The organism is Natronococcus sp. CG52, from assembly GCF_023913515.1.
Lineage (GTDB): Archaea > Halobacteriota > Halobacteria > Halobacteriales > Natrialbaceae > Natronococcus > Natronococcus zhouii.
This window is the reverse complement of record NZ_CP099393.1, coordinates 288,357-346,027: the sequence shown is the minus strand read 5'-3', so window position 1 is coordinate 346,027 and position 57,671 is coordinate 288,357. Positions and strand designations below refer to the sequence as shown.

The 57,671-nt window shown below is 54.6% G+C and carries 40 protein-coding genes, 1 other RNA gene and 2 pseudogenes (2 of these 43 cut by a window edge); 19 read left to right on the top strand and 24 right to left on the bottom strand.

The window, feature by feature from the left end:
- The 6 genes from NED97_RS22915 to NED97_RS22890 all read right to left on the bottom strand — a co-directional run.
- Positions 1-4,565 carry the 5' portion of a DEAD/DEAH box helicase gene (locus NED97_RS22915; protein ID WP_252491067.1) on the bottom strand. It extends 934 nt beyond the left edge of the window, so the window shows 4,565 of its 5,499 coding nt (coding positions 1-4,565); it begins with the start codon at positions 4,563-4,565; its stop codon lies off the left edge, out of view.
- A gap of 20 nt (positions 4,566-4,585) precedes the next feature.
- Entirely contained in the window at positions 4,586-10,072 is a 5,487-nt protein-coding gene (locus NED97_RS22910; protein WP_252491066.1) for a DEAD/DEAH box helicase, read from the bottom strand.
- A gap of 3 nt (positions 10,073-10,075) precedes the next feature.
- Complete coding sequence (locus tag NED97_RS22905) at positions 10,076-10,858, bottom strand: hypothetical protein (protein ID WP_252491065.1); 783 nt, start codon at positions 10,856-10,858, stop codon at positions 10,076-10,078.
- Positions 10,858-14,250 carry a hypothetical protein gene (locus tag NED97_RS22900; RefSeq protein WP_252491064.1) on the bottom strand — a complete coding sequence of 1,131 codons (3,393 nt, stop codon included), beginning with the start codon at positions 14,248-14,250 and terminating at the stop codon, positions 10,858-10,860. Before NED97_RS22900 ends, NED97_RS22905 begins: the two co-directional genes overlap by 1 nt.
- Positions 14,247-14,990 (bottom strand): hypothetical protein, encoded by a 744-nt coding sequence (locus tag NED97_RS22895; protein WP_252491063.1) that lies wholly within the window; start codon positions 14,988-14,990, stop codon positions 14,247-14,249. Before NED97_RS22895 ends, NED97_RS22900 begins: the two co-directional genes overlap by 4 nt.
- A gap of 128 nt (positions 14,991-15,118) precedes the next feature.
- Positions 15,119-15,982 carry a hypothetical protein gene (locus NED97_RS22890; protein ID WP_252491062.1) on the bottom strand — a complete coding sequence of 288 codons (864 nt, stop codon included), beginning with the start codon at positions 15,980-15,982 and terminating at the stop codon, positions 15,119-15,121.
- Positions 15,983-16,324: 342 nt separating this feature from the next.
- Between NED97_RS22890 and csa3 the strand changes: the two genes are divergently transcribed.
- The 3 genes from csa3 to NED97_RS22875 all read left to right on the top strand — a co-directional run bounded on the left by csa3 (position 16,325) and on the right by NED97_RS22875 (position 18,254).
- Positions 16,325-16,969 carry a CRISPR-associated CARF protein Csa3 gene (gene csa3 / locus NED97_RS22885; protein ID WP_252491061.1) on the top strand — a complete coding sequence of 215 codons (645 nt, stop codon included), beginning with the start codon at positions 16,325-16,327 and terminating at the stop codon, positions 16,967-16,969.
- 120 nt (positions 16,970-17,089) lie between these two features.
- A complete protein-coding gene (locus tag NED97_RS22880) occupies positions 17,090-17,653 on the top strand; it encodes a hypothetical protein (protein WP_252491060.1) in 564 nt (187 codons plus the stop codon).
- A gap of 133 nt (positions 17,654-17,786) precedes the next feature.
- Positions 17,787-18,254, top strand: coding sequence for a hypothetical protein (locus NED97_RS22875; protein WP_252491059.1), 468 nt, complete (start codon positions 17,787-17,789; stop codon positions 18,252-18,254).
- Between the two features lie 12 nt (positions 18,255-18,266).
- Here NED97_RS22875 and NED97_RS22870 read toward each other — a convergent pair.
- Positions 18,267-18,546 (bottom strand): annotated as a pseudogene (locus NED97_RS22870) (hypothetical protein); the annotation flags it as partial.
- Between the two features lie 29 nt (positions 18,547-18,575).
- Positions 18,576-20,861 (bottom strand): ATP-binding protein, encoded by a 2,286-nt coding sequence (locus NED97_RS22865; protein WP_252491058.1) that lies wholly within the window; start codon positions 20,859-20,861, stop codon positions 18,576-18,578.
- A 289-nt stretch (positions 20,862-21,150) separates the two neighbouring features.
- Between NED97_RS22865 and NED97_RS22860 the strand changes: the two genes are divergently transcribed.
- The 4 genes from NED97_RS22860 to NED97_RS22845 all read left to right on the top strand — a co-directional run bounded on the left by NED97_RS22860 (position 21,151) and on the right by NED97_RS22845 (position 26,893).
- Positions 21,151-22,182 (top strand): transcription initiation factor IIB family protein, encoded by a 1,032-nt coding sequence (locus NED97_RS22860; protein WP_252491057.1) that lies wholly within the window; start codon positions 21,151-21,153, stop codon positions 22,180-22,182.
- Between the two features lie 124 nt (positions 22,183-22,306).
- Positions 22,307-22,373, top strand: an RNA gene (locus tag NED97_RS22855) — hammerhead ribozyme type II.
- Between the two features lie 4 nt (positions 22,374-22,377).
- A complete protein-coding gene (locus tag NED97_RS22850; RefSeq protein ID WP_252491056.1) occupies positions 22,378-25,599 on the top strand; it encodes an ATP-dependent DNA helicase in 3,222 nt (1,073 codons plus the stop codon).
- A gap of 574 nt (positions 25,600-26,173) precedes the next feature.
- On the top strand, positions 26,174-26,893 hold the full coding sequence (locus NED97_RS22845; RefSeq protein WP_252491055.1) for a J domain-containing protein: 720 nt from the start codon (positions 26,174-26,176) through the stop codon (positions 26,891-26,893).
- Positions 26,894-27,289: 396 nt separating this feature from the next.
- Here NED97_RS22845 and NED97_RS22840 read toward each other — a convergent pair whose 3' ends face one another.
- Positions 27,290-28,630 (bottom strand): hypothetical protein, encoded by a 1,341-nt coding sequence (locus NED97_RS22840; protein WP_252491054.1) that lies wholly within the window; start codon positions 28,628-28,630, stop codon positions 27,290-27,292.
- Between the two features lie 261 nt (positions 28,631-28,891).
- On the opposite strand from NED97_RS22840, the gene NED97_RS22830 reads away from it, so the two are divergent.
- A complete protein-coding gene (locus tag NED97_RS22830) occupies positions 28,892-29,722 on the top strand; it encodes an IS5 family transposase (protein WP_252491053.1) in 831 nt (276 codons plus the stop codon).
- Positions 29,723-29,934: 212 nt separating this feature from the next.
- Here the strand turns inward: NED97_RS22830 and NED97_RS22825 are convergent, their stop codons facing one another.
- Positions 29,935-30,774, bottom strand: a complete 840-nt coding sequence (locus NED97_RS22825) for an ABC transporter permease subunit (protein ID WP_252491052.1) — start codon at positions 30,772-30,774, stop codon at positions 29,935-29,937.
- A 198-nt stretch (positions 30,775-30,972) separates the two neighbouring features.
- Between NED97_RS22825 and NED97_RS22820 the strand changes: the two genes are divergently transcribed.
- A complete protein-coding gene (locus NED97_RS22820) occupies positions 30,973-31,239 on the top strand; it encodes a hypothetical protein (RefSeq protein WP_252491051.1) in 267 nt (88 codons plus the stop codon).
- A gap of 106 nt (positions 31,240-31,345) precedes the next feature.
- Here NED97_RS22820 and NED97_RS22815 read toward each other — a convergent pair whose 3' ends face one another.
- The 3 genes and pseudogenes from NED97_RS22815 to NED97_RS22805 all read right to left on the bottom strand — a co-directional run bounded on the left by NED97_RS22815 (position 31,346) and on the right by NED97_RS22805 (position 33,229).
- The gene (locus NED97_RS22815; RefSeq protein WP_252491050.1) at positions 31,346-31,696 is read right to left on the bottom strand and encodes a DUF1330 domain-containing protein; all 351 of its coding nucleotides are present in this window, start codon (positions 31,694-31,696) and stop codon (positions 31,346-31,348) included.
- Positions 31,680-32,509 (bottom strand): annotated as a pseudogene (locus NED97_RS22810) (IS5 family transposase). Before NED97_RS22810 ends, NED97_RS22815 begins: the two are co-directional and overlap by 17 nt.
- A 381-nt stretch (positions 32,510-32,890) precedes the next feature.
- Positions 32,891-33,229: a hypothetical protein gene (locus tag NED97_RS22805; protein WP_252491049.1), complete on the bottom strand. Its 339-nt coding sequence runs from the start codon at positions 33,227-33,229 to the stop codon at positions 32,891-32,893.
- A gap of 434 nt (positions 33,230-33,663) precedes the next feature.
- Between NED97_RS22805 and NED97_RS22800 the strand changes: the two genes are divergently transcribed.
- Positions 33,664-33,882, top strand: coding sequence for a hypothetical protein (locus NED97_RS22800; protein ID WP_252491048.1), 219 nt, complete (start codon positions 33,664-33,666; stop codon positions 33,880-33,882).
- A gap of 230 nt (positions 33,883-34,112) precedes the next feature.
- Positions 34,113-34,469: a DUF7344 domain-containing protein gene (locus tag NED97_RS22795; protein ID WP_252491047.1), complete on the top strand. Its 357-nt coding sequence runs from the start codon at positions 34,113-34,115 to the stop codon at positions 34,467-34,469.
- A gap of 676 nt (positions 34,470-35,145) precedes the next feature.
- Here the strand turns inward: NED97_RS22795 and NED97_RS22790 are convergent.
- Entirely contained in the window at positions 35,146-36,798 is a 1,653-nt protein-coding gene (locus NED97_RS22790) for an outer membrane protein assembly factor BamB family protein (protein ID WP_252491046.1), read from the bottom strand.
- 298 nt (positions 36,799-37,096) lie between these two features.
- On the bottom strand, positions 37,097-37,807 hold the full coding sequence (locus NED97_RS22785) for a hypothetical protein (RefSeq protein WP_252491045.1): 711 nt from the start codon (positions 37,805-37,807) through the stop codon (positions 37,097-37,099).
- A 296-nt stretch (positions 37,808-38,103) separates the two neighbouring features.
- Here NED97_RS22785 and NED97_RS22780 point away from each other — a divergent pair, with 296 nt between their 5' ends.
- From NED97_RS22780 to NED97_RS22770, 3 genes are all read left to right on the top strand, one after another.
- Positions 38,104-38,823, top strand: a complete 720-nt coding sequence (locus NED97_RS22780; RefSeq protein WP_252491044.1) for a DUF2270 domain-containing protein — start codon at positions 38,104-38,106, stop codon at positions 38,821-38,823.
- A gap of 376 nt (positions 38,824-39,199) precedes the next feature.
- The gene (locus NED97_RS22775) at positions 39,200-39,853 is read left to right on the top strand and encodes a helix-turn-helix domain-containing protein (RefSeq protein WP_252491043.1); all 654 of its coding nucleotides are present in this window, start codon (positions 39,200-39,202) and stop codon (positions 39,851-39,853) included.
- Positions 39,854-39,921: 68 nt separating this feature from the next.
- The gene (locus NED97_RS22770) at positions 39,922-40,281 is read left to right on the top strand and encodes a DUF7344 domain-containing protein (RefSeq protein ID WP_252491042.1); all 360 of its coding nucleotides are present in this window, start codon (positions 39,922-39,924) and stop codon (positions 40,279-40,281) included.
- A 799-nt stretch (positions 40,282-41,080) separates the two neighbouring features.
- Here NED97_RS22770 and NED97_RS22765 read toward each other — a convergent pair.
- Together NED97_RS22765 and NED97_RS22760 are read right to left on the bottom strand one after the other, a co-directional pair.
- Positions 41,081-41,926: a hypothetical protein gene (locus NED97_RS22765; RefSeq protein WP_252491041.1), complete on the bottom strand. Its 846-nt coding sequence runs from the start codon at positions 41,924-41,926 to the stop codon at positions 41,081-41,083.
- A gap of 690 nt (positions 41,927-42,616) precedes the next feature.
- Positions 42,617-42,883: a DUF7718 family protein gene (locus tag NED97_RS22760; protein ID WP_252491040.1), complete on the bottom strand. Its 267-nt coding sequence runs from the start codon at positions 42,881-42,883 to the stop codon at positions 42,617-42,619.
- 85 nt (positions 42,884-42,968) lie between these two features.
- Between NED97_RS22760 and NED97_RS22755 the strand changes: the two genes are divergently transcribed.
- Positions 42,969-43,367, top strand: a complete 399-nt coding sequence (locus NED97_RS22755) for an HVO_A0114 family putative DNA-binding protein (protein ID WP_252491039.1) — start codon at positions 42,969-42,971, stop codon at positions 43,365-43,367.
- 177 nt (positions 43,368-43,544) lie between these two features.
- On the opposite strand, the gene NED97_RS22750 is transcribed toward NED97_RS22755, so the two are convergent.
- Positions 43,545-45,950 carry an MEDS domain-containing protein gene (locus NED97_RS22750; protein ID WP_252491038.1) on the bottom strand — a complete coding sequence of 802 codons (2,406 nt, stop codon included), beginning with the start codon at positions 45,948-45,950 and terminating at the stop codon, positions 43,545-43,547.
- A gap of 338 nt (positions 45,951-46,288) precedes the next feature.
- On the opposite strand from NED97_RS22750, the gene NED97_RS22745 reads away from it, so the two are divergent.
- Entirely contained in the window at positions 46,289-48,382 is a 2,094-nt protein-coding gene (locus NED97_RS22745) for a PAS domain S-box protein (protein ID WP_252491037.1), read from the top strand.
- Positions 48,383-48,991: 609 nt separating this feature from the next.
- Complete coding sequence (locus tag NED97_RS22740; protein ID WP_252491036.1) at positions 48,992-49,648, top strand: dihydrofolate reductase family protein; 657 nt, start codon at positions 48,992-48,994, stop codon at positions 49,646-49,648.
- Between the two features lie 215 nt (positions 49,649-49,863).
- On the opposite strand, the gene NED97_RS22735 is transcribed toward NED97_RS22740, so the two are convergent.
- Entirely contained in the window at positions 49,864-50,436 is a 573-nt protein-coding gene (locus tag NED97_RS22735; protein WP_252491035.1) for a putative glycolipid-binding domain-containing protein, read from the bottom strand.
- Positions 50,437-50,755: 319 nt separating this feature from the next.
- On the opposite strand from NED97_RS22735, the gene NED97_RS22730 reads away from it, so the two are divergent.
- Positions 50,756-51,403 carry a hypothetical protein gene (locus NED97_RS22730; protein ID WP_252491034.1) on the top strand — a complete coding sequence of 216 codons (648 nt, stop codon included), beginning with the start codon at positions 50,756-50,758 and terminating at the stop codon, positions 51,401-51,403.
- Positions 51,404-51,682: 279 nt separating this feature from the next.
- Here NED97_RS22730 and NED97_RS22725 read toward each other — a convergent pair whose 3' ends face one another.
- From NED97_RS22725 to NED97_RS22715, 3 genes are all read right to left on the bottom strand, one after another.
- Complete coding sequence (locus tag NED97_RS22725) at positions 51,683-53,191, bottom strand: hypothetical protein (protein ID WP_252491033.1); 1,509 nt, start codon at positions 53,189-53,191, stop codon at positions 51,683-51,685.
- A complete protein-coding gene (locus NED97_RS22720; RefSeq protein WP_252491032.1) occupies positions 53,140-53,580 on the bottom strand; it encodes a DUF6653 family protein in 441 nt (146 codons plus the stop codon). The genes NED97_RS22725 and NED97_RS22720 overlap by 52 nt, the downstream gene beginning before the upstream one ends.
- Before the next feature lie 260 nt (positions 53,581-53,840).
- Positions 53,841-54,899: a M14 family zinc carboxypeptidase gene (locus NED97_RS22715; protein WP_252491031.1), complete on the bottom strand. Its 1,059-nt coding sequence runs from the start codon at positions 54,897-54,899 to the stop codon at positions 53,841-53,843.
- Positions 54,900-55,537: 638 nt separating this feature from the next.
- Here NED97_RS22715 and NED97_RS22710 point away from each other — a divergent pair.
- A complete protein-coding gene (locus tag NED97_RS22710) occupies positions 55,538-56,356 on the top strand; it encodes a hypothetical protein (RefSeq protein ID WP_252491030.1) in 819 nt (272 codons plus the stop codon).
- Here the strand turns inward: NED97_RS22710 and NED97_RS22705 are convergent.
- Positions 56,353-56,838: a DoxX family protein gene (locus tag NED97_RS22705; RefSeq protein ID WP_252491029.1), complete on the bottom strand. Its 486-nt coding sequence runs from the start codon at positions 56,836-56,838 to the stop codon at positions 56,353-56,355. The two genes, NED97_RS22710 and NED97_RS22705, sit on opposite strands and share 4 nt — an antisense overlap.
- Positions 56,839-57,311: 473 nt before the next feature.
- A protein-coding gene (locus NED97_RS22700) for an alkaline phosphatase D family protein (RefSeq protein WP_252491028.1) crosses the window boundary here: on the bottom strand, positions 57,312-57,671 show its end. Its footprint extends 1,683 nt past the window's final position; 360 of the gene's 2,043 nt are visible here — the last part of the coding sequence; its start codon lies off the right edge, out of view — the gene reads right to left on this strand; its stop codon occupies positions 57,312-57,314.

The following is a 57,671-nucleotide window of genomic DNA, read 5'->3' as shown; positions in this document are numbered from 1 at the left end:
CAAGTCAGGCAAATCGCCTCATCCGGGAGGTCCTCTCGAATCTTTGGTGTCTCGTACGAATCCTCGATGACCTCTGTCACCACGTACGTCTGATTGTCCGAATGTAGATACGCAGCACCAGGATGTAACTCAGACAACGCCATACGCACTTCCCGATTGAGCGCGTTCTGGGTGACATGTTCGAAATCATCTCCGATGAGTTCGTATGTTACCGTATCCGAAACCGTTCGCAAACTAAACGCACCGTTGCTGTAAGCCGAGAGGAAATCACCGAACGACTGTTCCTCGAGGCGCTGGAGAAACTCGTCTAGTTGTGTCCGTCGCTCCCGAAGGCGCTCGAGTTCTTCACGATCATCGGACCCCTCCGAAGCGCCACTCCTTCGATTTCGGCGGCTCCCCCGTGAAGACCGACGCAAATCACTGATCCGGTCTTCGATCCGGTCCAGTTCGTCATAGAGGTCGTTTTCGAACCGGACATAGGCGTCGACAAATTGTGACTCGATATTGGCGAGTGCTGTCTCGACAACGTCACTATGTTCCTCGAGTGCGGAGACTGTCGTCCCAGTGCACGAATCGTTCGCGCATGGCCCTTCGTATCCGGCATCGTGTTTGCGCCCACATTGCTGGCAATAACTGAAGCGAAGGAGATCCTGAATCCACAACCGTGCTTCAGTTTCGTGTTCACTGATGACATCCCGAATTCCTTCGAGTGGAGAGACGTCAGCTCCCGGTTGAAGCTGAATACACGACTTCGCCAAGAGAGAACTGAACGTAACGATCTCGTTTGGTCGGGTCTCACTCCGTTCAGTTGGACCGTCGTCGGTATCGTAGACGAACGCATCTTGAAGAGCGCTCGCTTCACGTCGCCACGGCATCCATTTCGTTGCAGCGATAAAATCGAAAATGGCCCACGTGAGCGATCTCGTCAATACCTCCTCGTTGGTTTCGTTCAACGGGACTGGCTGTGCGTCAGAGCTGATGAGTTCGCCAGGTCGTTCGAAATAGTAGTAGTCGATCGGATTCCGACGGCTGACGGAGTGGATCATCGACGAACCGGATTTCCGACCGGCGCGTCCGACGCGCTGTAGGTACGAGTTCGCATTTGGAGGCGTTCCATAGAGGAGGAGCGAATCTAGATCACCAATGTCGACGCCGAGTTCCATCGCTGGACCGGACGAGAGAAAGTGGGGATGTCGCCCCTCGCGGAATTGATACTCAATTCGACGCCGATCCTTCCGTTCAGTGTTTCCGAAGTACGATTGGCCCAACAGCATAACGGGATCAGACGATGCAATCCGGAAGGCGGTCAGTGTAAAATATGGATGCCGGAGATCTGCCCGATCCTTGTAATCGGCAGTAAACGTCGATAGATCGGCATCGATCTCAGACACTTCTTTGTCGAATTCAGTATAGAACCGTTCTTCGACAGAATCGTAATCGATCGGTATCGCTTCCGAAACGAGTGCGCATTCGACGGATTCTGGGTTGAAGCGGACGAGATACCCGTTGTCGGTATTTTCTTTCACCAACAGCCCGTCGTCAACCAGTTCGTCGATGTGATGTCCGACTCCATCGATTTCTTCGGAGAGTGACGAGACGTATCGTTTCGCCTGTGTATGGAGCGAGGCGACGAGCTCTCGTTTCTCATCGGAGAGCGAGTCCAGTTCCGCGTCGAGTCGGACGTTTACGATTCCATCGGTCGGAAGTTGCAGACGGGTCGACCAGCGATTATTGAACCGGCCAGAAAGGATCCGTGCAGCCGCTTCGTTATAGATGTACTCTTTTGTTGATTCATCGTACGTAGTCAGATCATTCAAGAATGCGAAACTATTTGTATCTATCTCGGTTTTGAGTTCTTCCTCGTATGCCTGTGCTGCTTCCCATACACCCTGCTGAATCGTTTCTAATGACGTCCACGAATCGTCTATCGCGGAGATAACGAGTTGCGTGAAAAAGAGGTCTTCCTCCGGTTCGTTGAAATCACGAGTCAACTCCTTCATATCTGATTGGCTATCAGAGAACGAGAGGAGTTTGGCACGCCGGAACGATTCGGGATTGTCCCGGTCTACGACCGATCGAAGATGATATTGTGACGTCGTTACCGCAGTGTTCCCAGGTCCACGGAGCATCGATTCGTATCTGTTCGACTTCCCATACGATTTTCCACGGTCATAGCACGGAACTGCACCCGGGAAATCGGTCGGACTTCGAATTTGTCCGCGTTCGTCGACCTGCTTGTAGTGTGTGAATCCTCGTACTGATGTCTTCGTGTTCGGTGCATCGCAGAAACACTCCTGTTGTGGAAGGAGTTCACGATCACAGGACTCACAGTGCTCTATCTGATTCACATCGAATAATGCAGTTCGAGCGAATCGCCTGTTGCCGCAGTCGCACGTTTGTGGCGGCTCTCCAAAGAACACTGCAGAACAGGATGCATCGTTACATTGCCATCCCAGGAACCGTTTGGGGGTCAGACTGCCGCCACACGAACAGTGCTGCCCCTCTGTCTCAGCGTGTGTTTCGCCACAATCGGTACAGTAGAGAACGTCGGTGTCTGATAACGGTTCGAGGTCGTCTGACTCGCACGAGTGACAGCTTATCGACGAATCTGGTTCGACTGAGGCGTTACATTCGGGATCAGTACACTGTAACTCGTTCCGGTCGGCAGTGAGAAAGAGCGGCGTTCCGTCATCACAGTCTGGACACTGCCGAACCCGATTGATCTTCTGCCGCTCACCACAGCCAGAGCATTCGTAGAATGGGCGCCAGATCGTTCGAATCATTTCTGTCTCACAGGTACACTCCGGCGTGTGGAAATACTCGAACCGCCCTTCGGAGGACGTCACGTTGAGCGGTGAAAGACGATCACACGAGGGACAGAACCAGGACTCGAGTGCTTCTTCCCCGCAGTGGTTACAGTAGGATAGTTTGGTCACGAAGTGATGACTACACTCCGTACACTCCGCTCGCGGAGTATCATAGACCGTCCCACAGTTGAGACACGTATAGTAGCCGTCAATCGGCCACGAAAACAGGTGTGCTCGACTCTCAAGGACGCCCGAGAGTCGGCCAATCGTCACGAAGTTCGACTGGAGCGTTTCGGCTTCCTCTTTATTGAGGTCGAACATGGACTCGATCGTTTCGACGAGTTCGCCGGGTTCCATTGGGTCCTCGTAGAGCTTCGAATACAACGCCCGAACGAACTCCAGCCGATCGTTTTTTTCAGACAGGAGTTGTGTATATAGTGCCTCCTCGAGTTGCTCCCGTGTGTCTACTGACTCACCATCAGTCGAAACTGACAGGACATCCAACAGTAGACTCTCTGCAGTACCTGCCGTAGTATCTTCTGTAGCGGCTTGAACGAGTGTCTCGTCGTCGATCGCCTTGGTGTAAAATGCTTCATCGACAACCACCGGTTTCTCTGCCGAGATCGTTTCCGGATCCTCCGTTACGACCGACGTAGACGGATCGGTGAATGGGTTGATGCGGTTGAAGATCGTCCGTCTGTTTTCGACGGTCGCACTCGAACCGATCAATCGCAAATCGTCCTCTTCGGGCGTCGCGTGATCGAGCAACTCTTGGCGTGCTCGGGCGTATCGACGCATCAATCCAGCAGTGAACGCTCCGAATAGCCCCGAGTACTCGTGTATTTCGTCGAAAACGAGATACTTTGGCTGTGAGATGAACACGGACTGTTCTTCCGCCTCGTTGATATTGAAGAGCCGATAGTTTATCGTGTCCGGGTTCGTGAGGAGGATATCAACCTGTTCGTCGACGATTTCGTCACGGGTTAAATAAATGAAGTCGAGTGCGACGTCTTCGGTTGTCGTCGCATCATGAGTGACCTGGAACCGCTCATCCTCTGTCCGCTCTACGGTGAGCGAGGCGTCGCAGTAGTCACATGGACACTCGAAGAACTTGTACGCTGTACTCAAATAATCGTACTCATCGGGATCGTTAGACGGCGTATCACCGTCGTATATTCCGACCGTGATTCGATCGTCACCCGTTCGGTTCCTATTCAATTCGTATAGGTATTCGATGAGTCGCTTCAGTTGGTCTTGGGCCAGCGCTTTCGTTGGATACGTCAATACACACTTAACGCTCTGCTTGGGGTGATCCGAATGCTCTTTGGCTTTTGCCTCCGTAATATACTGCAGAATCGGAATGAGCCAACTTTCCGTTTTTCCTCGACCTGTCCCTGCGGTGACGAGCGTGTGATCGTCTGCAAGTACTCGCCGAATCGTCTGGGCCTGGAACTGGTACAGGCTCTCGAATCCGGCCTCATCAAACGTTCGAACGATGTCCTCGTGAAGTCCTACTTCCTTGGCGAATTCGATCCACTGTGGTCCCTTGCGAGGGAGGTCCAACGCCTGGAGATACGGCCCTCGTGTTCGCATAAACGACGTGAGAGCTTCGTCAACCGAGTCGTTCTCGTCGGTTTCTTCGTAGCGGCTGATAATATTTCGAAGAACACGCGGTTGGTTAGCAGCTACGTAGTGGTCGCCGTACGCTCGCTTCATTCGTTCGGCCAGTTCGATCGTGTCGTGGTGATTAGATGCCATGGTGGGTCTCGTTAAACGCTTTAGGTTCTGTTTCCGCTAGATTGAGTATCGCGTTCGACCAATTCAACTGGTGACTCGGTGAGAGTGGTCAGGATTGAATCACGGTCGAACGTATCGTCTCTGTTTCGCGTGTCGCACCCGTATTGATAGAGACAGAGTGGACACCCAGTATCGCAATCACAGTGGAAATGATCGGTCAGCAAGTCGACTGCCGTTTGGAAGTTTTCGTGTCTCTCTCCACCTTCTGCAACAAGCAACCGTGCAACGTCTGCTCCCCCCTCTTGGGAGTCGAATAAGTCGACAGCGGTTTTCTCACCGTCGTGAACGACTTCGGTCAGTTCGCGTATACTGACTCCACCGAGGTACTGGAGGGCAAGTCTGAAGCCGTGAACGAGCGTGTGGGATTGCTCCGAGTCGTGTAGATCAACTCGAACACCAGTCGTCTCATAGCTGTATCCCAATCGGACGAACTCCGATCCTTCGTTGCCGCGCGGGTTGTGCTCGGCGTTCGCGCTACAATGGGCTCGATCATTGTTATTATAGACGATACCTGTGCAGTCGTCTGCCCCACAGACCTCGAACAAGGTCGACTGTCCATCAACTTCACCGTTTTTGTACTTTGCGCGGTACTCAGAGGAGTGGAGTAGAACGGTGAAGGTCCCATATTGGACTGTGCCGAGAACCCCTCCTTCAGTTTGGACTTCGAACGTGGATTCGGGGTCGAACGAGAGGATATCGGTGTTCCGCTCAGCATACGTGTTTTGAACCTCGTTTTGTGTGTTTTCGTACACTGCCCGCGCTGGATCACCGTTGGCCGTCATCAATAAGTCCGATCGATGGGCGGTTACACCAGCAGGGGAGACGAGGCGCTGTCGAACAAGCGAAACGTCTGAATCACAGTCGCAGTGAGCGCTCGGGGCGTCGAACGCCGTTCGACAAGCAGGACAGCGATATTGCTCGGCAAGCTCCGGTGCATCGGTCGCCCGCACTCGTTCACGGAGTTCTGACGAACCAAAGTCATTGACCAGGAGTCGTGAGACGACGTATGCATCCCCGCCATCAAGATATGCGGCGCCCGGGTGAAGTTCACTGATCGCCATCCGCATCGATCGACCGCGATCGTCGCCGATCGACCGCGACGTGTATTCGTCCCCGTCACTGTCAACGAGCATCATGCCGACGTTGTCCGAGACGGTTCGCATATCGAACGCATACCTACTCTGTCGCGATTCTCGAAGAAAATCTCCATAGGAGAGCGACTCGATTCGGCGCAGGCGATCTTTCAATGCGGTCTGCCGATCCAGGAGTGTTTGGCGCTCTTCTAATACTCTCCGTGCTTCGTCACCCGATGCAACGCGTCTCCGATTCCGTTGGACACGACGTGTCTCTCGGCTAACTCGCTCGAGTTCGTCTTCTAATTCCGCACGATAGTCGGTATAACTGTGAATATAGCGATCTTCGAAGTTCTCGACCGCTTCCTCAGCGAGTTCGCCAAACTCGGCGAGTGCGTCGACGAGCCTTCCGTTGCACCCATCGGTTTGACACTGTGAGTACTCCGATTCACGTTCGTATTTTCGGCTACAGTCGATGCAGAACCGATGGTCGAGCATCGACTTCAGATGCGATTCAATCTCGTTTCGGTAGTCGTACACGATCGTCCCAAGGACGGCGAATTTGGACTGGTCGGTATCCAACCCGAGCTCTTTTGTCCGTGCAGACATCACGTGAGTGAGCTTCGCCCCATCATCGTCCGATGTTGGCACCTGTTGCTCGAACTCATCTCCACCAGAGACCGTCTTGTATTGTCCGTGCTGTTCAACGTCCCAAGGAACGACGAAATTCGCCGCGATGTAGTCGAAGATCGCCCACGTGAACGAGACGCGAAGCACCTCCCTATTGTACTCCTTCAATGGCACTGGCTGGGGATCAGCAGCCATGAGATCCTCCGGTTGGTCGTAGTAGTAGTAGTCGATCGGATTTCGTTGACTGACCGAATGCACGAGCGACGAGTTCGAACTCCGTCCAGCACGACCGATACGCTGAAGATACGCGTTCATGTTGGGAGGTGTCCCGTACAATAGGAGCGCATCGAGTGCTCCGATGTCGACGCCGAGTTCCATCGTCGGCCCGGACGAGAGGAAATGGGGGTAGTTCCCTTCGCGAAAGAGGTACTCGAGTTCACGCCGTTCTCGTTTATCGGTCATTCCGTGATAGACTCGGCTCACGAGGATGCGTGTCTCCGAGTACAGTGCTCGATACGCACGTGCTGTAAAGAGGGCGTGATCCGGATTTGCGAGTTCTGTGAGATCGGTTTCGAACGGAACACTCGAGTTAGTTCTCGTCCCGAACTGACTGTCGAGGGTGTGGTCGATGGTTCCGGACCCCGGTGTGTACCGTAATCCATCGCCGTGACCAGCGACGGTCACTTCGAGTGCAACCGGGCTGAACGCGACGTACTCATCTGTCCGAATCAGGACGTCGTCTTCGACGAGTCGGTCGACGATCGCCGTAATATCCGTAGCCGGGTCGGCCTTCTGGACATCGTCGATCGAACAGTCGTTGCCGGCCTTCACGAGTTCGCGCAATACGGAACGAGCCGGCTCGTCGAGCGACTCGTAGAGCACTGGTGAGAGCCGGACATCTACAAGTCCCTCCTCCGCGAGTGAACCGCCGTACTCACGATATCGTGGACTGTATCGGTGCGGTATTCCCCGCCGGCGGAGTCGATCGCGGATCGCGTTCTCAACATCCATATGCCGGCGTGCGCTGTCCACGAGTTCGGCTTTCAGTTTGAACGAGAGGTTTTGGACGTCTTTGGGTGGGCTGAGCTCATCATGAAGCGTGTCAATCCGGTCCATTGCACCGTCGAGTACGTCGTCGAATGGAACCCAAGCGGTCTCCATCTCCCGGAGTTCTTCGAGCAATGATTGATCGAGTAGTGTCCCGACCTCTGGTTCAGTGAAATCACGGTCCAATTCTTTCATGTCCCGGTGTGAGTCGGCGAACGAGAGCATTTTCGCCGACTCGTAGCCCTCGTCGTCGGCAACACGTCGCAGTAGGTACTGGGAGGTCGTTACCGCAAGGTTACCTGGACCACGAACGAGTTCGTCGTAGCGTCTGTTCGAATCGTACCGCAATGATTTGTGGGTACAGGGGACCGCAGCCCGGAAACTGCTCGCAGTCCGTATCTTGCCGTTCCGATCGAACGTTTTGTAGGACTGGTGGGCCCCCTCTCGTCGCCGAGAATGCCGTTCCGCACAGTCACACGTTGGGTCTCCGACGAAGGACGTATCACACGCCTCACAATACTGGTCCTCAAAGACTTCGAATAGGCCCGTTCGAGCGAACGTATACGACGATCCACACTCACACGTGTCCGGTGGGTCTCCGAAGTACTGGCGATCACACTCTTCGTTACGACAGACCCAGGGGATATATTGGGTTTGAGCGAGCGAATTACCACAGGTACAGGGTTCTGCATTTCGGCCTATCTTGTGGGTTTCACCACAATCAGAACAATCGACGTATGAATCGCCGGCTACTGGTCGTTGCCGTTCTCCACAATCAGGACAACCTGACTCGTAGGAACGAGTTTCTTCACACGAAGGATTCGGACACGAGAGCACGTCAGGGTCCGTATGCACCATGTTGGTCCCACAAGCCTCGCACGGTTCGACTGTCGATCGTTTCGAACGCGTACCGCATGAAGTACACTCCAGTGTCGGATGGAAGGTGACCCGAAGTGATCGGACATCCTCCGCACGGGTCTGTCGACACCGTTGGCAGTAATGCTCGTCTTCGATCGCAACATCGCCTTCGTCCGTCGGGATGTACGGTTCGAGTTGATTACAGTCCGGACAGTACCACGCAACTAACGCTTCATCGTTACAGCCGCGACAGTATGCCGCTCGAGTTACAAACTCGTGTTCACAAGCTGTACACGAATCCTGTGGTGATCGATAGACTGCGTCACAGGCCGCACACGCGTAGAATCCATCGATCGGCCAGGAGAACAGATGCGTTCGATTCTCCAGTAGTCCCGAAAAGATCCCTACCGTTTGGAAGTTGTCGAGAACGGTCTCTGCCTCGCTCTCCTCAAGATTGTATCGATCCGCGATTGACTCGAGGAACTCGTGTCGAGGTCGCGGATCGTCGACGAGTTCCTGATGGAGGTTCTGGACGGTATTCACAATCGGGTCTGACTGAGCGCCTGCAGTGAAGTAGTCAAACAGTGCATCCTGAAGCAACTCTTCCAGCCTCTCGTTGTCGTGTGCCTCCGGTTCCACATCGAATGAGAGATTCGAAAGGAGCGCAGGTGCAGGGCCGCCATGAGCGAACTCCAGCAAGGTTTCGTTGGTCACGTCCTCTGTGAGAAACGCGCTCGGAAGGGCGTCGACTGCTGACGGCTCTAACGTTCGCGGTCGCTCAGGAACATGCTCGACCGTTGGGGCGCCACTGACTTTCTGGAAGAGTTCGACGTCGTTGTCTACGGTTGCACTGCTGGCGATGACCTGCAGGTCGTCATACCCGCGTTCATTGCGAAGTGCTCTAAGCCGTTTCGTGAGAGTCGCAGTATAACTCCCGAACAATCCATCATAGGTGTGAACCTCGTCAAAGACGAGGAACTCTGGATCATAAATAAATGATTCGTGCTCGTCGTTTGCATTTACATTGATGAGTTTGAGGTTGATCGTATCCGGGTTCGTTAGCAGGATATCGACACCCTCGTTCAGTATCGAGTGTTTTGTGAGTTTGATGAAGTCGAGTGGCACATCGTCGATACACTGGCGCTTCTCGGGTTGCAGTTCGTACTGTTGGCCGCCATGGTGCACTCGGACACCCTGGCCGCAGTGGCGACATTTCTCGAGGTCGTCGTTTCTCCCAGGGCACTCGAAATACTTGAACGACGATTGGAGATACCCCTGCGCCTTTGAGCCGACGTTCGTTGGCGTATCACCGTCGTAAATCCCGATCGTAATCTGTTCCGACGACGGCCACTTTTTGTTGATGGCGTAGAGGTACTGTACCAGTCGCTTGAACTGATCCTGTGCAAGTGCCTTCGTCGGATAGATGAGTGTCGCTTTAACGCTGGTCTCGTCTTCCTGGCGCTTTCTCTCGAGAATCCGGTCGAGTATTGGGATGAGCCACGCTTCAGTCTTCCCGCGACCCGTTGCGGCGGTGACGACGGTATCGTGTCCCTGGCTGATCGTTTCGATGCTCCGCTCCTGGAAGTCGTATAGTCGCCGAAATCCTAATTCGGAGAACGCCTCCCGAACGAGTGGATTGACACCAGCCTCGCTGCAGAACGACTCCCACGACTGATCGCTCCAGTTCGGAACATCGAGCGCTTGAAGGTACGGGCCTCGGATGCTGATCAATGAGTCCTCGGTGCCAGGTGTGTTTTCGTAGCGACTCGCCACGCTTCGTGCGGCCTCGCCGACTCTGCCTACGAAGTTGTGTTCGTAGGCTTCGATGACCTCTTCTGCACGTTCTGCTGGATGTTCCATCTGTTAGATGCTGAGTTCGACGACGCTCTGCAATTCGTCAACGGACAACAACTCACCCGCGATATCTTCCGAGAGTGCGCGTAGTTTAACAGTCTTGCCGTCAGCTAACCTCTTCAAGACCTCGATTGTGTCGTCACTCAGTCCGTGAGTTTTCTGGAACTGATTCCAATCGACGACCAGTCCGTCTTCCCACTGCTTCTCGAGGCCACGCCAATCGGACTCGAGGACCGAAATCTCCTCGTCGTCGTCCCAAATACGCTTATTGACAAAGGTCTCGATATAATCGAGTGTTCGTTGAGCGTTCCGGGACCCACTAACTAGGCGCTGAACGTTTTTTGCGGATTGGACTCGAGTGTTCCACTGATCTTCTATATCACGAAGATCATCTTTAACAGCCTCGGTTGCTTGTTCTACTTGTCCCCCAATCGGTCGAACTTTTGAAATATATTGGTCAGTTTTCCCCTCGGCAACCAGTTCGTAGCAGTAATCTTGGTCGTGGTCGACAACCGAACGAACTCGGCGTCGGGCATCGTTTACGTCGCTAAGGCTCGACCGGTCCTTCTCATCAAATACCGTTGAGAGAATTGCGGTATTAAATTCCATATGCTCAACACGGCGCTCTAATCGACCGAGTTCAGTCGTTATCTTCGATAAGTCATTCAGATACTCCGTTTTTTTCTCTTCGAAGTTCGTCGCTTCTTCGTATTTGTCGGCTTTCGATTCAATGGCTTCGACTTCTGATTTGAGTGCGTTCCTTGCACGGACCGTTTCTGATGTTTGTCCCATTAGTGCTCACCTCCGATGACGCCCTCGACTGCAGAACGCTGCTTCAGTAACTTCCCCATCTCGTCCGATTTTCGCACTTCGGTCTCGAGTTTGTCCCCCGTCTCAGGAATGTCGACCTCCCGAGTCGCTTGGATCATCTCGTCGATCGCTTCGTAAATCTCCCATTCGACACGTTGGTCACGACTCTCCTCGAACCGATGGAGTAGGGCAATAAGTTCAGGTCCACTCTTCGATTCGATGTCCCGGAACGATTCAATGTCCCTCTTGAACTCCGTTAAGTGAATTCCGTCCTCACTCTCGAGCACTTCTTTCTGTTTCTTCCATCGATCGTTAGCTGTTCGCTCGAGAGTGCCAATCGACTCATACAGCGTGTTGTACAGTTCCAGCAACTCGGGCACATTGTGGGATTCGTCGAACCACTGGTCGATTCGTTCGACGCTCTTCGTGATGTGTTCGACATCACTCGCGCCCAGCGAATTCAGTTCCTGGGCGTACTCTCTGACTCGTTTGAATAGTGTTCCGAGCTTGACGTGTTCTGTGGAGGTCCTTGAAGTCCTGATTTTGTAGGCATCAGGAAGATCACTCGAATCGATATACATCGCCTCAGTGACGTACGAAGAAGGATCCTCGGCGACTCGATCGTATGCACGCGAGAGTCGCTCGTCGTCAACGAAGTTCTCTTTCAATTTAAAGAACCCCTCAGCAAGATCGAGAGGGGCACTACTCGATTTCGTTAGCGTACCGTGCGCGTCGAAGAAGCTATCTGTTCTCTTGAACCTCTTGGTTACTGGATGGTCGTAGTCCTTCGTTGCGGAATATTCCTCGAAAACCAGGCTTCGGGAAACGTCGGTGACTCCTTTGCCAACGTTGTGCAGGAGATATTGGGCAACGATGATGAATTCCTCGATGGTCCAACCCTCTCCACACTTCTCCAGGCACTCCTCGATATCTGCACGCATTTGTGCCCGGAACTCGGCAACCTTGTCATCGACCCATCCCTGTACAAGATCGTAATTCAGGTTATAGCGATCTTCACGGGGTAGATCATCGCTCGAACTAATTCCAGACCACAAGAGCGGCTTGTATATCGAATCGTGGTCGGTCCCGAACGGCAGCTCGATACTAATTCCCGTTCGTTCGTCCACTGATTGGATTGAGACTGGTGTCGCGTTTCCTCGAGAGTAGTATATCCCTGCGACACCCGTCGCCGAAGCGTTTGGATTTGCGAGACGAGTCGGGTCATGCCACAACTCCAAAACGTTTGCAGCACCCTCCTTGAGGGTACCTGAGCTATCGTACTTTTCGCCATTTTTGAGCCACTGTTGGTATTCGTGGAGTCGTTGTTCGACCTCGTCATCGTCCAGTTTCGTATCTACAGGATAGATACTGTCATCGACAACTGGAATCGTGAGTTCGTTCTCCAGTTCGTCGAATTCACCATTGATCGTCATCCGAGGCGCTTTTGCGCCTGTGACTTGAACTGTGCCATCTTCGTCACTTTCTCCGACAAATTCCCCGTCACGGTAGATCCGTACTCCCTCAATTGGTTCCCCGTTTATTCGAGTCGTGACGGTAACTTCCTCTCCTTGTGCAGGCTGTGACGGGTCTGCAGTTAGTTGTAGAGAGTCTGTTCCGACGGTAAACTCAATAGTATCGGCTAACTGTGCCTTTTTGGCTATGATCGTGACCTCCTGTTCTTCGTCTGGCAGCTCTACCGCAAGCGTTCCATCGTCCTCCGTAAATCCGATATGATCACCATTTAACTCTACTTCGACATCGGACTCCGGACGGGCATTAAGCGTTGTTTCGATCGTAATCTCTGCCCCAGGTTTGATTGTTCCACCCACTTGCTGAAGGTTAAATGTCGTTTGTATCGTACCGCCCCCTTCTCGAGGGAGAACGATGTCCGACTCCGTTTTCGAGATCGTCGACGTTGGAACCGGGATATCGAACGTCTCGAAGATCCCTCGTGGGATCCGAATGTCGCCATTGGCTGTTGGAATGCCGTACCATTTTGCCAACGATTGAATGGTCGTTGGATACTCGAGTGAAACCGGCGTTGGGAACTGCTTTACGTACGGGTTTCCGTCGATCGCTTCGAACGGTGGGGCCGTCGCATTGAGACATTCCTTCACAATTCGAATAAGGAGGAGGCGTGGCGTTCGCCGCTCATTTCCGTCCTGAACGAGGTTTTCGTACGATTGCCGAACGAACTCGGCGTTGAACGGGTACAGATCGTCGAAGTCGCTATGTGGAATCTCGACGCCGGGATCCATGTCCGAGTCCTCTCTAATCACGGAGAGATATTTTCGGGCGAGTTCGACCGTCACGTCCTCGGTCAGAAAGTACGCCTGACCGGAGTCGTCGGTCGTACTGAGGTATCCCTCTGCCCGGTCTTTCATGTATGTGTACGTGTCCTCGCTCGTTCCAAGGGCTTTGCTCAGGTCGTCCTTCTCCCATCCCGTCGTCCACCCCAGAACGACGTCGTAGTGTCCACTATCGAGTTGGAAGATGTGATCGAGGAGTTGCTCTTTCAACACGCTGAACGTTGTCAGATCCTCACAGATCAGAACAGGACGGAGCCCTTCCTCCACATACGCATCCGAGATGGTTTCTAATTTCTCCTGGAAATCCCCGACGTTGAGTTTCGACGAAAGTTCATCATGAAGGAATCCTCGAAGTGCGGGAAAGATCGTATCTCCACCTCGAGCCTGATTGAACGCAGCGAGCGACAGTTTCCGGTAGTCGTCCTCCGAAATGAGGTTCGGTATCTCCCTTTCACCGTCGCTCTCTACCGCTTCCTGATATTTTCTAATATTGTCCTCGAGAATCTCCTCGAGATCGACGCCGTTCTGGCGCTTTTCAACGAGCTTTGAAACCTCGTCTGGAGTGAGCATCTCGAGAGCCGTCGGAGCATAGGCCTCAAGATTGGCCACCATCGCACTCGCAACTTTCTCCGGGTCGAGTTGGTCGACATTACCGACCTGAATGTCGATATCTACTGGCTCAGTGAGAATGTCGATGATGTCGCTAATTTGGGTCTGACTCCGTGACACGTGGAGGGCGATGTGTGTGTCATCGACTCCAGATCCACGGCTCTCCCCGATTTGGTACTCTAGCCACTGGCACAACTGGCTCTTTCCGGAACCCGTCTCCCCTCGGAGAATGAAGATCCGGTTGTCGTCCATCACTGACGACTTCAGGACTGCATCCCGGAACTCGGCCTGTGTGACGAAGTCGTCGGTAGTCGAATGGGGAAAGAGGTACTCCGCCTCGATCCTGTCGATATCTATATGTGTTCGTTCGAACTCTTCTTTCGACTTCTGATGGGACTCGGCGGTCAGATATCGTTTGACAGCCTCGTTGTCCCAGTCGATCGGCATTGTAGTCATTGTGAGACCTCCGTAAATCGCTCGAGCGGGTATCTGGTACTTGCAGTGCGGTTCGACGGGAGTCCGTGAAGTTCGAACTCTTTTATAGCAGGTTCCTCGTGGTGCGAGTGCGTCGAGGGAAGTATCACTTCGTTCTGGGCATCGGCCATTCCTCGAACGTCGATAGCGTCTTTATCCATGAGATTCTGCAGCGTATCGGTGACTCCCTGATGGAGACGAGGGGTTCCTGGGCGGTCGATTCGGACCGACAGAAAGTGCTCCTCGATCCACGCGACGGCCTCGCCAAAGTCGGTCGACCCTTCCGTTTCGTGGAACGTTTCGAGCAACTCGTACAGGAGTGTTCGAGACGGACTCAGAACGAGTTCACGAGTATCGACGAACGATAGGGCCCCAATGCCTTCGTACAGCCGATACCACATGTTCACTTTCGTCTTGTTCCAATTTATGTACTCTAGATCGCGCTTGAGGTAGGTTACGAGCAACTCTCGATCGAGGGTTCGTGGCGAGTTCTTGAACGCGATTGCCTGTGCTCTCGCGAGGTGATCTTGTGGCTGCTCTTGGTGGTGGAGATGGTGGAGAAGTCGCGCCTCGAACGAGAGTTCCGGGAATACGTCCTCGTTCACCCGTTCCACGACTCGTTCCTCGGGCCGTTCAATCAGGTCGATACCGTGTAGGAACTTGAGGCATCGCTCGAGGTGGTCGTCATCGTCCAGTACGAATGCATCTCGAAGCGATTTCACGGTCGTTGCCCCGGACCCGTGCTTCGATAGTGTCTTGCAGATTTGCTTCAGTTCAGGTGGCCGAACTGTGTTGTAGTTGACGAGCGTTTTCTCCGGCTTTCCATCCGCCTCTCGGTAGTTATTGGCTGTCATCGGTACTGTGGGTTGCGTTGTCGATACGTTTCTAGTTCTGTTTCATCGTAGTTGCACACCTGCAAGGTTTCGAGAATGTGGTTGGCCACTTTCTGGGTGTCGCCGCGTTCCATCCACGATCGCAGTGCCTCCCGAATGTGTTCAGAATAATCCTCAAGGACGCTCTCGAGATCGTGTCGAAGGAAGTATTCGACGGATTCCCAGACCGGACTCTGTGACGGCGCCTTCGTATAATCGAATAACTCCTCGATCGACGACGCAGGTGCGCCTTCGCGGTTGTGAATCGTCGATGTTGCGTGAAGGAACAGGTTCCGCGTTTCCACGACCGGAAGTCGTGAGTCGAGGTACTCTCTCAGGAACGTATTCGAGAGATGAGCGTAATCTTTCACGGTCATATCGACGAACTCATCGGGAAGTGATTTCCCCGGTTTCTTGGTGTACGTCGGCGTCGTCGGTGAAACTGTATCCGTAACGAGGACGTACTCTCCCCCTTCCTCGATCGACCGTCTCACCAATCGACGGACGAGTTCTTCCTCGCCGTACTCCGTGATCCCTTCTTGCGTAACGATATGCACAAGCGGGAATGAGAGGTCGTCCACGCGTTCGAGTGCCGCTGCCGGCTCCGTGGGTTCGTAGTCGACCATCTTGTACTGATTATCCCAAATCTCAGCGTGGATCACCGAATTGAATCCGAAGAGTTGGAAAAACGGTACCGTTCGTAACTGCGCCCTCGCATGCTGTCCTCGTTTCTGCAACTGTGAATCTTTGACAACGATGGTCGGCGAGTACGGCTCAAGAAAATCACTGAGCGTCCTTGCAAACCCGTTCTCAAATCCATGGTGCCAATTTTGCGTTTCCATCGGTAGTGTTGTAACTCTCTCTGTGTTTTGTGCATAACCCACTCATTGATCAGTGGATCCTCCCCCGTCTCTTGGAATTTACTCTATCTGGTCAATCAACCACGACGACACACCATAGTAGTTTCGGCTATCAGATAATTACTTCATTTGTGTGAATAATTGGTAGCGTGTCCCGCGGGACCGAGTCATCGTCTATAACTCACGGCAGCAGATACAACCCCAGAAGTATAACTCAAGCACTACGGTGTGATGTCCAACCCAGTTCTCTGGAATGCATATTGCTGTATCCCATGGCTTTGAAACGGAACCACTATTTTGGATTGCAACCCATAACCACTGTGCATGCGCACTTACGTTTCTACGATCGGGTTCGACAGTACTCGAGTTACTCGTCCAATCCTGACAAACGGCCTTGAACAAGGTGATCGAATCGTTCTCCTCCAACCGAACGATCAAAACGAGTCCTCTCGAGCAAACGAGGCCGTCGCGGATGTCGAACGGTTAGTCGAGGAATTACAACCCAGTACAACTGTCGACCGAGTTGAAATACGTTACGACGCGTTTCACACGGCGATCGGTCAGTGTTCGTCGCTTATAACCAACCAACAGGGTGAGATGGTCGTGGTACTGGGAGGTGGTGCGAGGGATATCTATCTGCCTCTCGCACTAGCGACATTTGTGCACAAGCACGATGTTGACGCAGTTTTACAATTTAGCGATATTGATGGTTCCGTTACTGAATTAGTGTTCCCTGATCTTACGGTTTCCCTTTCCGATAGACAACTCGAAATCCTCTCCTATCTTGCGTATTTAGATTCTGATCTATCTCTTTCGGAACTCTCCGAAGAGACTAATATCGCAAAAAGTACTGTAACAAGACATGTATCTGAACTAGAGGAATTAGGATTTATGTACACAGAATATCATGGAAAGAGAAAGTACGTATCCATAACTGATGAGGGAGTGTTATATCAAGAAATATATTGAGTTACTTTTGTGTGATTAATCTGAATATAGAGTGAGATCGGCCCTGACAAGTGAAAACACCATAGAAAGAATTTCTTAGCCAAAGGAACTTTCTTACCGAAACAACTTTACATATGCGATATGGGAACCTCGACAGCGGAAGCCGAGATCTTCTTGCCGCTCGCAGATTGGCTCGACGACCGCGGCTACGATTTCTTCGTCCACGTTCCAGAGGTGCATCAGTCTCGCGAGGGCTACTCTCGACTCTACGATCAGTATCCGTCCCACTCCGTCTCAATCGGGCCGTACAAACCTGACGTCTTGGGGTACACCCCGTCGAACCGCGTGTTTGCGATCGAGGTGAAGGGGACCGAGAATCTCCGGAAGGGGCTCGGACAGGCGATCAGCTACCAGCGCGGTGTCGATCACGCGTACCTGGCGGCCGACCGGACGAAACTGAACCGGGTGCACGATCTCGCGCTGAGCAAGGGCATCGGCGTCTTCGAAGTCGATCGTGACGTACGGGACGTAGCGGAGAAACATCCCTACGCGGCGGAGATGAAGGATCTACAACACGCGCCATCAGCTGGAGAGCATGTACGTGACTGGCAACCAGCAATCACGGCGACTCCCGAACTACACCAATCCGCTGAACCAGTTGATGTCGGTGGTCGCGATCGGTGGACACGATCGAACCACCAGTGACGAGATCGGCGACCTGGTGGAGGAGGCAGAGTACCCGTACCGTCGCGCGTACAAGCGGATGCTTCGCCTCGCCGAGTACCTCGGCATGATTCACGAGCAGAGTGATGAGTATCGCCTGACGTAACAGGGTTCGATGGGGTGGACGCTGTTGCAGAGCTATGGTATCGAGTCGGTTGCCGACCTGAAAACGCTGAAAGAACGCGGTCCGCTCTATGAGAATCACCCTTCGATCGCGACGTACCTCCGGAATCAGTTCGTATCCCTGTTCGAGGTTCTACTTCGACGAGGCGGTGACCGAGTCTCTATTCAGGAACTGTGTACGACGCTGATCAACAATTATCCGAGCACCTTTCTGAATCTGGTATATACGGATTCCGACGGCGGCGATGCGCCGTACCTTATCGAACAGGGCCGTGGTGACGAGATTTACGAGGATCCCGACTACCTCAAACGGATCGTTCACAGCCATTTCATCTCGAACACGGCGAGTCAATTGAAGAGCCTCGGCGTTCTGGACCGGGACTCGCCCGTCATCGAGCCGAAGGCAGCGCTGGAACCCGAGACCGATTACTGGTATCCTCGAGAGTTTCAGTTTGGCTGAGCATGACGAAGATCAGTACTGGGGTTCGAAGGTGAGTTCGGTATGAGCGTACGAATAGGAGTCGATACCTGCCTCGTCACAGCGTGAACCAAGACCAGCCGGGGGAACACGTCTGTTTGCCTAATTCTTTCTCGAGGTGTTTGAGGAACGCTATAGCGGTGTTTCGGTCGTCGGTATTGTCCGCGACCTTGAGAACAACGGCCAGATCTGGATCGTCGTAGTCCGGCTTGATCACGTAATCGCCTGGCGTGAACGGGTTCTTAGCGTACTCAAAATTTATATGTTTGTAGGTGTCTCGGTTGGCTTTGGGTTAGGTTCCGATCAGTTTTTCATCTTCTGTCCCTGTTCGGCGACGAAGTTGGCAACTCTGAGACGTTCGCTGATGTGCTCAATCAATGCGTCGTCTTCTTTGAGCGTCTCCTCGTCAAGATCTCCAACGAGATCTGAGTGTTGCTCACAGAATTCCGCGAGAGTAACTCGGCTTGATTCAGCACCCCTTTCATCTGTAGTCGGCGACTCACGATCTGCCTTTTTTCCTGGAGCAGATTGTTCGCCCTCCTTCGTGCTGTCATCTTTCGTAGGCGATGCGGAAGGACCGTCGTTCTGTTCTTTGATGAGTGGTTTCTGTTTGCTACCATCGTCAACCGTGGAGGCGTCCTGCTGTTTGCGGTCCGATTTCCCAGAAGTAGATTTAGAGGAACCTTCTTTCTCGTCATCTTCTTTTGCAATCGGTCCACCGGTTTCCAACCGAAGGATCGGGCTATCACCGATTTCGAAGGATTCGACATCCACGTCGTCAGCTGCTCCTATTGCCAGTTGAGCGTGATATCTTGGGACGGCCCAAACCGGATCCTCAGTCCGACGCGTTTCACTCGTAAAGGTGCGGTTGGCGGCCTTGACGATCTGATCAATCAAATCCTGGACATCATCACTCCCTTCGCTGTTGATGTTGTAATTGTCAGTATCTGGGAGGTCGCTCACTTCTGTGAGGTACTGAGCAATCGTTTGGTAGTCACCAGTAACGCTGTGTGCGTCGGCAACGAGTGTTACGGGATCGTTGGAATCGAGCATCTGCTCGGCTGTCTCGTGAGTGAATTCCTTGTTTTTGATGTCGAAGTACCGGTCTACGAATCGTTTGCCAACTAATGCCTCATAGGTGGGTCGGGCCCATTCTGGGTAGTGTTCCCCACTGAACCCGCCAGTGCCTTCTGCTATCGAGATATCAGACATCGATTCGGCGACAACACCCAACCGCGCATGGGTATCAGCAATCTTCCCGAGACGGTCGATGGCGTCGTAGTCGTTTGATGGTTTATAATGGATCCGTACGTGACCCACCTCTCCGCGTCGGAGTTTGCGTTGTTTCTTCCCGATGCCGATCTCCTCGATCTCCCCGCTGTTGGCTGCGTAAGGGCTATCGGCGCTATACGGTTCAATGACTGCGGGACTGTGGACGAAATCACCAAACGTTCCATACCGACTCGCACTCATATGGCGATCTGCAACTCTGTCGAGCCACCAGAACACGCCTTTTCCTGGCTGTGGAGTAAGTGTCCAGTGGGTAGGCTGAAGCCTGCTCTTATCCGCCGACCACGGCAAGTCGCTAGCATCGCCAAAGAGTTCGACTTCGATTCGGAGTCGTTTGTTTTGGGATGGATTGAACTTCCGAAGTGTAAGGCCGAACCCACCTGTTTCATCAGTAAGATTTCCTTCAACCAGTCTGTTCTGGCAGAAAATATACGTACCAGTACGGTGCCGGTTTCCTTTGCGAAGTACGCCGATCGTGATCTGTGCTTGGACGGTAGTTCCGTTGTTCGTGAACTCAAGGCCGGTGAACGTACGAGGGTGTAAGCCATCGAGCCATGGGGAGTAACTCCATTCGACTGGTTCTGGCGTTTCAATCTGTTCGCCATCGAGTTCAATCGTCATATTGAGCGGAACATCGGGATCTGACCGGAGGAACTTCTGATACGTAGTGGCGAGCCACTCCTTAAGCCCATCTCGACGTTCTTCCCAGTCGAAATTCAGATCGTGAATCTCAATAACCGTCTCTCCGGGTTCGAGATCTGCAGGTTCTAGTTCGAACTTCCACTCTGATGCGTCATCGTCTTCGTTGTCTTCGAACCACTCACTAGGAACGGTGTACTCCCATCCTTCGTCCTCATCATGGTGTCTGCTGGCGATTGTGAACTCATTTCCTAACCGCCGGAGGGCACGTTTGGCACCCAGACCAAATGTACCGACATATTGTTCGTCTGCACCTTCGTCACGACTCCGTCCGATGCCCATGAATATGCCTGCATCGCGTCTGCGGACTCCGCCAGCCGGGTCTTGGTAGACGAGAACTTCGTTTCCGTCGATCTCTTTCAAGTCAAACGAGATATTGACGTTTTCAATTCCGGACAGAACAGCGCTGTCACTGGAGTTATCCACAAGTTCGCCGACTGCAGACTCAACACTGATATCTGATGCAAGGCTGTCATAGGAGCGCCGAGATGGCATCGCGTGTGCGTACTTAATCCCTTCAGGATTATCAGGATCCTCTATATGGCGGCTTTCGTTGTTATCTTGTTCCCCTTTGCCGTGTTCTGTATCGCTGGAAGTCATACCATCTGTTAGTATGCCGGGGCACTACTTAAGCAGTAACCATTTTCCCCGTCAGCGCAATCTCAGTTGGACTCCGTCTACAAAGACCGCGTACATGCATAGTACCGATAGGCCTATTTCCAATTGTAAACTATTGGTGTGTTGCCACTATGGCTGCTTTGTAACTCAGGAGTTACAGTGGGCTTCGTAACTTAGAGAATCTGGGTGAAATTGCATGATCTATAGCCACATACACTCGGCAAAATGGCTTGGATACGATTTATATACCGGGAGATCATACTTACAGGTGATGTCTTCAAGCGATAGATTCACCGACAATGATGAGAACGGAGATTATGCGAGCGACGAACATGATTCTGGGTGCCCCGAGTGTGGTGCAGGCACGACCGTAGACCGATACGAGGTGGTCTGTAGTGTGTGTTCCCTCGTCGTACGGGGGGCGATGGCAGACCCCGAGGACGAGCGAACGTGGCAGCAGTCGCGCTCGGGAGACGTAACTAACCATCGAACACAGGCGGCAACTGTTGTTAGACACGACAAGGGTCTCGGTTCGTGTGTGGGCAACCAGCGGGATGAGCCAGGAAAACGGTATTACCACGAGCTCGACCCTTCGACTGGAAACATACGGAAGGTACGGCATCCGAAAACCCTCCGTGATATTCATGAGCGTACATGTAGGCCGACCAATACGAACGCATTACAGTATGCGCTCTCGGAGGTCGCGCACCTAGTCGCTCAACTGCACCTTCCCATTTACGTACACACAGAGGCTGCACGGGTCCTCCACGGTGCACACGAGAACAACGAGGATGCAGACCTGTTTCGACAATACAAACCAGAGGTGTGCGCAGCAGGGGCGGTCGGTATCGCCGCGGCCGTCCACCGAACGCCTCGGGAATGGGAAACCATCGCCGAGCACACCGACTTCGATTCTCATACGATTCAACGGACACAGATGCTGATTCGCTCAAAAACGTGCGTTCGGAAAGACGACAACCCCAGCACTCGGCTGGTAAAACCGCGGGACTTTGTTCCACGCTACGCAGCAGCGGTCGCTGGAGCGGTTGACGACGAACCTGATGGCCGTCACCTGCCGTCGGTGCTCGCGACGAACGGTGAAGCACTCCTCGCTGAAGCGATGGACGCCGACCCAATGATAGACAACGGCCGCAACGCAACGTCCCTGGCCGCGGCGGCGGTCTACCTCGCGGGTCAGTCCTCCGCGGTTTCGATTTCCCAGCGGCTTGTGGCCGAGGTGCTCCTCGTCTCTCGTCGGGCAATCAGCGAGCGTTCCCGCGATATCAGAAACGCACTCGAGTAACACGACCATCCGACTGGTTTTCAGTCGGATATGAATCGACCGGAGAACGGGCGCGCGTACAGGGTGGTTTGGGAGTAAACGGCGACGCCAGCGCCGTTGGAACGACCGTCTGTTTCTACACAACCAGCGAAACGCCTTCGTTGAGGCGTCGGCGATGATTGGGCCCATCGCCCTGATGAGCACTGCCCATCCCAAATGACTGTAGAGGATACAACTTCAACGGCAGATGAATCGACCCTGGTTCCACCGGGACGATGGACCACCGAGAAACTCATTGCGGCGATCGAAGCGGTCAAACGCGATGAGACCGGCGACGACTGGTCGTTCAACATCGACCAGCAGAACGCTATCCGCCACGAAACCGGCCCCCTCCACCTCACCGCGGGTCCAGGTGCAGGAAAAACCGAGGTCGTCGGTGCAACCGTCCTCAAGTGGCTACTGGTCGACGGTGTCCATCCAACGGGTATCATCGTGACGACTTTTACTGAGAAGGCCGCGCGGAATCTCAAACAACGCCTGGAGTCTCGTCTGACGGCTCTCGGCTACGCGGGCGTCATTTCGGTCGACGACCTGTACGTCGGGACGAACCACGAACTCTGGGGCGAGATCATGCGCGACTTCCGGTTCGATGACTATCGGAACATTCAGTTACTCGACGCGGAGGCCCAAGAGATGTTCATCTCACAGATGAGCGACTATGTCGACGTTCTCGCACAGGGGGACATCGCCGCCTTCCCGGATGCAGTTCCGAGTCCTGAGAATCACATTCGCGACGACACGTGCTCGAAAGCGATCGCTGCTGGGGCGGCGACCACCTTGTTCAACCGGATCTCGCAGTTCCGGGTCGACGTTGATGAACTCGTTGCATCTGACGATCCTGCCCATCAGCGACTCGCTGACGGATACCGTGACTACCTCGACTCACTCCGTAATCACTCGCGGTGTGACTTCGCGCGGTTGCAGGTGTGGTTCCTCGACTTCCTCGAGTCGGAAGCAGGCGAGCGCTTCGTCACCGGCGACGATCAGCGAGATCAGGCGCCACTGCAGCGCATCGCAGTAGATGAGTATCAAGACGTCAATCCGCTACAGCAGGAGATCTACTTCCGACTGGCCGAACTGATGCCAGATTCACCTCCGACGATGATGGTCGTCGGAGATGATGACCAGGCGCTGTACCGGTTTCGGGGTGGTACCGTCGACTGTCTCATCGAGTTCGCCGACCGGTTGGTGGACCGACTCGGACTCGATCCCGATGCTGTAACGAGCGGCCAACTGCGAATGAACTACCGGTCTCGCCCGGAGATCGTCCAATGGACGAACCGCCACATCGGCCACAACCCAACGATGCAGGTCCCTGGTGCCCGCGCTAACGGAAAGGAACCGATTCGGGCTCACCGCGATCCCACGGACGAACCGAACGTCCTGCTGCTAAAAGGCGATACGAAAGCCGACGCAGCGGCTCAGTTCGCTATGGAGGTAGAGCGGCTCCGTGCTGACGGTGGTATCGAAGATTTCAGTCAGGTCGCGTTGCTGGCTCACAGCACCCGAGAATACTGGTCCCAGTGGGATTCTCGGACGTTTGTTGGGGAATGCGTGTCCGCACTTGAGGCGCGCAATATCCCCGTCCACAACCCGCGAAACAAAGCATTTGCCGAACATGAGGAGATCCAGGCGATGTTGGGCGCGCTCGCCCGGTGTTTCGATCCTGATCTCCAGTGGGCCGAGGAGAACGTCCTCGACTACGGTGGTCTCGGAAACAAACTCGACACGTGGACGTCGGCCCTTGAACGCGTCATCGACCGTCACGGTGCGACCGAACTGCAGGCGTTCATTGAGGAGACAGCCGGGGAGATTCGGACCGCCACCGAGGGTAAGGCTGTTCGGCTGTCTCCAGTGGGTGTGTTCAACCGTCTTCGGTCGCTTCCACCGTTCTCTACATGGACTGAGACAGCAAACCCCGCGCGCAAAAAACGCCTCGGAAAGTTGAGCCAAATGCTCGACTCCTTCGAAGGGATCGCTCGTGGGCTCACCGATGACCGGCGACTGACTCGGACGACTCACGACGACTTCGCGACCACCTCGGTCCGGTTCCTCTCGGATTTCTACTGGACGTTCTGCCAATACCTGGAAAACGTTCCTCTCGACGACCCGGAGGACCCGTACGATACGTTTCCGGAAGACCACGTTCAGGTGTTGACCGTCCACCAGGCGAAAGGACTCGAGTTCCCGATCGTCTTCGTAGCGAGCCTCGAGCGAACGTCCGACAAGGTCGTAACGTTCGAAGACGGCGACCCGCTACCCCGCCTCGCCGACCAACTCGCTCCGTACACAGAGCGAACGCCACCAACCGATGTCGTAACGCGCGCCGAGCGGGACCTCATCCGGCAGTTCTACGTCGCTCATTCGCGCGCTCAGGACAAACTCGTCCTGCTGAGTGCCGACTACTATCTCCGCGGTGCGGATGGGTCGACGGTTCTTCCGTCGCTCGGCGCTGACGATGGCGTCCCCCTGACGGAATCCTGGTTCGATTCCTCCCAGCGCGTCGACCAGGGGGCCCGAATCGCACCCCCGGGGACGGCCATCTCCGAATCCCAGTCCGGTGGTCTTCAACGGCCGTACAGCATCGTCGGCGATGTTCTGTCGTTCCGGCGGTGTAAGCGCCAGTACGGTTACCTCGCGGATAGCGAATTTGCAGCCGGCCGTCAGACTCAGCTGTTCGCCGGTCTAGTGGTCCACCAGACGCTAGACTGGGCCCACCGGTACTACAACGGTGATGTCGAGGGCGTTACTGGTGGCTCGGTTCCGTCGACGTCTGACCTCCGCGAGGAGTTCGACGATGTCGTCACGGCGCTTCGCGACCAGCGGATCTTGCCGATGGGAACTGCTGCTGTGGACGCCGTCTTCGAGCACGTCGCCCGGTTCAACCGACGAATCGGGCCTGACCTCTATCCAAAAATCATCGATACGGAGTGTACACTCCGATTCAACACGGGTAGCTTCCTGCTCACAGGCGTTGCCGACGTAATCGCTGACGACGACGGCAACGTACAGCTCTGTGATTACAAAGCGAGTACGCGGCCGGACGGGAGTTCCGGAGGGTATCTCGATGATTACCGCGAACAGTTGCTGGTCTATGCCGGCTTGTTCGCCCGGAAAGAAGGGATATTCCCTGACAGTGTTGTCCTGTACTTCTTAGGAGAGGACGACCCAGAGGACACGCGCCTCGAGTTCGAGTTCACCGAGGCCGATGTCCGGGCAGCGATGGATCGATTCACCGAGACGGTGCACCACCTCGAGCACGCTCGAGAGACCAACAGTTGGTCGGTGATGGATCCAGATAACCTCCCCGACGAGGCGACGTGCGATGAGTGTCCCGTTCGATGGGACTGCCAGTACCGCGACTACGATGACCGGTAGATCACAGTCAGTTTGTCAAGGTAGGTATCTCTTCATCCCAGACGCATGGTGCGCTCGATCGAGTGTTGTACATCGAGTTTCAGTCATGAGAAACATAATTGGCAATCTTCAGCCTTGACCGATCCGCGTCTGAAGAGTATGTGGATCGGATTCGAGAGATTTGTTTACAAAAAGGAGTGAATTGTAAAGATTCTATGACGCCGACGCCCTTCTCGTTCACAGAACCACTAACAGAGTCTACTAGAGGGGATTAGATTGAGGACGCGCCACAACACATATGAGCACTTGAGACCGGGGATCGTGATCTTTCGCGACTTCAATCCGCTGACCGAGCCACTCGCAGCGGGAAGTTGTTGCTGTTCAGTCGTTATTTCGAGGTCTACGACGAGGGTGTTACTCGAGAAATGATGGAACTCTCGGTACACTACCACTTTCCTCACACCACCGGTAGTTGAAAGAAGTAACAGCGATAGGTCCGCATCTCTATGCAACCGCTGTTTCAGGCATAACACATCTGAAGAAGAGAGTTCAACAGAACCGAGAACTCATATAGCATTACAAGAGAAAACCTGGCATGAGCAACCCGTACGAAATTTTGGGTGTAAGTGAAGGGGCAAGTGACGAAGTTATCGACGCTGCGTACACCGCACTCGTTAAGAAACACCATCCAGACCAAGGAGGGGATGGGGAAGAATTCGACCGGATCAAAACCGCTTACACCGAGATTACGTCGGACTCACCCGACACAGAACTCAGTGTTTCAGCCCCTCACGAGTCCGTCTCGTGTCCGATAGACGCCTATTCGGTCCGCACACAACTCGATTCCGGCATCACTATTGAAGGCGACACGCTCTCAGTGACCCTCTTGAACCTCTTCAAATCCGATGTCTCCGAGATCTCGATGAGTGAGACCACCAATGAACGATTCGTCGCGATCTTCGAGATCGAGAACTGCAGCGACACACTGCAGCGATGGGACCCACTAGATGAAATGAAGATCATCGATGAAGAGGGATTCACGTACAACTCAAACCCACAAGAACAGGCGTCAATATACCGCGATAAACTCCCGCCACGACTGACTACGGCTAATGTTGAATTGGAAGCCGCCTCAAAAACGCATAGCATTCTCATCCTTCCTGAATTCCCCGACAATATCATCCCTGAGAAAATTATCTACACCCACTACATCTTTCAAGGAGGCTCAACTAGTGGGCGGGTACAAGGTAAGAACAGGTTCGAGTTCGAACTCGCAGAAGCAGACTGGCATGAACTCCTCCCAATCGAAGCCTGACACCCCAGAAAGCCTGACTTCTACCGCGTTCGTCACCGTGACGTGAATATAGTGGGGTAAGAAGTCGTCGTTTACACATCGGCTCCGGAGTCATGAGAAGACGTTCGGTAGCGAGACACTGTTTTCGGTTGCAGTTCTAAGTGAGATGGACGCAAAACACAAACGGACGGGGGTCGAGACAGGCCTTATCGTTGTGCACTATCAGACTACTCAGCAGGCACCGATGGCACAATTCGGGATCTGATCGAGGTTACGTGGTTGGAAGAGATTGACAATTTGGGAGTGTTGCTGAAACAGCAAACTACTGTATTTATGTGGGCGCTTGGTTCGCGGGGATATATTTCGGTTACAGGGCACAACTCCTCTTCTCTCAAGGCACTAAATTAAGACGTAGAATCATAATTTCCGTTTGAGCACCTGTTCCAGCTGGTTCTCGAGTTCGGCGGCCTGCAGAACCTTGATTTCACTGTCAGCTTGTTCCTCGAGCGACGCAGTCTCCCGTTGCAGATCCTGGACAACGAGCAGGCCGTTCCAGCCGGACCCGAAGTACTCCTCAGTATCGCGTCCGAAGACGTACTGCTCGTTGAGACGCAAGAAGGCGAGATACTCGAGTGTCTCCTTGATCCCTCTCCGAATTGTGTCCTCGTTAGCGCTGTTTTTGACTTCGACGATCAGGTACTCGTGGCCGCCGTCCTCAGAGATGATCTCGAGGACGATTACGTCCGGCCGCCTGGTGTGGTCCCGGTACTCTTTGTCGAAGTAGTTGCCAGCGACCTCCTTGGCGACACGCTGTACCCTGTCAGTCCGGGACTGGGTGTCTGCTTCGTCGGGAACAGCGGTGAACGAGAGATTTCGATCACGCGCAGAGTTGTCGTGGTAAAGCACAATCTCTTGGTCGCCGTCGAACCGAGCGACTTCCTGCCGATCGGTTGCAATCGTCTGGAACTGTGGCGTGCTCTCTCGGAGGTCTTCGATCGTTGCGATGAACCGAAAGAGTACGAACAGTTCGAACAGTGAATCCGTATCGTCCGGCGCGATCGCGGTCTGCTCGAGTAGCTGGCGGATTGCATCGGAGTCGCCGTCAAACAGTCGCTGGCGTGATCTGAGTAGTGAGGCTGCATTTCGATACACTTCCTGACGAGAGTTCGCGGCCGTCGTGAGCATCCGCTCTGTCGGTTCGTACGTATTGGGCTCACGGATCCGTCGGACGTGGACGTTGCGTTCGACAATTCGCTGGAGTTCGTCGATTAGATCGTCGCTCCCCTTCCAGGTCTCGGATACCCAGTCGTAGTCTGCACGGAGGTACTCCTCTGCCTCCTGGATTGTGTGGTGAATGATCGAGATGAGGCGCTTCAGGACGATGTTCTCCGGGATATCGTAGTCCTCGGAGCGATTGTCGCAGACGAAAATCGAGTTGTCTCGAGGGTACTGTGAGTAGCGCTTCTTGATCGTGTCGCCCCAGTTGATCCGGCCGTCGACGGTGCCGCGTCGCGTTCGTGAGGTCGTTCGGGTTTCGGTGCGGATGCTGCGGAGATGTCCGGAGAGGGTCCGGACGAACTCCACGACGTCGTTTTGGAGGATGAAGTGGAGATCCAGCAGGAGTTCGTACTCTTCGAAGCGCTCGTCCAATTGTTCCGGTTTGAGCGAGCGGGCCAACTCCTGTTCGGGAAAGGAGCCACGCATCGCATAGGCGAGGATATCCTCGGTGAGCTGGCCGAGGAGTTCGTCTCTATTCATTTGCTGTGAGTGTGACCTGGAGCATTTCCTGGGCGGCGCTCTCGAGGAGTGGGCGTTCGATATCCGGGACGTCCGAGAGCTCTCGAACGATGGTTTTCCGTTTCGGGACGCCCTCCAGTTGTGGGAAGATGTAGCTGATGACGGCCTGGGTGAGGTGATACTCGAGGTTGTTGGAATGGAGTGTGACGGTTCTATTGAATCCGCCGACGGCGTCGGGACAAGTCGTTAGAATGATTGAATTGAAGCGGAAGAGGACCGTTTGTGCACAAGGTTCTCTTCCGCTTCGTTAAACAGGCTGTCTCGATCACACGAAAACTTACTGATGCAGCGGTGATGCAGATCAGCCATCCTGCCGGCAACGGAGTTGCCGGCTGGAAGCATGCTGTCCTGCATTTTCTCCGGCTCCACATGGAAGCGACACTCGTTGAAGTCCTCGATTGGGCCGAGGAGATGGAGCGGGTACGAGCCGCGCTTGTTCTCGAGCGCGGCGAGTTCCCCGGCCCATCCGCGCTCTGCAAGTCGTTTGACCGAGCGCCGATGCGGATCTGGCGAGAGCTGCTCCGACTCTCGTCGGAGCTGCTCGAGCAGTCCGGTCACGCCGCCATTGACGCCACGTACTTCGACCGTCGACAAGCATCGACCCACTACCTCAACCGCTGTGACCGAGACGTACGGACGATACAAGCGGCGTTTCTCGTCGATACCGCGCAGGGCGCGGTTATCGACGTTCACTGCAGCACGAAGTGGCCGAACGGAACCAACATCGGGCCGCAGGTCGCCCGGCGCAACGCCGGCGACCTGCTCAGCCTCGCAGCTGACAAAGGCTACGACGACATGAGCTTCCGCGAAGAACTTCGTGCTGAAGGCGTAAGACCACTGATCAAACATCGCGTCTTCGCCCCCTACGATCACGCGCACAATGCGCGGATCGAGGATGAACTCTACAACCAGCGCTCGATCTGTGAAACCGTGAACTCAGTGATCAAGCGCTCGTACGGCTCCGCCGTCCGAGCGCGTGCATGGTATCGCCAGTTCCGTGAAATCACTCTCGCAGCCGCAGTCTACAACGTCGAACAAGCCGTCAAACAGTGAATCCCGTCTCCCTCTACGGATTCAATAGAGCCGACCTGACCTATTCAGAAGTTGGTAGAAATAGCGTGCAACATATAGAGGATGTGTGCAGCATGACGCCGCTATCTATTTCACGAAATCACCTTACATGTCCCCGTAGACGCACTAGTAGACGTAGAACAGCGAGGACCCGACGCCGAGGAACGCGGCGCGAGCCTCGCCGAACCGACTGTCTACTGTATTTCCGTTCGTGCGAAAGTTCGATATCCGAATCCGAGCGACAGGAGGAGCCAGACTGCGAGGATTGGAAACCCGACCCACTCCTGAAGGTAGAACGCGTCCGACACCGGATACGCCGTGATTGCGTCGAATTCAGGGATTATCGCCCGTGTCGCGTATCCCATTGCTGCCGTCGGGTTGAGCACATAGACCAATACGACCCAGTCCGGAGGTCCGGATTCTGGCGGTACCCATCCGACCGTCACCGTCTGTAGAACAGCCGTGACGGCGTCCCACCCCAACTGAAAAAGGATGTAGAGGCCCGTCACACCGGCAAGTGCCGCAGACTGGGAGTTCATCGTTGACGAGAAGCCGATCCCGATGGCGACGTAGACCAACCCGTAAAAGACCGTCATCGCGGTGTAAAGTACGAACTCAACAGTCGCGAACGACTCGTAAGTCAGCAACGCGATGACGGCGACGACTAAATAGGCGGTGAGTATCGCCACGGCCAAGACGACGCTCCTCCCGATGAACTTCCCGAATACGATGTCACGTCGCGAGTTCGGCAAGCTGAGCGCGAGTTTGATGCTTCCACTCTCGCGCTCACCCACGATCGAGTTGTATGCAATACCCAATCCGAGCAGTGGCACGAAGAAGGCCATCGGTTGGCCCATACTGTTCAACAATGCCAGCGTACTGGTTGGGATGTCGCTCTCGCCATACATCGGGGGGACGTGTTGAATCGCCGCCCAGAACCCGGCGACGAGGACGAACAGTAGTGTGATGGTGAGTAGAATCCCCGAGCGGACGGAATCCTGAACGTCTTTTCTGATCATCGCCCTGAGTGACATATTTTGGTTGTTTATCCAGGGCAACTAATGAATGTGGTGCGCGGATTCCGCGCTTCGAGCCGTCCCACCAACCGGGAGAACGATCTGACCGCGAAGCGTGTGTCTCGGGCGAGGAGCGGACGGAGTTGACGAACGGATTGTCGAACTAGCGCGTGCGCACTACCAGCCATTAACGAGTTACATATCGGCCAGACGGTCGTGCCCTATGACATCGAGTGGAGTCGTGACCGCTCGACGATTGGCATCTCGATGGACGACTCAATGGATTTATGGGTGAAAGCGCCTGTCGACGCAATTGTGGAGGACGTGGAGGCGGTCTTGGAGGAGAAGAAATCGTGGATTCTCGAAACGCTGTACGGACTCTCTGAGCAGAGCGACCTACCGTTCAACAAGGAGCTGCATTCGCGCTATCTATTCAGCAGCCCAGATCGAACTGACAAGCCACTGGTAAGAGTGATATGCTGAATACAGAGGCTATGTTCAGTAATAATAGAAATCTAATAAATCCGAATGTCTAACATACCCTGTCAGTGGTTTTGCCACTCAAACGTGGTCACACAGATAGAATTCATTAGTCTGGGAGATCGTCCGGAGAAAACCCGGGACAGATGATCGCGTTCGCGTACTCACTTGCCTCATGACGAATCGGTTTGAGTTCCTCGTAGGTCGGATCGTCATACCAGGCGCGAGAATCTTCGACCGAGGGGAATTCAATGACGGCGGTCATGGAGTGATCCCACTCGCCTTCCACGACGTCTGGGTCGGGGATGCCGATGATCACCTCTCCACCGTGGTCCTCGATAGTTTCCGTAGTCGGCGGGAGGTACTCGTTCAGGTACTTTTCCCAATCTGTGATCTCCTCTTGGAAAATTGGGCACTGTTGAATCGCTGTAAGGCGGTGGATTTCACTGTTTGACGGCACGCTTGATGTTGTAGACGGCACACATCAGAGCAATTTCACGGAACTCTCGATACCAGCTACGCGCTCGCACGGCGTAGCCGAGCGAGCGCTTGACGGCTGAGTTAACGATTTCGGTCATTGACCGCTGAGCGTACCGATCGTCGTCAATTCGGGCGTTGTGTGCGTGATCGTACGGTGCGAAGATTCGGTGTTTGATCAGTGGGCGAATGTCGAGTTCACGGAGCCGTTCGCGGAGTTGTTGCTTGTCATAGCCCTTCTCAGCGGCCAGTGACCGCAGATCGCCCGCGTTCCGGCGGGCGATCTGCTCACAGAGATCCGCGTCACTGCCGTCTAACGTCGTCGAACAGTGAAGATCGAGCACAGCTTGCGTTGCTGTATCGACGAGTTTTGTGACCTTGAGCGTTTGAACGCGGTAATTCGTTCGGTGGCAGTAGTGGCGACTCGCACGATCTCGTTCGTAGAATGTGGCGTCGATAGCAGCGTGTTCGGATGAATCGTGTAGCTGCGCCGACTGGCGCAGCAACACTCGACAGACGCTCATCTCGATCCGGTCAAACGCCTTACACAGGGTGGAGGGTGCGGGGAGATCGGCCGCATTGAGGCCGATCTCGCCTGTTATTTGCGGCATTTCCTTCAGCAGATCGATGGTCATTCGGTAGGAGGCATCGAGGTAAATCCGGAGACAATGCAGCGAAACGAGGGCATAGTCGGCGAATCCGCCGCCACCGCTCGGGGCGGCGGATTCGCCTCGTTCACCGTAACGCTTTGTGCTATCGAGACGCAACGCTCGGTGAATCGGGAGATTTGGGTCATGAACAACTGAAGTCTCCCGCTTCAACTCCTTTGATTTACTGACCTTCCCCGACGCCGTCTAGTGATTCAACGCAGCCCAATAGACCCAAGAGATAATGAAGTCGTATGCATTGGCCGGCGCTGGCCCCGGCTTCCGATATAAACTTACGACTCGCTACCTGGAAGCAGTGCTGACAGCCCAAGCTACTGAGCGTGAAGATACGAGAGAACGACTTCCCGCCATAGCTCCACCTTGTAGTCAGAACCACTTAAAGAACGGGTGGAGTCGGGCAGCACTGACTCGTCGCTGATGAATTTCTACGGTTGGCATTGTGGCAGTTCGCGTTGATTGTGGACGTTTACGGATCGATTGGTCTCGCAATCAGACTCGCTGTCACTCGGTCATTTCGAGAGTTTACTATCTTCTATTTTCCCTGTAGAAGGGTCGATCCGATAGTCACCTCCCTTCCAATTGTATGCCCAGAGTTCATCGCCTTCCATTCTGAGTCCCGTATAGCGGTACGATTTCCTCGTTGGCATCGTTGCAGGTTCTACTGACCACTGTTCCGTTCCGGAACGATCGAAAGCTCTGATATTTCTACCGCTTGCCTCGTCATCAGGTGGTCGAAATAGTACTATTATCAGGTCATCGATCGTCACGATGTTCTGAATCGGGCCCGGGAGTACGACCGACTCCCCGCCGATTTCGAGTTCGTTATCGGTGTATTCTATATCTTTCATTTTGGTAGTTCCCGCTGATTAGTGAACCGGTCGCCTGATAGTTCGTCCAGCAGTTCGAATTGTGTTGCGCCTCTGGCAGTGTTCGGCTTGGCGAACGGGATATCATCTCGTCGACGACAGCCCGCTCACTCGGGACGGTTCGATAACGCGTTCTAAGGGTGTCTGTTTCTCATCACCTTGTGATGTCTTCGAGTCTTTCCATCTTGCTGATTTTACTAAAATTCGATTCTTCAGATACAATCGTATCTGACACGGCTGTTACGTAGATACGCGAACAGAACGTGATCAAGGACTCCATTCCCCATCGATAATTCGAGAGGAGCAGCGATATGGTTATAGGCATTCGCTACCCACCAAAGATGTAAAGTCGTACATGTGATTTGAATACAAGATTAGCCCTCTCTTTGTGTGTCGACTTTACCTTCATTACCACAATGACACCAACTAACGAGCCTTCAGATACAGAAGCGATTACCGACTTTGAGCGCGAACTGACTGATTTGATTGCAAGTGCGTTTGCACGCGGGATACCCCTCGAACAGACATGGGAGATTGTCCTTCCTGTGGCCGACGCTCCAAACTGGACGATCGAGATTCAGAAAACATACTCCAGCGACGAGTCTCCGTATGATCCTGAATTCATTGACGATTGATTAGCTGGTGTCTGGGTCCACTATCTACTGACTTTGAGCCGTATACGTGTCTTTTCTCATAGAGCGATTTTGGTACGTATTACGTGGTAAGTGAGTGTCATCATATCCTATATCCAATTTGATCGGCAGACTTATGGGAATCATTGCCATGTGAGTACTCGAACTCTGCTGAAGTCGCAACAACGATGAGACAGTCGCCTGATGTCGTGTAGGCCGGGTCGGAGCAAGCCATGAAAACCAACGCCACCGACTCCAACGCTGGTATCGCTACCGAAGATGTATCCCCAACGACTGTGTTCAAGGCGTTATCGCACACACGGCGCCAGCACGCCTTGCAGTATCTCGTTCAGAAACCGGGGGCCGTCGTGTTCGGTGACCTCGCCGAATACATCGCTATCGAGGAGAGGATGACAACACGTGATCGATATGAACGTATCCTCACGGGCCTTTATCATACCCATCTTCCACACTTGGCTGACGCTGGGCTCGTCCGGTATGATGTTGAACAGGAAGTGGTGAAACTCCGTGTGAATCCAGAGGCGCTACTTCCTTACCTCGAACTCGCTTTGCCAGCGACCTCTGAGTGAACGTGCCGACCATGCAGTAACCGTCATTTCGTGTCGTTTACCGTCTCTCGAAGGCGCATGAATTGTTCGAATCGAGGGGGGACTCTTTCACCGACTGTTTGAGCTGTTCTGGTCTGAGTCAATAGCCTCCAAGCCTGTCTACTCGCCATAGAAAGGTTCCGCCAGCCTTTGGTCGGCCCGTTTGATCGTATTGCTAGCAGATCAACCCACTGCTCGCTGGCAAATTAGAGTTCAGATAGATCACTACGCGACAGAATACTTGGTCATAGCTCGAGACTGCATCTTTGACTCTGGATAGGGTTACCTGATCGGAGACGGACTCATCTAATCCCAGCCATTGGGAATTGTCTGCTCTGTAGGAGCGCTAGACGGCGCCGTGATTAGCCCAATATCGTCGGAGAACAGTCAACCACTGAACTAGTATCTGGAATCTACCGCAGTCTCTTGTTTTTGCAGGAATCTGCTTACTCAGACCCCCGGATCTGGGTAAGATTCATCCGGCTCACACCGCAACCAATCACCGCCAATTACCCCAAAGTCGCCGCAGTCTAGTGCTCCTACAGAGCACTCTATTCAGCACACCTCTTCTGACAGGCTCACGGTAGTTCCGTCAGTTGCTGCTGAAGACAAGGCGCGAATCCAGCACGACCCAGCGGTCAATCCGAACGATGAGCCCTTACTCGGCCGGGTCGTCCACGCCAGTCGATTCATTGACGCCGGCCTTCCGGCGCAGCCACTCGAGGCCGAGCGCACCGCCGACGATCCCCGCACCGGTCGTGAACCCGGGCGTGGCGTCGTCGTCCTCGCCCGGTTCGGGTTCGTCGTCCGCCGATCCGGTATCGTCGGGTTCGTTCGATCCGTCATCGGTATCGTCTCCATTCCTGCCGACACCGTCGTCTTCGTCGCTCTCGCCGCCGTTACCGGTCTCAGAATCATTCCCCTCGCCAGCATTGGAGTCGTCACTCCCGTCGCCAGTATTGGAATCGTCGTTGCCGTCTTCGTCCTCACAACAGGGGTCGTCTTTGCTGCCGTCTTCCTGAGGTGACTCGTCATCGTCCGGATCATCCTTGACAGGATCGTCGTCGGATTCGTCCTCGTCGGACGGTCGAAGCGCAACGAGCACGTCATCGGAACCGCTTCTTCGGGACCGGACGTACACCGTGTCCTCGCCGAGGACCGGGACGTCATAGGTCTCAACCGTCGCTCGATCGTCGTCCTCCAGCTCGACGGACCACCGCTCGTCGCCGGTTTCGGCGTCGAACCCGACAAGTTCCGTACTGCTGTCATGCCCTCTCCCGGCCTTGATCACGACGACCGTCTCCTCGACGATCGACGCCGAACTGTACTGGAAGGTGGCACCGCGTACGCTCCACAGCCCCTCTCCCGCCGGTTCCTGAGCGGAGAATCCGGTGTCGCTCGTGGAGATCCACACCCCGTCGCCGACCGCCGGCGTCAATAGGCTGGTACCACCACGGATGGGGTCCCCTGTTTCTGCATCGAGGATCATTCCCTCTCCGCCGTCGGTCACGGGGACGACGGCGTAGACCTTTCCGTCTCTCGCCGCGAGTTCCCCTAACCGTTCGTACGGCGCGTCCGGATCCTCCGCCGGCGACCACGTCCACGCCGTCGCTCCCGTTTCGGGATCGAACGCGGCGATGCCGGTCACGTCGCTCTCGGTGCTCGTCGTTTTCGCGAAGACGAGACCGTCCGAGGCCACGATCGAGGACACCGCGTGCTCTACCGGTCCGGACTCGTCGTCGGTCTCTATCTCGACGGTCTCGCGCTCCCAGTCGACCGCGCCGCCGTCGGGCTCGAGCGCGTAGACCGTCCCGTCGACGGCGGTCAACACCCGGCCGTAGGCGACGGTCGGCGACGTCGCCGCCAGATCGGCCGTCCACTCGATCTCGCCGGAGTCGGCCTCGAGTGCGGTCAGCCGGTCGCCGCCGACGTAGACGGTTCCGCCGGCGACCGCGGGCGTCCCGCCCGCGCCGGCGACCGCTGTCGTCCACTCGACGGAGCCGTCGTCGTCGAGCGCGTGGATCTCCTCGCCGTCGTTCAGGTAGACCGTGCCGTCGACGACGGCGAGCGGCCCGTCCGCCTCGTACTCCCAGGCGACGGTATCTGGCTCCTCGAATTCGCCGTCGATCGGCAGGTATCCGGTGTTACCCGGACCGGCGCGGTAGGACGACCAGCCGTCGGAAAACTCGCCCGCGGACGAACTCGAAGAACCGTCGTCTTCCGCGGCGGTCGAGCCGATCGACGTGAGCGCGCCGGTGGTCGAAAGCGCTGCACAGGTCGCCAGTACGGATCGTCGTCCCCACATTGCCATACGAGCGAGCAGGAAAACCAGTCACAATACTATCCAGTCAATAGTATGGTGTTTTTAGCTGTGCAACTGTTTCAGACCGAACGGAGTCCAGGACTCACGCAGGGTTTCGGAACGACTCGACACGCCCTATCCGAATGGGAGAGGATTTCCGCCATTTAGTTTGCACCTCTATGTAACACGCATTCGACGCAGAGTCAGTCATCACAGACGATGTATTCATCTCTGCGATTTCTGGCTGAAACTGCCGCCCATTATATCTCAGAAGCGTCTCGTTTGCGTTATCGCTGCTTCTACCCTGTCATCCCCTGAGTGTGGCATATGCGATTCTAACACCGGTCCCGAAATTCGTGGCGAGCGCTCGCGGAAGCCGACGCCGACTGTTACGAACCCCATCTCGGAGCGCCGGTGTCGGGTCCTCGAATACGCCGACTCCATGGCCGACGCAAATACGCGCGGGATCTAACGTGAGAAGGGGACGTGGCGGGAACAGCCTGGCTAACAAGGGGGCACCGATACGCTCCTCGCCGACCAGATAATACGGAGCTGTCCCGAGCGTATCGGGAACGTAGAGCGTGCCGCTGGCGTCGTGATAGAAGATTGCCTCCACGAACCCTGGAATCGGACGGCGGTGAAAGACTCGCACGCCGGCGTCGGGAAGATCGTCTGCATATCGGACGACCGTGCCGGTCACCCGTTCCCCGACGCGGGGCATTCCGGCTGGGACGAAAAGCGGGACATCGTATCGATCCGCGAACTGGACGGCATCGCGAGTATGCCAACTCGAACAGATCGCAACGCCGACGACCTCGCCGAGGTCTGCAATCCGGTCGTGGATTCCCGGTGAGTCGAGTGGATCGACGATCCAGACGCCATTGTCGAAGGCAAACGCGTGACTCGCGCGCATTCCCTCCTCATCCGGGTGTGCGAACCAGCCGAAGCCACCATCCCATGTATCGATGAGTTCGAAGCCCTGCGATTCGCGCCGATCTAACGTTCGTACGTCTCCCACACTGCCTCTTCTCGCGCAATTCTCTTATGAGTAACCGGTGTACGTGGTGATCCGAAGGAATCGAGCAGGGTGCGCCGTCTATTCAGCAGTCTCTGACCGAACTGCTGAATTGCTGCCAAGAGTGGCGTGCTGAATACAGAGCATCTATTTAGCAAGGTCACTTCGTTTGTTTCGGTCGGGTTGCGTTGAATCAGCCGATCATTGCGCGTGCGTACTGTTCGATGTTCTCCAGTACATGACACTCAGATTATGCTGTCATCATAACTGCTTATGGAGCGAGGAGATGTCTCTCCTCTATGACCGATTCAAGTAGCGACGAGTTCGACCCAACAGCACCAGACCAACGGGAAATCGGTCGCGAAATGGTTGACGACAGTACGGGACTCGGTTCAGTGATGGCCCACGCCTATCGCGGAGAGATAGACCGAGTGGGGACGTGGCGGCAGCGCCTCGACGAGACGACGACGTGGGCGGTAACGCTAATGGCAGCAATCTTGACGTGGGGGTTTTCGAGTACCGATAATCCACACTACATCTTGCTGATCGGGATCATTGTCGTCACCATCTTTCTGGGCATCGAAGCACGGCGGTACCGGGACTACGATGTCTTTCGCTCTCGTGCTCGAGTCATCCAAGAGAACCTGTTCGCAAACGCCCTCGACCCGTCCCAAGGCACTGAAAGTCACGACTGGCGAGCGGAACTGAGCAGGGACTATCGCAGGCCGACGCTGAAAGTCTCATTATATGAAGCACTCGCAAACCGGCTCCGGCGTGTGTACCTTCCCCTGCTCAGTGTCCTATTGGTCGCATGGGTCGTCAGGATTACAGCGTTCGCACCGCGCCAAGACTGGCTGACAACCGCTGAAATCGCCCGTATCCCCGGGATTGCTGTGGTTGCCGTTGTGGGTGTGTTCTACATCGTACTGCTGGGCGTCACCTTCTGGCCTCGCGAGCGTCATGCCAAGGGTGAATTCCGTGAAGGGGACACGGATGACTGGAAAGAAACAGACCGATAAATCCGTTCTCTGTACTGAGCGACCACCACTCCTCGGTAGACAGCCTTCCACTCGTGCCACATTCGCGCCTTGTATCTCGCAGAGCCTTAGTTAACTACCGAACCGCTGTCAGTAACGGTATGCGAGATACAGAGGATATATTCACCACGAATTGTTGGTCTATTCAGATTGAAGTAGCTGAATCAGCCATTCAGTAGGTCTGAGAACATACCACTGCAATATCTTTCAGATCTGGATAGCATCGATAGCGCCGAGTTGCACACGACCGATTTATTCAGCAAACAGAGATATCGAAACGGAGTTATCGGACCTGTTCGAGTTCTGGTTGCGCTCCTTCGTAGTGGGTATTTACGGTCAGAGAGTCACAATTCGGACAATGGCTACTGAGGCTACCTTTACGGTTCCATCGGATCAATTTCCCTTGGGAACCGTATTCGAGCAATTGCCGGACGTTACGGTCAGCCTGGAACGAATTATCCCGGCTCAAGACGTAGTAATTCCTTACTTCTGGGTGCGGGGGGCCGTCGTTGACGACATCGAGGGAGTGTTCACCGATCATCCAGGGGTGGAAGATATTCGCCTCGTCGATTCCGTCGCGGACGAGTATCTGTTGCGCGTTGAGTGGGCCTTGGAATACTCCGGAGTGCTAAGCGCGCTGATAGAGACCGGGATTCCACTCATCAAAGCCGTTGGCACAAAACAGGAGTGGGTGTTCAACGTGCGCAGCGATGATCGAAGCGACCTCGCGACCTTCCAACACCGGTGTCGAGAATTGGAGATCCCGATCACGCTGACGGAACTGCACGCGCTCACACCAATCGAGACCGAAGCGGCACTTACTGAGACACAGCAAGAGGCGCTGATACTCGCTTACGAGCATGGCTACTTCGAATCCCCACGCGAGGTAACGATGAAGGATCTCGGGGACGAACTTGGTATTTCACACCAGGCTGTCGCATCTCGCCTCCGGCGCGGAATTAACCAAATTCTCGGGACTACGCTGTCCGGGACAACGGCCCCATCTCGATAATGAGTATAAAAGCATGTTGAATACTAAAAAGCCAGCGTGAACTCTATCGGCTGCCTATACTAAACAGAATGAATGAAAGTCCCATTGAATTCGATACAGTGCTTGACCTCTGTCGAGACCAACACCGTCGAATTGTTCTTGCGGTACTCGCAGAAGAGAAGCGCTCGTTAACAGTGAACGACCTCACGAAGACGATTCTCAAATATAACCATCAGACGCCAGTTACAGAGGTTTCTGAAGAGATACTAACAGAAATCCGACTCTCGTTGGACCGCGTGCATATCCCAAAGTTGGAATCAGTAGGAGTCATTGAGTACGATCCGGAGCGGCAACACGCAAAACCGGCGGACCGATTCGATCAGTTGCAGCCATATCTGTCTGCGATCGTTGATCTCGATCTCACTCTCGAAGAGCCCATTGAGCTGTGATCTCATACAGTCGTTCCTGTCTCTGATATGATGTATCCCGATGCGAGATTCGTAGCAGAATATGGCTAAATTTCGATCCGTAGCGGTAACTCGTTCACCTGTACTGAACGATCACTACCCTTCGTTAATCGACTTCGGCGAGTGCTGCATTCGCGCTATCTATCTTGCAGAGATTCAGCGAACTACCGAGCCGCTGTCAGAAGCGGTGTGCGAGATACAGAGGATGAGTTCAGCACAGCGATCTCATTTATTTCGCGTTGAATCCAGTGAACCTGCTGTTCAATAGACCTGCACGCCGAAATTTTTCCGCCTCGGGTTCGCTCACTCGTTCGGAACCTCTCGGCGCAAAAACTTCGATGAAAAAGACCGCTCGCTCCCGTCGGTCGCTCGCGGGTGCTGCGCTTGACGCTCGACCGCAGCGTTACCTACTCAACCTGTACTGACGATCTGGCTGATCCTCGATCAGCAGAACTGTGAATATGGCACCCTAGAAGATTTACGTCTAATGCCATTATCATTGATATGCCTCCTCAGCAGTACGAGTACAAAGTAGAACCAGTCACTCTCACTCCGGACGAGTTGCGAAACCAGCGGTACAAGTTTGAAGATCTGCTCAACGAGACCGCAAGTGAGGGATGGATACTGGACGACACACTTCGGATCGATAATTCGACGGTTCTATTCGTGTTTCGACGGTCAGTCAATTCGCCGGAGGAGCCGTCGTGACTGCTCTACAGCCACAGTTCGCTGTCGGTCGCTAATACGGGTATGGGGCTTCCGGCGTACCCACTGCCCCTTCTCACTCCCAATCGATCTCACGCGATCGTTCCGAGTTTTGGAGGATGAATGCTCCAATCGCGAGTGTATTTTGTGCGATCGTGGCAAGTCGGAGGATGTATGTTGAGAGGAGGAGAAATGGGAGAAAACCAGCCGTCACACCGATACTGACGATCCAGACGAGATTGTCGATGCCGAGCGTCATGTTAGGGAACATCGTCGGCCTGAGATAGAGCGCTATCGTCCCGGTCACGACCAGCGCAGGGATCGTTGTGTAAATCATATTCCGGGAGAGATCGATGAGTTCCCATTGGAAATAGAGGCTCTTGATGTATTCGCGCGCCGGACCGAAGAACGAGAGGATGCTGATAAGTTCGATGAGCGTACGACGTTCCTCTTCACTGAGCTCGTTGTCATACTCGACTTTGATCCGTCGTACTTCATATAACTTCCAGCTGTAATTATAATCGAGTACAGCTTTCACGACCGCAAACTCGCCAAAGTTCCGGTCCTCCAACTCATCGATTACGACATCCGCATCGTCGGTAATACTGTTTGTAACCTCTACCACCTCCTTTTTGAGGTCATCGTTGGCATTACCATTCACGGCCTGTTCGAACGCCTCCGCCTTTTCGCGGCTGTTATCGATCAATGCTTGGAGGAATGATTCGGGTTCAGGTGGACTGACCGACCCAAAGATGTCCTCAACATCTCCCCGGAAGCTCATTGAGTTGCTCATCCGTTCACGTTGAGTGCCGAGCGGACCAAGTTCTTGGGAGAGGACGAGTTGGTTAATCGTTACGACGAGCGTCACGCCAGTGATGAGCGCACCGACTAACGCCTGAAACATGTATCGGGTTGGCCCCATATTTAGCATGAATTGGCGAAATGGACTAGACGCTCCGAGAAGGAGAAAGCAGATGAACATTCCGACAGCCAGTGCCGTCGTGAATAAGATGCGATGTAGGTCGAGCAGAACATAAGACCGAGCCCGACTGCTCCAGTTTGTAACCCGGTTTCGAATTGTCTGTTCGCCGTCTGCGTTTCCCATGTAGTCAAATAGCCTCAGACGAGTACAAAAGTGGCGGTTGCCTCTGTCATAGCCCTGCCATCCTCACGTAGGCACCTTATATTAGCCCCCCGACACTGGGATATCCTGTACTGACCGACCTCTACTTTTCGTTGACCAAGAGCGTGTCATACAATAGTCCCCAACCGACATCATTCGCAGCTTCGTCCATGAATAAAACCAGCGACTGGTGAAATCACTCCGTCACGGGCGAAACGAGAACGGTGTAATCGGAAAGTAGCGGGTATGAGACGTATTCTATGACACGCTCTGACCAACACTGGTTCGTGCTGCATTCGCGCCCTGTATTCAGCACAGTTCTGTCAATATTACCGAGGGCTGTCAGAAGTAACAGCATTACATACGTACACCTACGTAACAGTACTTGCGAACAAATCAAGCATGGATCAGCCCATTTTCGGCACGTTATAAGACAATAATGAGTAGTCAGAGGCCATGCGCATCATCGTAGCTTTGAGCGTACTGCCGTCAGTTCTCTACAAGTTCAGTCTCAGCTTCGTCCCAACTCCAGTCAACAGGGTCTTTGGGTTGATCACGGCGGTAGAGACGGTCAAAGTGAACAAATCCATGCGCGTTATCGACTCGAGCGATAACTTTGCTTTCTCCTGTCGAAAGAGAATAGTAGACTGTCACAGCAAAGTCGTCGACATCATCAAGAGACGGAGACGCACTGACCCGAAGTGAAAACTCATAGCCACGAAATGACCCAAGTTTGTACTCGTATTCCTGTGCCATCTGTTTAAATAGTGAATGAGAAGTTACTCACTTAAACTTAGCCTCAAAAGATACTTATCGAATAGTGGTAATCTCGCTTGATAGCATGACCAAAACCGAGCAAGGAGATTTATGTATTGATGTTGTATGCAACGATACGGAAGCTGGTAGATCCAACATGTCTGTGGAAATCTCAGCAGAAAAGAAGCGATCACTGATGGCTCGAGTGCTCGCAAAAGAGGGGTTTGACGATGTGTACGTGCTTGATGCCGATAGCGCAGCAGAGGTCTTGACTCCGAAGCGGCGCGAGATTCTGGATCGACTTTCTGATGGCGACATCCGTTCTGTCCGCTCGCTCGCAGAAGACCTCGGTCGTGACAAGGGTTCGGTAAGCCGAGATCTCGAACTGCTCGCAAGCCACGATCTCGTCACCTTCGAGCAGGAGGGAAAGCGGAAGGTCCCTAAACAGAAGCACGAAACCGTCGTTGTCGAGCCTATCCTGTAGGCCGACTCTTTGTCCTCTTACCTAAATCGAGGCGCTGTATTCCCTCCCCTCCCTGTTCGCGTCTTCGACGCTCGCTGAGGAAGGGGGCTAACCGTCCTCAATTACAGCTAAATTACCCGAAAGAGGCACTACAAATACAACAGGTTGCTATTGTCTATAGCGGCCTCTCTCTATCCGTTAGTCCGTAGATTGTTTTGCGAGTGTAAAGAAAAAGGTCGATCCTTCACCAAGTTCAGAATCAACCCCAATCTTCCCACCATGATTCTCAACGATCTCCTGGCACAATGAGAGGCCAATGCCGGTTCCCGGATACTCATCATCGTTGTGGAGTCGTTTGAAAACCTCGAAAATCCGATCAGTCTGATCCGAATTAATGCCAATGCCATTATCGGCGACAGAGAACTCCCAATGATCGGCCCGCTCTTCGGCTGTTATTTCGGCACGCGGTGTATCCGAGTTGTTGTATTTGATGGCGTTTGAGATGAGATTGTTGAATAGTTGCTCAAGCTGCTCACTATCGGCTATTACAGTCGGAAGTGATTCAGTGACGATCTCCGCGTCGTTTTCCTCAATTCGCAGTTGAAGATCGTCTGTGACCCAATCAATAATGGCGTCACCCTCGACTGGTTCAAACTCCCCATCCGATTGTTCGATCCGTGAAAACGCGAGGAGATCGTCAACCATCTCGCGCATCCGATCGGCTCCCCCGACCGCAAAGTCAATGAAGTCTTTCGCGTCCTCGTCGAGTTCGTCTTTGTATCGGTTCTCAAGAAGTTGGAGATAGGTGGAGATCATTCGCAACGGTTCCTGTAGATCATGTGAGGCGGCATAGGCAAACTGTTGGAGCCGATTGTTCGATTGTTGGAGTTGGTCGATGGCTCTTTCGAGTTCCGCTTCACGCTCAACCTGTTCGGTGATGTCACGCGTCAGCGCAACTTGCACGTACCTTCCGTCGGGACGATGAAGCGGCGCCGCATGCGTTTCCATGTGACGGCGCGTGCCATCCAGCCCGATGATGTCGAACTCCAACGTCCCATTCTCACCCTGACAGATCCGCTCATTGAACTCGCGGAATCGCTCGCGGTGCTCGGGGGCGATTAGGTTGTAGACGCACTCACCGGTTACGTCCGCTTTTGAATCGGCTTCCACCATGTCCAGCCCAGCGGGGTTCATTTGGAGCAAGGTCCCATCGGGAGCAACGGTCTTGATGCATTCGGGTGTGGTTTCAACGAGCGCACTCAGATGCTCGGTGCGTTCGTACAATTCCTGCTCTCGCTGTTGGCGCTCAAGTTCGTACTGCACCCACTGTCCCATCGACTCAAGAAATGCATATTCGTCGTCTGAGAAGTCTTCCTCCCTCGGTTCGGACGTGACGAAGAAGAACGTCCGGTCAGCACCGCCGGCAATTCCGATGTAGGTCCCCAAATATGCTCGAATGCCGAACTCCTGATAGACGGTGATGTCGTCGTATCCTTCTTTGTGAGGGTCTGAAACGCTTCCAGCTGCCTTGATTTCGGTCGCAGCAGTGCAGTAGGTTTCTGATAGCGGTAGTTCCACACCGGGCTCGAAATGCTCGTGATCGGCGCTGATGTACTCGACTTCGAACCAGTCGTCCTCCGTATCGACCTGAGCCAACGCTCCAAGTTCGAGGTCGAACCGCTCGCAGCCCATCTCAAACAACGCTTGGAGCTTCTCCTCAAACGTCTGGTCTGAATTGGCAATAATATCGTTTTGCTCGCGGAGAAACTCCTGGCGGTCCGCCAGTTCCGCTTTCGCGTCAGTCTGTTCGCAAAGCGTTCCCATCATCCGCTCAACCTCGCGAGCGGGCCGCTCGGGGCCGAGAAACTCCGAAGGAGGTGTGTAGTAGGAGTTGTGACTCACTCTGTTGTCATGGACGAGGTGTGGGTGAGTATTGATGACATCGCGGATGACTTCTGGCGAGAACCGGTCCTTATTGTACTGACAGAGTGCCATCCCGTCTACGTCTTCAAAGAGATAATTGGCCTTGCTCTCGCACCTCACGAGATCATCGACGGGAGCATTGTCATCCAAAATAAAGGCCATCTCGCCGGTTACCCGGAGTGCTTCGTACTCTTCAGCGGCCTCAGCAATAGCATCATCCAGAAACGAAAGCGTATCCTCTGCCTCAAATGACCCGTTCCGAAGATAGGTTTCTTGTTCGTCGTGAATCGACAGGGCACTCGATTCAAGGGCACCTTCCACGTCAATGCCGCCGTCCCGCATCGCCTCGATGACTGTTTCTCGTGAGTTCTCGTTCGTGATGTATACGCACCGCTCGCCCCGCTCGAGACCTTGGCGAATGTAGGGAATGGCTGCCGCGAACTGTTCGTCGCGGCTCTCGTAGATGAGAGCAAGATGGTCGTTGGTATGTTCGTGGTCGTTGAGGGGTTCGACGGGCCCATTGAACGCTGGGCTTTGTCGCAGTGCTTCAAGGCCATGTTTAACACTCGACAGACTGCGTTGATTTTCCTCTTGGACCGGTTGGCTCATTGAACGAATATGTTGCGCGACACGGTTAAAAATGGTGTTACCATCACTAGCATGCACGAGGTTGATCCTCATACTCTCGGTATAGTACAGAGGAGACGAGGAAAACAATCCGCAAGTGCGCTATCTATTCAGCAGTCACTAATCGTTCTGCCCGAAATCTGTCAGAAACAACCTGCTGAATACAGAGAATGGATGCAGCGAACCGGCTTCGTTTCTTCCAATCGAACTGCGCTGAATCAGTCGATCAGTAGATCGGCGAACTGACCGCCGAAAGTTCTGGCAGGTATCGGTCAGGTTCGTCGAGTCGGCCGAGATATACAGCGTATATCTTGCGCTAAACGGAGGAGACGCGGAGGCAGTTATTTTGGGAACACCTAGCGCTTATATGTTCACAACGAGATTCGAAGGATGTGGGATCTCCGGGACCAACACAGGACGTAACCAGAGACGCCATCCGGGAGTTCTTCAGCCAAACATCTAAGCAATCAACGCCGTTCTTTACTGAAGAGATCGCAGAGGCGCTTGAGTGCTCCCCACACGGCGCGCGAAGCCGACTGGAAGACCTCGTCGAACGAGGGGAGATCCGAACCAAGCGAGGAGACGGTTCGAGCAGGGTTTGGTGGAAACCCCAGGAAGATCTATCGAGTAGCCAGCAGCCCGGCGAAGAGCAGTTCCGCGCCTTCGTGAGTGCTGTCCAGGATTACGCCATCTTCTTGCTCGATCCCGACGGCAATATCGCGAGCTGGAACGACGGGGCCAAACGGATTAAGGGCTACTCGAGAGACGAAATCCTTGGCGAACACTTTTCGGCGTTTTACACCGACGAGGACATCGCCAACGGCGTGCCGGAGCAGAACCTCGAGGGGGCGGTGACTGCAGGCCAGATCGAAGACGAGGGGTGGCGGGTCCAAGCAGACGGCTCGCGGTTCTGGGCAAACGTGACGATCACCGCTATCCAGGACGACGAAGGAGAACTCCAAGGGTTCACGAAGGTCACGCGCGACATGACCGAGCGCCGCGAGTACGAGCAGCAACTCGAGGTACAGGCCGAGCGATTGGAACGCCAGCGCGACGATCTGAAGGAAGAGCTCGACGACGTATTTGAGCGGGTCGACGACGCCTTCTATGCACTGGACGAGGAGCTCCAGTTCGAGTACGTTAACGACCACGCGGAGATGTACTTCGACACGCCGGCCGGTGAACTCCTGGGACGGACTCCCTGGGAGGCCATCGACGTCGACGAGGATGACCCGCTCTTCGAGAAATACGAAACTGCGCTAGAAACCCAGGAGCCGATGAGCTTTGAGCGCTATTCGGAACCCCTGGGCATATGGGAGATCGTCCGCGTCTACCCGTCGGAATCAGGTCTGTCGGTGTACTTCAGGGACATCACCGAGCGCAAGGAACGTGAATGGCAGCTCGAGCGGACGCACGACCTGCTGGAGCGAGCGGAACGTATAGCGGACCTTGGCGGGTGGGAGATCGATCCAGACACGCACGAAGTGTTCTGGACTGAACACCTTTTCGATATCATAGGATTCTCCAGCGACGAAGAGCCACCACTAGTCGACGCACTCGACGTCTATCACGACGAGGACCGGCCGATCGTCGAAAGTGCGCTCGAGGAAGCCTTCGAACACGGCGAGTCGTTCGACATCGAGAGTCGTTTCGAAACACCCAGCGGTGAGGTGCGCTGGCTCCGCGTCATCGGTGACCCCGACGTCGAAGATGGAAATGTCGTGTCGCTCCGCGGGGCAGTCCAGGACATCACCGAGCGGAAGGAACGCGAGCGCAAGCTCCAGGAGTCCAACGATCGGCTCGAACAGTTCGCGTACGCCGCGTCTCACGACCTTCAGGAGCCGTTGCGCATGGTGTCGAGTTACCTCCAGCTTCTCGAGAATCGATATACCGACGAACTCGACGAAGACGGCGAGGAATTTATCGAGTTCGCCGTCGACGGCGCAGAGCGGATGCGCGAGATGATCAACGGACTGCTCGAGTACTCCCGCGTCGAGACACAGGGAGAACCGTTTGAGCCAGTGGACTTAAACGCCGTCCTGGAGGACGTGCTGGCCGACCTCCAGTTCCAGATCCAGGAGCACGATGCCGAGATCACGATCGAGGAGCTCCCGATGATCAAGGGCGACGTCAGTCAACTACGCCAGTTATTCCAGAACCTGCTCGAGAACGCCATCGAGTACAGCGGCGACGAGTCGCCACGCGTCGACGTCTCGGCCACGCGGTCCGGTGACAAGTGGACCGTGTCGGTTACCGACGAGGGCATCGGCATCGATCCCGAGGACCAAGAGCGCATCTTCGAGGTGTTCCAACGACTCCACACGGAGGACGAACACGTCGGAACGGGGATCGGCCTGGCGCTGTGCAAGCGAATCGTCGAGCGCCACGGGGTCGAGATTGGGGTCGACTCGACGCTGGGTGAAGGGGCGACATTCTGGTTTACGCTCCAGAATCCCGACGACGAATCGTCGGTTCGAAGAACCTGAATAGCCTGTAGATCCGCTGGATGCAACCTTTGAGCCTTGTTTAGACGCTCGTGAGAGCGGTGCTGTGGCTCGATACTGAGCCGATATGCGATACCTCGTTCGGAGTTTTGATTACTGATCGAGGCAATGATACCCCTCCAACCTCGGCAAAACGGTTGTAGAAACGAAATTGTGAAGATCAATTCCTCGATGTCAATTCCATTTCCAACCCCTGTATATCCACTCTCGGTCTGTAAGCCTCGTTGCCATCGAATTCCCGCGTCTAAACACGGCTCAGAGGATGTATTCAGCAGAGCGATATCTACAGAGGATACAGGTAACGGTCATTACAGGCGATGGTTGACGTGTTGGTCGGCAGACTGGCGATAAGCCTGTTCGCCAGCCTGTAGTGGCTGTGGTTACGAAACGACTAGAAATCGTGTCGGTCGAGATATCGTGTCGCTCTGGCGTGCGATATTTCCGCGACTGGTCTGGAGGCGCGACGCAGCAGCCTTCGTCTGAGCCTCCGCACGCCCAGAAACCCCTGAATACGCTCCATGGCGGCGTACTTGCCGGCCGATTCGTCGTACAGCGAAACCGCTATCGTCTGCTCTCACGTTAGTTGGATGTATGAGCGATACCCACCCAGACGAAACAAGCGGTACGCTCGTTGTGGGAACGTTTCTTACCCTCGATGGCGTGATGCAGGCACCGGGTGGTCCTGACGAGGACCGTGACGATGGCTTCGGACATGGTGGGTGGTTGGTCAACTACTCGGATGAGAAGATGGGCGAGATTCTGGATAGCCAATTCGCCGAGGCCGATGCACTACTGCTCGGCAGGAAGACGTACGAGATCTTCGCCTCATACTGGCCCAACGTCGATACGGAGAACGATTTCTTGGCGACGAAACTGAACAGCATGCCCAAGTACGTCGCCTCCAGAACCCTCGACGCGGCGGAGTGGAACGACTCGACGCTTCTCTCGAGCGACATCACAAAGGCCGTCGAGAACCTCAAGAAGGAATGCAGGGACACCATCCTGGTGCAGGGGAGCGCGAACCTGATCCAGACGCTGCTCGCATACGACCTCGTCGACGAGTTCTGGCTTTGGGTCTTCCCGCTGGTCCTGGGCGAGGGGAAGCGCTTGTTCGGGGACGGAACCGTCCCCGCGAACCTCGAGCTGACGGCCGCCGAGACGTCGAGCACCGGGGTCCAGATGCTCCGATACGACCGAGCAGGGGAGATTGAGTACGGTTTGGTCGGGTCGGATGATGGGGCGGAGTGATTAGCGGTATTTTCGCGGGTCTACCTCACCGCGAGATCGGGACTATGTGACCTGCAAGATACGCGCTATCTATTCAGCAGAGTCTAACGGAAATACCGAGTCGCTGTCAAAAACAGCGTGCTGAATACAGAGGATGCATTCAGCATGGTTTGCGCGTTCTAAGCGGTATACATGTCCGAATAGGCCGTTACCTACGAGTGCGGATTTATCAGCGGTTATGAGGGTGAAAATCGGTCAAACAATCCTGGATAATCCATGACGAGTCCATCCGAGTCAACCGGCAACTCGGCCGTGAAGCCACTGGATATGCTTTCATAACGATACCGTCCGCCATTCTCGTCGATTGGATCGAGGCAGGTGTACCTCTGAGAGGCAGCCTCAACACGTAATTCGGGCACTGCAATATATGCAATCTGCACCTCGGCTGACTCGTTCTGGTCGAGTTCCAAACGTCGAATTGGTAGTGTATTACTGAACGGTGTTGCTGAAATATCCACGTCGATGCATCCATTCAGTGTCGATACCTCCTCTCCTTGACCATCAGTCCATTTGCCTTCCCCATCGGCCCGAAGTGTTATCGATTCTGATTCCCGGCCGAGGGTGGCAACGTTCACTCGCTGAACGTGATATTGGCGGTCGCACTCAACTTCGTAGCGAAGGCGAAACGTTGTACCATCGACCGAACCGATGACGACACTCTCAGCAGCGACACCTGCTGAATCTTCGATGAGATGTAGAGATTCTATCCCAACCTCGGCAACCGATGACCAGAATACGTCTCGATTCATATAACGGATAATGTTGTGGGTGCGAATAGTTATATATTTTCGTACACTGAATTCTCGGAATCTACCGATCTGATGCCGTTCCATCCAAACCACCATCCGTACCACATTCGCGCTGTGTATCTCGCACGCTTCGTCCAATTCATCCAAAATTTGACAGAGTGGGCGTGCAAGATACAGAGGATGAGTTCAGCACACCCCTTTCGTTTGTTCCGAGCGGTCATAGCTGAATCAATCGGTCAATCGGCCTGCAAATTGATCAGTGCTGATCCGCGCATCGATTACTAAGTACCCTTATATCCGAAAACGGCAGTAGTAGTGTATGGATATACCTGACACGCGACTGTTCCACCTACACTACCACGTCCCCGATATCAAATACGCAGAACAGGTACTGGCGGATAATGGACTCCCTCTTCGCGCTAGATTTGGATCAGTCAATGGCGAAACGGTCGTAGTCAAGCCACGTGAGAAACCACCGGAAGGGTTTCAGTTCCGGCTGCAAGATGCGCAACGAGGAGAGGCGAATGTTACCCTCACTCGGGGCAAACGGGTACAATTCGACCATTTTGGGATTGTGACGTCCGCGTTCGACGTGATTATCGAGCGGGCTAAGAAAGCAGACTGGACTGTTCAAGGGGTTGAGGGCCCTCGGACATTCCTCATTCCGCCGTGGGGGTTCCGTATCGAAGTTCATCCAGAGGATGGGCGAATCACAAACTCTCTCGGATCATGGGAAGAAAGCCGATTTGAGAACGTCGTGTTGACCGTTCCATCTCCATCGGAAGTAGAAGAAGGGCTACAAAGCGTTCTTGGTCTTGTTTCAGGAGTCAGCATCCGGAAGGAGGAGGATCGACCACACGTTCCGCAGGCGACGTTGGGTGGGCAGGCGTTTCCAGGCGGGTTGACTATCCGGGCATCCACTCTCACGGCTGATTCGGAGTCCGAAACTCCCGAAGAGACGAAGTGATACCCGATTTGTGATCCCGCTGTGTCTGGCTTGGTAATCATTCCCGGATACCGACAAAAGGGGATTCACATCGATACGTGCATTGTCTGTACTGACCGGTCACGGTCATTATCTTCGCGAGTCGGACCGAATCTCGTGTTGCATTCGCGCCCTGTATTCAGCACGACTTCATCACTATCTACAGTTCCTGATATAATCATCCGGGTTAGGTTCGTATCCCTACGTAACAGCTGTTTCAAGCCGTTCTTAAAGTTAAGAACCACGAAGAGGTGCGAAGCTCTAGAGCTTGAGATCCTTGTACAGGGACGATTCCTCGACCGTTGTCTCGCTCTCTACCTGCTCCGATTCCTCCTGGACGTCTTGTTCGGGCTTGTGTGGCCCTCGAGTAGACTCGAGATCACTCACCCATCCTGGAGAGTCTGCAGCCTCCTCGAGCGAACGGACCCCCTTCTCGTCGATCACACTGAGCGCCTCGAGTGGATCATCGCCAGCGGAGTCCGTGGGGACGACCACAATGCGGAAGTCCTCCGTCGTCGGGAGCTCCCTGCGAAATTCACGATCAGGAATCACGGGCTCATTCACGGTGAGATGTGGACCGTCGCGACCGAGATCGTCCTCGTCGTACTCGGAGGCCACCCCATCGTATTTCGTACGATCGGCGAAGATCTTCGAGAGATCGTCGAACCGGGCCCGAACTACCCCGTCTTCATCCTCGAGGCGGATATCACCAGTCTCGCGGTTGCGCGACCATACGGCCGTACGCGCATTCTCGATCACGGGCTTCTCGCCGTCGATGTAGATCTTATTCAGGTTATAGAAGATCTCACGATCACCGACGACATCCTGGACGTACTCCGGCTCGGTAAGCGCGTCCCACACATCGTGAGCAGTCCCCTCTCGAGCGACGAAAACGCAGACTTGGCCAGCATTGAATGCCTTCGATAAGTTGCGGACGGTCTGGCCCTTCTTCGTCGATCCCGTGGTACTTTCGAACTCGACTGTCACATCTGCGCCGTCGGTAAGGTACCCCACAATGGGGTGCTCCTCCTGGAGCCGATCGTAGCGCTGTTGCGCGAGTCGTGGCCGGACGTCCAAGTACCCCTCCTCGTAGTGCTCCAGGAGGAGTTCGCGGATCCGCGCGATCCCGTCAACGTCTTGCACGCCCGACTGTTCGACGACCTCGGACTCGAGGCCGAGCTTCGTGAGGTGGATGTACGTTTCCTCACCGATATCGCGGTGTTTCGCGACGCCCGCGTTTGTCGATGAACCCGTGACGAAGATCTGTGAGCGGCCCTTGTCAGTGAGCCCGACTCGCCGACCGTCGTCAGTCGTCACCTTGGTGACGAGCGTCCCGTTCGCCTCGTCGATCGCGTGATTCAACTCGGACATACTGGCGACGTTCCCGCCCGTGTAGCGCTCGGCACGAGCTCGGAGCTCCTGATCGACGGGGATCGTCCAGCCCGCCTCGAGATCACTGTCGGTCCCGTCAGTCACACCCTGGCGGAGCCCCTCGTCGAAGATCGTCTTCGCGACGCCCCGACCCTTCGAGTGTGACAGGGCCTCGTCGACGAACTCGTCGGCGTCGAGCTCGCTGTCGGCATTGTCGATCGCCTCGAGAATCCCCTCCTCGTCGCCGAAGATCAGCTCCTCCTGGATATCGCGCGTCGTTTTGCGATCGACCGTGAGGTGTTTGCCACGTGTCTCCCAAGTATATATGAGTAATAACTGATCTGTTCCTAGTGTGAATCGACTTTTTCGTAGTAGTCGATGATCTCCTTCATACACCACTGGTTGAGTGCCTGTGACACGAGTGAGAAAACCACCGTCGAGATCGGCTTCTGCTTATACGCAGCACAGAGCCCGTAGAGTCCGACCGGAATGCTCACCGTGTTAAGAATCTGCGGATAGCCGAGACCGATGAGACGATTTCCGTCGTTCGTCCAGCGTTCTTCGGCCCGCACGACCTTGTACATCCAATCGTCCGACTCTTCGGAGGGTTCGCGAAACAACACCGGATTGATCGCCAAGAATAGAATCGTGAGCGCCATCAGCCGCCATTTGCGATGGTAGAGTGCGGCGACGATCACGAACCCTCCGGCTAATCGACTCCAGCCGCTCTTCGGGTTGGAGTGACGCGCCCACACCGTCTCCCGGAATTCCGCGTTCATATCACTCATTTCGTGTGAAGTGTGTGTCTCTATCGTCTCTCTCTACGATAATTCTGCCGCAGCTTTCGGTGTACCGTCTGGATCGGTAGACGGCAGTTATTGATCCGGATGTGACCGTCGGCGACGAGGCAACCACTGCCTCTCGTGCAGTTTACCCGACGGTGCGGCTGTGCAGCGGAATTCTACAGCCGATACGGGGAAACGGGTTCGGACCGACGATCACGACGTGACAGCCCGACGAGGAACGAAGGATAGCCGAATGTAGCCGCCTACTCCGTCTCTTCCCACGGCCAGTCGCCGGCGTCGAAGGGCCGATCTGGGATTTCATCGACGCGGGCGGGATCGCGGTCGTAGAGCGACCCGTCGGCGGTCTCCTCGAGGATGGTTTCGCACTCCGCGGCCATGATTCGGGTCAGCTGTCCCTCCATCGCCTCGCCGCGATCGTCGAGCTGGCCGGTCATCTCGCACAGGATACTTCCGTAGCCGTAGGTGGCGTAGGCGTTGCGCCCGATGTTAACCGTATTTCCTCCCGGATAGACCGACAGCTGAGCGTTCCCGAAGCCGTCGACCTCGTCGTACATCGCGACGTTGAGCCGTTGCGAGATCTCGACTGCGTCGGGGTCGGCCTCGTCCGCAATCGGCCAGAAGTTCGACGCGTGGAACATATCTCCCGGAACCTCCTCTTCGTCGTAGTACATCCCTCCCTGCGTGTGGAGGTCGGCGACCCACAACGGGTCGAGATCGAGCACGTAATCGAGCATCGCCTGGGTCTCGGGTGAGGGGTTCTCGTCGGGTTTCGGTCCGGGAAGGATCTCCTCGGGAAGTTCGAAGTAGTGCTGACGGTTCGGGTCGGCAGGGCCACACTGCTCTCCGAAGAACGGATCTTCGTAACAATAGTCGTCCGGACGGGCGTTCTCGCGCTGGTTACGCATGGCGCCGTCGGGGTTGACCATCGGCAGGCCGTGGATCGTGAGTTCGTCGAGGATATCGTGGCCGGCCGAGAGACGTCGGAGCACCCGCAGGAGCGCCTCGGTGCCGGTCGGCTCGTTCCCGTGTTGCTCAGACGCGAAGAAGACGTCGGTGTCGCCGCTGCCGACCTTGGCGACGGTGAGTTCGCGTCCCTCGAGGCTTTCACCGATGACCTCGGTCTCGAACGGTACGCGAGCTCGTCGCTCAAAGTTACCTAGTAGATCCTGAACCTCTTCGTGAGTGAGGAACCGCTTCGTCTCTTCGCGAGCCCACGTCTCGTTCGCGGTCGCAGTCGTCGCACCGAACAGACCCACGCCTGCTACTGAGCCGATCAGCTTGAGTGTATTTCGTCGATCCATGATATTCCAACCAAAACTATTGATAGAAGTTAATATTAACCTTGCCTTTAGTATCATAATCAGTACCTATATGTTGAATGCACTTTAGCGTGTCATGATTTCTAACGGGTGAACGGCATCTCTGATCCCCCGCGTACGCGAGGGAGACTCGATGTACCCTCAGAAACCTACCCACCGGCCGTCACACTGTACTCGCGATCGGTGACCTTACCGACGCTGCACCTGGAGACTGTACGGTTGAAGAGAGTCACCGTCGGCGTCTATCTCAGCGTCTTTGACACCAGATTTCCGCTGTAATCGTAGGGATTTAAGCGCGAATGTATTGCCGTCTACGTCGTGAGTGGAGTATACTTTTCTGTAATTTCTCCCCCTCATGATCGTAAACATTTCTGCCCAATATGTGATAGTACCTGGGACGAATGCGAATATATTATTTGTATTTCACGATACTTGATCAAATTTGCGGAAAAGCTTACAAGTGACGCACATCGCTGCTCGAACGTATGGCGCAGAAATCCAGCATTACCGACCGCACTGAGTCCTCGACTTCCGAGCGCAATGCGGGATTAACGCGGCGATCGTACGTTCAGTCGATTGTAGCAGGTGCGGCCACCAGGCTGGGTATTACTGCAGGGGGCATGACGAAAGTTGGCATGACTGTAGTAGGGGCTCTTACGGCCGAGGAGTACGAGGTCCTCAAGGCCGACGGACAGATGGTCCGGATCGGGGAGGGAGAGACGTTCGAAAATACCCTTATCGATCTCACGAGGGGGAGGTCTTTCACGCTCGTAGTCAACGGTGGGGGTTCGGTAATTCGAAATATCGGGTTTAAAGGGTTGTGCCAGGGTGCTGGCTTCCAAATACTGGTCACGGCATCTAGTGGAGAAGTGATCGTCGAAAACCTCTATCTCGGCGACGGCGCGACGAAGAAAGGTAGCGACCACGAACACGGGCCCGGCGCGATTTTCTGCAACAACGAGGGAGACAGCGACGTTACCTTCCGGTATTGTAACGTCCAAGGCTATCCGAACAGCGGATTCTACTGCTCCGATACTGGGGGTGCCGGCTCCGTCACATTCGAGAACTGCTACGGAAAGAACAACGGGGTCGCCACTTTTCACTGTGCTAGCCCCGACGACTCGCTCCGTAATTGTGTCGCGTATAACGACGACACCGACTACGGTCCCGGATACGACGGATTCACCGAACGCAACGGTTATCCCGTTTGGGTCGGGTCTTCAGGTCCGGTCACGATCGAAAATTCCCACTTCGCTGCCGGAGCGTATCCTGAAACGCTTCGTACTCACGGAGGTGGGAGTATCGATTTCGAATCCGGCTCGTATAGTGGAACGTTCCGAGGGGCAGTACGAACCGGTAATGTTGCTACCGATCCGAATCTTTCGATTCCCGAAGGCGTCCCGAAAAGTGCTGAAGAGGCCGCAATCGAATCTACCTAAACGATCTCGCGATCGAGAAACAGGTGCTCGAGACTATACTGTCCACTTCCGTATAAAACGAGGACGAGGAACGCTGCGATGTAGAGTAATCCGAGTTCTCCTCCGTTCTGGATCGGGACGATTCCGTCTGGAAGATGAGCGATAAACTGAGCGACGACCATCTGTCCAGCCGTGATGAGTGCGACGAGCCGAGTCAGCACGCCGATGACAAGGAGGAGACCTCCGATTAGCTCAATAACGCCGGCGACACCGTACATACCGAGCAACGGCGCAGCGCTTCCACTTCCGTCTACGCCACCGAAGAGACCGAATAGTTTCTGGGCGCCGTGTTGCATAAATAACAGCCCGACGAGAACACGAAACACGAAGTAAATGTGTTCTTCATATGATTTCACGTGGCGGCCGAGTAGAGAATACATCTCGTCTCTAGACTGATTATTTAGAGTTGAATCTCGTCCGTCGTGGGTGGTTTCAGATGACATCACTCAATAGTTTAATCCTCTCACACTTATAATTCAGGTAACGTAGAAGTAATTAGATTACGTTAATATAACAGGCACACGAGGAAACCGTTCCACCGGCGAATCCACTAAACTTCTTCACGAATTACTGCCAATTCGAGATCAAGCAACGCTCTGTCAACGAACGGAGCGAGTAGAATACCGCTCACACATTGTTCGTCGCGAAACGTTCGGAGAGTTTGCCGCCGAGTGAACCGGTGGAGATCGTGTGTTCTTCGTTCGTGACGTTCGAGCGGGTTGATGACGATCGTTGAATCTGCACGAAAGACCAGTACCCGAATGTGGGATGAACCGAAGTGGCTCGAAAGACCGGATCTCGAGGAACGAGTGCGCACGACGGTCTGACTCGGCGGCGGGGTCGTCGTTCTGCACAGCGTGCTCGAGTGTACATCCGCGCTCGAGATCGAGGGAGAGTCCCTCCTGCCCGTTTTTGCTTACTCTGCGGTGAGGACGACGTTATCGAGGTAACTCGTATCGTCTCCGGACCGATACTCCCCGCGGATACGGAGGACCTCTAAATCGCTCAGAACGGACCGGAACGTCTCTTCAGTTGCGAGCGGCTCTTCGCTCGTGACGTCGACCCAGATAGCATCTGCCGTGAGCGGTGCCTCGAACGCGGACCATTCTTCGCCGGGGGTCGCATCCGAATCGCGGAACTCGTAGACGATTTTCTTCCCGCCACCCGCGAGCAGTATATCGCCGCCTTCCGTGGGTTCGGCGTCGAACTGTTGGTCGGTTCGGGCCTGCCGAAGGTCGAACGAGAGCGTTCCGCCGTAAAACTCTTCACGGTCGCC

Excerpts from the sequence above, each read along its gene's own strand:
- NED97_RS22910 (WP_252491066.1), bottom strand. The coding sequence starts at position 10,072 with ATGGAACATCCAGCAGAACGTGCAGAAGAGGTCATCGAAGCCTACGAA.
- NED97_RS22905 (WP_252491065.1), bottom strand. The coding sequence starts at position 10,858 with ATGGGACAAACATCAGAAACGGTCCGTGCAAGGAACGCACTCAAATCA.
- NED97_RS22900 (WP_252491064.1), bottom strand. The coding sequence starts at position 14,250 with ATGACTACAATGCCGATCGACTGGGACAACGAGGCTGTCAAACGATAT.
- NED97_RS22890 (WP_252491062.1), bottom strand. The coding sequence starts at position 15,982 with ATGGAAACGCAAAATTGGCACCATGGATTTGAGAACGGGTTTGCAAGG.
- csa3 (WP_252491061.1), top strand. The coding sequence starts at position 16,325 with ATGCGCACTTACGTTTCTACGATCGGGTTCGACAGTACTCGAGTTACT.
- NED97_RS22880 (WP_252491060.1), top strand. The coding sequence starts at position 17,090 with ATGGGAACCTCGACAGCGGAAGCCGAGATCTTCTTGCCGCTCGCAGAT.
- NED97_RS22875 (WP_252491059.1), top strand. The coding sequence starts at position 17,787 with ATGGGGTGGACGCTGTTGCAGAGCTATGGTATCGAGTCGGTTGCCGAC.
- NED97_RS22865 (WP_252491058.1), bottom strand. The coding sequence starts at position 20,861 with ATGACTTCCAGCGATACAGAACACGGCAAAGGGGAACAAGATAACAAC.
- NED97_RS22860 (WP_252491057.1), top strand. The coding sequence starts at position 21,151 with ATGTCTTCAAGCGATAGATTCACCGACAATGATGAGAACGGAGATTAT.
- NED97_RS22850 (WP_252491056.1), top strand. The coding sequence starts at position 22,378 with ATGACTGTAGAGGATACAACTTCAACGGCAGATGAATCGACCCTGGTT.
- NED97_RS22845 (WP_252491055.1), top strand. The coding sequence starts at position 26,174 with ATGAGCAACCCGTACGAAATTTTGGGTGTAAGTGAAGGGGCAAGTGAC.
- NED97_RS22840 (WP_252491054.1), bottom strand. The coding sequence starts at position 28,630 with ATGAATAGAGACGAACTCCTCGGCCAGCTCACCGAGGATATCCTCGCC.
- NED97_RS22825 (WP_252491052.1), bottom strand. The coding sequence starts at position 30,774 with ATGTCACTCAGGGCGATGATCAGAAAAGACGTTCAGGATTCCGTCCGC.
- NED97_RS22805 (WP_252491049.1), bottom strand. The coding sequence starts at position 33,229 with ATGAAAGATATAGAATACACCGATAACGAACTCGAAATCGGCGGGGAG.
- NED97_RS22800 (WP_252491048.1), top strand. The coding sequence starts at position 33,664 with ATGACACCAACTAACGAGCCTTCAGATACAGAAGCGATTACCGACTTT.
- NED97_RS22795 (WP_252491047.1), top strand. The coding sequence starts at position 34,113 with ATGAAAACCAACGCCACCGACTCCAACGCTGGTATCGCTACCGAAGAT.
- NED97_RS22790 (WP_252491046.1), bottom strand. The coding sequence starts at position 36,798 with ATGGCAATGTGGGGACGACGATCCGTACTGGCGACCTGTGCAGCGCTT.
- NED97_RS22780 (WP_252491044.1), top strand. The coding sequence starts at position 38,104 with ATGACCGATTCAAGTAGCGACGAGTTCGACCCAACAGCACCAGACCAA.
- NED97_RS22775 (WP_252491043.1), top strand. The coding sequence starts at position 39,200 with ATGGCTACTGAGGCTACCTTTACGGTTCCATCGGATCAATTTCCCTTG.
- NED97_RS22770 (WP_252491042.1), top strand. The coding sequence starts at position 39,922 with ATGAATGAAAGTCCCATTGAATTCGATACAGTGCTTGACCTCTGTCGA.
- NED97_RS22765 (WP_252491041.1), bottom strand. The coding sequence starts at position 41,926 with ATGGGGCCAACCCGATACATGTTTCAGGCGTTAGTCGGTGCGCTCATC.
- NED97_RS22760 (WP_252491040.1), bottom strand. The coding sequence starts at position 42,883 with ATGGCACAGGAATACGAGTACAAACTTGGGTCATTTCGTGGCTATGAG.
- NED97_RS22755 (WP_252491039.1), top strand. The coding sequence starts at position 42,969 with ATGACCAAAACCGAGCAAGGAGATTTATGTATTGATGTTGTATGCAAC.
- NED97_RS22750 (WP_252491038.1), bottom strand. The coding sequence starts at position 45,950 with ATGAGGATCAACCTCGTGCATGCTAGTGATGGTAACACCATTTTTAAC.
- NED97_RS22740 (WP_252491036.1), top strand. The coding sequence starts at position 48,992 with ATGAGCGATACCCACCCAGACGAAACAAGCGGTACGCTCGTTGTGGGA.
- NED97_RS22735 (WP_252491035.1), bottom strand. The coding sequence starts at position 50,436 with ATGAATCGAGACGTATTCTGGTCATCGGTTGCCGAGGTTGGGATAGAA.
- NED97_RS22730 (WP_252491034.1), top strand. The coding sequence starts at position 50,756 with ATGGATATACCTGACACGCGACTGTTCCACCTACACTACCACGTCCCC.
- NED97_RS22720 (WP_252491032.1), bottom strand. The coding sequence starts at position 53,580 with ATGAGTGATATGAACGCGGAATTCCGGGAGACGGTGTGGGCGCGTCAC.
- NED97_RS22715 (WP_252491031.1), bottom strand. The coding sequence starts at position 54,899 with ATGGATCGACGAAATACACTCAAGCTGATCGGCTCAGTAGCAGGCGTG.
- NED97_RS22710 (WP_252491030.1), top strand. The coding sequence starts at position 55,538 with ATGACGAAAGTTGGCATGACTGTAGTAGGGGCTCTTACGGCCGAGGAG.
- NED97_RS22705 (WP_252491029.1), bottom strand. The coding sequence starts at position 56,838 with ATGTCATCTGAAACCACCCACGACGGACGAGATTCAACTCTAAATAAT.